At 53.3% G+C, this 57,671-nt stretch carries 53 protein-coding genes and 3 pseudogenes (1 of these 56 cut by a window edge); 23 read left to right on the top strand and 33 right to left on the bottom strand.

Annotated elements, in window-relative coordinates:
- Positions 1-221 precede the first annotated feature (221 nt).
- From greA to AC0LWF_RS21035, 10 genes and pseudogenes are all read right to left on the bottom strand, one after another.
- Entirely contained in the window at positions 222-698 is a 477-nt protein-coding gene (gene greA / locus AC0LWF_RS21080) for a transcription elongation factor GreA (protein ID WP_474653498.1), read from the bottom strand.
- Between the two features lie 217 nt (positions 699-915).
- Positions 916-1,740, bottom strand: a complete 825-nt coding sequence (locus AC0LWF_RS21075) for an AraC family transcriptional regulator (protein WP_474653497.1) — start codon at positions 1,738-1,740, stop codon at positions 916-918.
- A gap of 426 nt (positions 1,741-2,166) precedes the next feature.
- Positions 2,167-3,228, bottom strand: coding sequence for a dual-specificity RNA methyltransferase RlmN (gene rlmN, locus AC0LWF_RS21070; protein ID WP_474653496.1), 1,062 nt, complete (start codon positions 3,226-3,228; stop codon positions 2,167-2,169).
- Positions 3,229-3,327: 99 nt separating this feature from the next.
- Complete coding sequence (locus tag AC0LWF_RS21065; RefSeq protein WP_474653495.1) at positions 3,328-3,942, bottom strand: carbohydrate-binding family 9-like protein; 615 nt, start codon at positions 3,940-3,942, stop codon at positions 3,328-3,330.
- Positions 3,943-4,097: 155 nt separating this feature from the next.
- On the bottom strand, positions 4,098-5,366 hold the full coding sequence (locus tag AC0LWF_RS21060) for an MFS transporter (RefSeq protein WP_474653494.1): 1,269 nt from the start codon (positions 5,364-5,366) through the stop codon (positions 4,098-4,100).
- Between the two features lie 7 nt (positions 5,367-5,373).
- A complete protein-coding gene (locus AC0LWF_RS21055) occupies positions 5,374-5,814 on the bottom strand; it encodes a MerR family DNA-binding transcriptional regulator (RefSeq protein ID WP_474653493.1) in 441 nt (146 codons plus the stop codon).
- Positions 5,815-6,037: 223 nt separating this feature from the next.
- Positions 6,038-6,418 (bottom strand): rhodanese-like domain-containing protein, encoded by a 381-nt coding sequence (locus AC0LWF_RS21050; protein WP_474653492.1) that lies wholly within the window; start codon positions 6,416-6,418, stop codon positions 6,038-6,040.
- A gap of 24 nt (positions 6,419-6,442) precedes the next feature.
- The gene (locus AC0LWF_RS21045; RefSeq protein WP_474653491.1) at positions 6,443-6,760 is read right to left on the bottom strand and encodes a rhodanese-like domain-containing protein; all 318 of its coding nucleotides are present in this window, start codon (positions 6,758-6,760) and stop codon (positions 6,443-6,445) included.
- 38 nt (positions 6,761-6,798) lie between these two features.
- Positions 6,799-7,065 carry a metal-sensitive transcriptional regulator gene (locus AC0LWF_RS21040; RefSeq protein ID WP_474653490.1) on the bottom strand — a complete coding sequence of 89 codons (267 nt, stop codon included), beginning with the start codon at positions 7,063-7,065 and terminating at the stop codon, positions 6,799-6,801.
- A 166-nt stretch (positions 7,066-7,231) separates the two neighbouring features.
- Positions 7,232-7,918: pseudogene (locus AC0LWF_RS21035) on the bottom strand (ABC transporter ATP-binding protein); the annotation flags it as partial.
- On the opposite strand from AC0LWF_RS21035, the pseudogene AC0LWF_RS21030 reads away from it, so the two are divergent.
- Together AC0LWF_RS21030 and AC0LWF_RS21025 are read left to right on the top strand one after the other, a co-directional pair.
- Positions 7,909-8,138 (top strand): annotated as a pseudogene (locus AC0LWF_RS21030) (ABC transporter substrate-binding protein); the annotation flags it as partial. The pseudogenes AC0LWF_RS21035 and AC0LWF_RS21030 overlap by 10 nt on opposite strands.
- Positions 8,139-8,239: 101 nt before the next feature.
- Complete coding sequence (locus AC0LWF_RS21025) at positions 8,240-9,868, top strand: catalase (protein ID WP_474653489.1); 1,629 nt, start codon at positions 8,240-8,242, stop codon at positions 9,866-9,868.
- Positions 9,869-10,149: 281 nt separating this feature from the next.
- Here the strand turns inward: AC0LWF_RS21025 and AC0LWF_RS21020 are convergent, their stop codons facing one another.
- Together AC0LWF_RS21020 and AC0LWF_RS21015 are read right to left on the bottom strand one after the other, a co-directional pair.
- Positions 10,150-12,045: an LTA synthase family protein gene (locus AC0LWF_RS21020; RefSeq protein WP_474653488.1), complete on the bottom strand. Its 1,896-nt coding sequence runs from the start codon at positions 12,043-12,045 to the stop codon at positions 10,150-10,152.
- Between the two features lie 30 nt (positions 12,046-12,075).
- The gene (locus tag AC0LWF_RS21015) at positions 12,076-12,732 is read right to left on the bottom strand and encodes an antibiotic biosynthesis monooxygenase family protein (protein ID WP_474653487.1); all 657 of its coding nucleotides are present in this window, start codon (positions 12,730-12,732) and stop codon (positions 12,076-12,078) included.
- A 162-nt stretch (positions 12,733-12,894) separates the two neighbouring features.
- Between AC0LWF_RS21015 and AC0LWF_RS21010 the strand changes: the two genes are divergently transcribed.
- Together AC0LWF_RS21010 and AC0LWF_RS21005 are read left to right on the top strand one after the other, a co-directional pair.
- Entirely contained in the window at positions 12,895-13,371 is a 477-nt protein-coding gene (locus tag AC0LWF_RS21010) for a MarR family winged helix-turn-helix transcriptional regulator (protein WP_474653486.1), read from the top strand.
- 58 nt (positions 13,372-13,429) lie between these two features.
- The gene (locus AC0LWF_RS21005; protein ID WP_474653485.1) at positions 13,430-15,919 is read left to right on the top strand and encodes a hybrid sensor histidine kinase/response regulator; all 2,490 of its coding nucleotides are present in this window, start codon (positions 13,430-13,432) and stop codon (positions 15,917-15,919) included.
- Between the two features lie 3 nt (positions 15,920-15,922).
- Here the strand turns inward: AC0LWF_RS21005 and AC0LWF_RS21000 are convergent, their stop codons facing one another.
- On the bottom strand, positions 15,923-17,902 hold the full coding sequence (locus AC0LWF_RS21000) for a hybrid sensor histidine kinase/response regulator (RefSeq protein WP_474653521.1): 1,980 nt from the start codon (positions 17,900-17,902) through the stop codon (positions 15,923-15,925).
- Between the two features lie 267 nt (positions 17,903-18,169).
- Entirely contained in the window at positions 18,170-18,574 is a 405-nt protein-coding gene (locus AC0LWF_RS20995; protein ID WP_474653484.1) for a VOC family protein, read from the bottom strand.
- A 152-nt stretch (positions 18,575-18,726) separates the two neighbouring features.
- On the opposite strand from AC0LWF_RS20995, the gene AC0LWF_RS20990 reads away from it, so the two are divergent.
- Together AC0LWF_RS20990 and AC0LWF_RS20985 are read left to right on the top strand one after the other, a co-directional pair.
- Entirely contained in the window at positions 18,727-19,197 is a 471-nt protein-coding gene (locus AC0LWF_RS20990; RefSeq protein WP_474653483.1) for a heme-degrading domain-containing protein, read from the top strand.
- Between the two features lie 29 nt (positions 19,198-19,226).
- Positions 19,227-19,772 carry an NAD(P)H-dependent oxidoreductase gene (locus tag AC0LWF_RS20985; RefSeq protein WP_474653482.1) on the top strand — a complete coding sequence of 182 codons (546 nt, stop codon included), beginning with the start codon at positions 19,227-19,229 and terminating at the stop codon, positions 19,770-19,772.
- Between the two features lie 215 nt (positions 19,773-19,987).
- On the opposite strand, the pseudogene AC0LWF_RS20980 reads toward AC0LWF_RS20985, so the two are convergent.
- Together AC0LWF_RS20980 and AC0LWF_RS20975 are read right to left on the bottom strand one after the other, a co-directional pair.
- Positions 19,988-21,100 (bottom strand): annotated as a pseudogene (locus AC0LWF_RS20980) (PAS domain-containing sensor histidine kinase).
- The gene (locus AC0LWF_RS20975) at positions 21,093-21,746 is read right to left on the bottom strand and encodes a response regulator transcription factor (protein ID WP_474653481.1); all 654 of its coding nucleotides are present in this window, start codon (positions 21,744-21,746) and stop codon (positions 21,093-21,095) included. Before AC0LWF_RS20975 ends, AC0LWF_RS20980 begins: the two are co-directional and overlap by 8 nt.
- 135 nt (positions 21,747-21,881) lie before the next feature.
- Between AC0LWF_RS20975 and AC0LWF_RS20970 the strand changes: the two genes are divergently transcribed.
- On the top strand, positions 21,882-22,880 hold the full coding sequence (locus tag AC0LWF_RS20970) for a protoglobin domain-containing protein (RefSeq protein ID WP_474653480.1): 999 nt from the start codon (positions 21,882-21,884) through the stop codon (positions 22,878-22,880).
- A 51-nt stretch (positions 22,881-22,931) separates the two neighbouring features.
- Here AC0LWF_RS20970 and AC0LWF_RS20965 read toward each other — a convergent pair whose 3' ends face one another.
- Positions 22,932-23,381 carry a DUF488 domain-containing protein gene (locus AC0LWF_RS20965; protein ID WP_474653479.1) on the bottom strand — a complete coding sequence of 150 codons (450 nt, stop codon included), beginning with the start codon at positions 23,379-23,381 and terminating at the stop codon, positions 22,932-22,934.
- The gene (locus AC0LWF_RS20960) at positions 23,371-23,742 is read right to left on the bottom strand and encodes a DUF4180 domain-containing protein (protein WP_474653478.1); all 372 of its coding nucleotides are present in this window, start codon (positions 23,740-23,742) and stop codon (positions 23,371-23,373) included. Before AC0LWF_RS20960 ends, AC0LWF_RS20965 begins: the two co-directional genes overlap by 11 nt.
- Before the next feature lie 138 nt (positions 23,743-23,880).
- Between AC0LWF_RS20960 and AC0LWF_RS20955 the strand changes: the two genes are divergently transcribed.
- Together AC0LWF_RS20955 and AC0LWF_RS20950 are read left to right on the top strand one after the other, a co-directional pair.
- Positions 23,881-24,918, top strand: a complete 1,038-nt coding sequence (locus AC0LWF_RS20955) for an LLM class flavin-dependent oxidoreductase (RefSeq protein WP_474653520.1) — start codon at positions 23,881-23,883, stop codon at positions 24,916-24,918.
- Positions 24,919-24,931: 13 nt separating this feature from the next.
- Positions 24,932-25,261, top strand: coding sequence for a putative quinol monooxygenase (locus tag AC0LWF_RS20950; protein WP_474653477.1), 330 nt, complete (start codon positions 24,932-24,934; stop codon positions 25,259-25,261).
- Positions 25,262-25,319: 58 nt separating this feature from the next.
- Here AC0LWF_RS20950 and AC0LWF_RS20945 read toward each other — a convergent pair whose 3' ends face one another.
- The 3 genes from AC0LWF_RS20945 to AC0LWF_RS20935 all read right to left on the bottom strand — a co-directional run bounded on the left by AC0LWF_RS20945 (position 25,320) and on the right by AC0LWF_RS20935 (position 28,351).
- Complete coding sequence (locus tag AC0LWF_RS20945) at positions 25,320-26,681, bottom strand: hypothetical protein (protein ID WP_474653476.1); 1,362 nt, start codon at positions 26,679-26,681, stop codon at positions 25,320-25,322.
- Positions 26,682-26,795: 114 nt separating this feature from the next.
- On the bottom strand, positions 26,796-27,554 hold the full coding sequence (locus tag AC0LWF_RS20940; RefSeq protein WP_474653475.1) for a class I SAM-dependent methyltransferase: 759 nt from the start codon (positions 27,552-27,554) through the stop codon (positions 26,796-26,798).
- Positions 27,555-27,580: 26 nt separating this feature from the next.
- Entirely contained in the window at positions 27,581-28,351 is a 771-nt protein-coding gene (locus tag AC0LWF_RS20935) for a DODA-type extradiol aromatic ring-opening family dioxygenase (RefSeq protein ID WP_474653474.1), read from the bottom strand.
- Between the two features lie 163 nt (positions 28,352-28,514).
- Here AC0LWF_RS20935 and AC0LWF_RS20930 point away from each other — a divergent pair, with 163 nt between their 5' ends.
- Positions 28,515-29,066 (top strand): helix-turn-helix domain-containing protein, encoded by a 552-nt coding sequence (locus AC0LWF_RS20930; RefSeq protein ID WP_474653473.1) that lies wholly within the window; start codon positions 28,515-28,517, stop codon positions 29,064-29,066.
- 136 nt (positions 29,067-29,202) lie between these two features.
- Complete coding sequence (locus tag AC0LWF_RS20925; RefSeq protein ID WP_474653472.1) at positions 29,203-30,150, top strand: nucleoside hydrolase; 948 nt, start codon at positions 29,203-29,205, stop codon at positions 30,148-30,150.
- Positions 30,151-30,254: 104 nt separating this feature from the next.
- Here the strand turns inward: AC0LWF_RS20925 and AC0LWF_RS20920 are convergent, their stop codons facing one another.
- Complete coding sequence (locus AC0LWF_RS20920; protein ID WP_474653471.1) at positions 30,255-30,686, bottom strand: organic hydroperoxide resistance protein; 432 nt, start codon at positions 30,684-30,686, stop codon at positions 30,255-30,257.
- A gap of 226 nt (positions 30,687-30,912) precedes the next feature.
- On the opposite strand from AC0LWF_RS20920, the gene AC0LWF_RS20915 reads away from it, so the two are divergent.
- Positions 30,913-32,124: a chromate transporter gene (locus AC0LWF_RS20915; RefSeq protein WP_474653470.1), complete on the top strand. Its 1,212-nt coding sequence runs from the start codon at positions 30,913-30,915 to the stop codon at positions 32,122-32,124.
- 95 nt (positions 32,125-32,219) lie between these two features.
- Here AC0LWF_RS20915 and AC0LWF_RS20910 read toward each other — a convergent pair whose 3' ends face one another.
- On the bottom strand, positions 32,220-32,702 hold the full coding sequence (locus AC0LWF_RS20910; protein ID WP_474653469.1) for an SRPBCC family protein: 483 nt from the start codon (positions 32,700-32,702) through the stop codon (positions 32,220-32,222).
- A 36-nt stretch (positions 32,703-32,738) separates the two neighbouring features.
- The gene (locus AC0LWF_RS20905; protein WP_474653468.1) at positions 32,739-33,650 is read right to left on the bottom strand and encodes a LysR family transcriptional regulator; all 912 of its coding nucleotides are present in this window, start codon (positions 33,648-33,650) and stop codon (positions 32,739-32,741) included.
- Between the two features lie 157 nt (positions 33,651-33,807).
- Here AC0LWF_RS20905 and AC0LWF_RS20900 point away from each other — a divergent pair, with 157 nt between their 5' ends.
- The gene (locus tag AC0LWF_RS20900) at positions 33,808-34,560 is read left to right on the top strand and encodes an SDR family NAD(P)-dependent oxidoreductase (RefSeq protein ID WP_474653467.1); all 753 of its coding nucleotides are present in this window, start codon (positions 33,808-33,810) and stop codon (positions 34,558-34,560) included.
- Positions 34,561-34,607: 47 nt separating this feature from the next.
- Positions 34,608-35,360, top strand: a complete 753-nt coding sequence (locus AC0LWF_RS20895) for an SDR family NAD(P)-dependent oxidoreductase (protein WP_474653466.1) — start codon at positions 34,608-34,610, stop codon at positions 35,358-35,360.
- Positions 35,361-35,639: 279 nt separating this feature from the next.
- Here AC0LWF_RS20895 and AC0LWF_RS20890 read toward each other — a convergent pair whose 3' ends face one another.
- Positions 35,640-37,826, bottom strand: a complete 2,187-nt coding sequence (locus AC0LWF_RS20890; RefSeq protein ID WP_474653465.1) for a cell division protein FtsA — start codon at positions 37,824-37,826, stop codon at positions 35,640-35,642.
- A gap of 238 nt (positions 37,827-38,064) precedes the next feature.
- Between AC0LWF_RS20890 and AC0LWF_RS20885 the strand changes: the two genes are divergently transcribed.
- The 7 genes from AC0LWF_RS20885 (at position 38,065) to AC0LWF_RS20855 (ending at position 47,180) form a co-directional block, all read left to right on the top strand.
- Complete coding sequence (locus AC0LWF_RS20885) at positions 38,065-39,687, top strand: response regulator (RefSeq protein WP_474653464.1); 1,623 nt, start codon at positions 38,065-38,067, stop codon at positions 39,685-39,687.
- Between the two features lie 4 nt (positions 39,688-39,691).
- Positions 39,692-41,491, top strand: a complete 1,800-nt coding sequence (locus AC0LWF_RS20880) for a cache domain-containing sensor histidine kinase (RefSeq protein WP_474653463.1) — start codon at positions 39,692-39,694, stop codon at positions 41,489-41,491.
- A 16-nt stretch (positions 41,492-41,507) separates the two neighbouring features.
- Complete coding sequence (locus AC0LWF_RS20875) at positions 41,508-42,491, top strand: substrate-binding domain-containing protein (RefSeq protein ID WP_474653462.1); 984 nt, start codon at positions 41,508-41,510, stop codon at positions 42,489-42,491.
- A gap of 25 nt (positions 42,492-42,516) precedes the next feature.
- Entirely contained in the window at positions 42,517-43,797 is a 1,281-nt protein-coding gene (locus tag AC0LWF_RS20870) for an extracellular solute-binding protein (protein WP_474653461.1), read from the top strand.
- 116 nt (positions 43,798-43,913) lie between these two features.
- On the top strand, positions 43,914-45,320 hold the full coding sequence (locus tag AC0LWF_RS20865; protein ID WP_474653460.1) for an ABC transporter substrate-binding protein: 1,407 nt from the start codon (positions 43,914-43,916) through the stop codon (positions 45,318-45,320).
- 98 nt (positions 45,321-45,418) lie between these two features.
- The gene (locus AC0LWF_RS20860) at positions 45,419-46,321 is read left to right on the top strand and encodes a carbohydrate ABC transporter permease (protein ID WP_474653459.1); all 903 of its coding nucleotides are present in this window, start codon (positions 45,419-45,421) and stop codon (positions 46,319-46,321) included.
- Between the two features lie 13 nt (positions 46,322-46,334).
- A complete protein-coding gene (locus AC0LWF_RS20855; RefSeq protein WP_474653458.1) occupies positions 46,335-47,180 on the top strand; it encodes a carbohydrate ABC transporter permease in 846 nt (281 codons plus the stop codon).
- A 109-nt stretch (positions 47,181-47,289) separates the two neighbouring features.
- Here the strand turns inward: AC0LWF_RS20855 and AC0LWF_RS20850 are convergent, their stop codons facing one another.
- The 5 genes from AC0LWF_RS20850 to AC0LWF_RS20830 all read right to left on the bottom strand — a co-directional run bounded on the left by AC0LWF_RS20850 (position 47,290) and on the right by AC0LWF_RS20830 (position 52,821).
- The gene (locus AC0LWF_RS20850; RefSeq protein ID WP_474653457.1) at positions 47,290-48,153 is read right to left on the bottom strand and encodes an SDR family oxidoreductase; all 864 of its coding nucleotides are present in this window, start codon (positions 48,151-48,153) and stop codon (positions 47,290-47,292) included.
- Between the two features lie 90 nt (positions 48,154-48,243).
- Positions 48,244-48,657, bottom strand: a complete 414-nt coding sequence (locus AC0LWF_RS20845; protein WP_474653519.1) for an Rrf2 family transcriptional regulator — start codon at positions 48,655-48,657, stop codon at positions 48,244-48,246.
- Positions 48,658-48,749: 92 nt separating this feature from the next.
- The gene (locus AC0LWF_RS20840; protein ID WP_474653456.1) at positions 48,750-50,657 is read right to left on the bottom strand and encodes an ABC transporter ATP-binding protein; all 1,908 of its coding nucleotides are present in this window, start codon (positions 50,655-50,657) and stop codon (positions 48,750-48,752) included.
- A complete protein-coding gene (locus tag AC0LWF_RS20835; protein WP_474653455.1) occupies positions 50,623-52,404 on the bottom strand; it encodes an ABC transporter ATP-binding protein in 1,782 nt (593 codons plus the stop codon). The genes AC0LWF_RS20840 and AC0LWF_RS20835 overlap by 35 nt, the downstream gene beginning before the upstream one ends.
- A gap of 3 nt (positions 52,405-52,407) precedes the next feature.
- Positions 52,408-52,821 (bottom strand): hypothetical protein, encoded by a 414-nt coding sequence (locus AC0LWF_RS20830; protein WP_474653454.1) that lies wholly within the window; start codon positions 52,819-52,821, stop codon positions 52,408-52,410.
- 194 nt (positions 52,822-53,015) lie between these two features.
- Here AC0LWF_RS20830 and AC0LWF_RS20825 point away from each other — a divergent pair, with 194 nt between their 5' ends.
- Positions 53,016-53,465 (top strand): carboxymuconolactone decarboxylase family protein, encoded by a 450-nt coding sequence (locus AC0LWF_RS20825; RefSeq protein WP_474653453.1) that lies wholly within the window; start codon positions 53,016-53,018, stop codon positions 53,463-53,465.
- 148 nt (positions 53,466-53,613) lie between these two features.
- Positions 53,614-54,525, top strand: a complete 912-nt coding sequence (locus tag AC0LWF_RS20820; RefSeq protein ID WP_474653452.1) for a sigma-70 family RNA polymerase sigma factor — start codon at positions 53,614-53,616, stop codon at positions 54,523-54,525.
- Between the two features lie 421 nt (positions 54,526-54,946).
- Here the strand turns inward: AC0LWF_RS20820 and AC0LWF_RS20815 are convergent, their stop codons facing one another.
- The 3 genes in view from AC0LWF_RS20815 to AC0LWF_RS20805 are tightly spaced (at most 18 nt apart) and all read right to left on the bottom strand, a layout consistent with a single transcriptional unit that may run on beyond the window.
- The gene (locus AC0LWF_RS20815; protein ID WP_474653451.1) at positions 54,947-56,335 is read right to left on the bottom strand and encodes a family 4 glycosyl hydrolase; all 1,389 of its coding nucleotides are present in this window, start codon (positions 56,333-56,335) and stop codon (positions 54,947-54,949) included.
- 18 nt (positions 56,336-56,353) lie between these two features.
- Complete coding sequence (locus AC0LWF_RS20810) at positions 56,354-57,259, bottom strand: ROK family protein (RefSeq protein ID WP_474653450.1); 906 nt, start codon at positions 57,257-57,259, stop codon at positions 56,354-56,356.
- Positions 57,256-57,671, bottom strand: the 3' portion of a protein-coding gene (locus AC0LWF_RS20805; RefSeq protein WP_474653449.1) for a 6-phosphogluconolactonase. Its footprint extends 322 nt past the window's final position; the window shows 416 of its 738 coding nt (coding positions 323-738); the start codon falls outside the window, past its right edge; the stop codon is at positions 57,256-57,258. The genes AC0LWF_RS20810 and AC0LWF_RS20805 overlap by 4 nt, the downstream gene beginning before the upstream one ends.

The raw sequence follows: 57,671 nt of genomic DNA, 5'->3' as shown, positions 1-57,671 counted from the left end.
GAATCACTCCTTCCTCTTGTGGAGTACACCATATTCTATGCACTGCTTATATCGGCGGCCTGTACGCTTGACACGGGAGGCCATCGCCTCTTCTTCGCTTGCGGGATTGGCACTCGTACGAATGCCATGGAGCAACAGCTGCCTAGATGCGTACATAGAAAAAGACAGGCATCCCGCTCCCTGTCTGGAACGTAAATGCCTGCCTTATTGAATAAACCGTATTAGAACGCCTTGATCTCGAGCAGCTTGTATACAATGACACCCATCGGTGCGTTGACGTTAATGGAGGCCCCGATCTCTTTACCTAGCAGCTCTTTACCAAGCGGGCTTTCGTACGAAATTTTGTTCTCCGCCACGTTAGCTTCAGCCGGCGCGACGATTTGATACTCAATCTTCTCGTCGAACTCAACATCGTGCAGAATAACCTTTGAACCTATTTGTACCGTGTCCATGTTCGGATCAGCTTCCACAACGCGTGCCGTTGCGAGCATTTTCTCCAAAATCATAATGCGAGTCTCCATGAACGACTGGTCATTCTTCGCGGAATGATACTCGCTATTCTCTTTCAAATCGCCATAGCTGATTGCCAGCTTAATACGCGCTGCAAGCTCCTTGCGCTTCACGTACTTGAGGTCGTCGAGCTCCTCCTGCAGTTTATCATAACCATCCTTGGTCAAAATCATTTCTTCCTTCGCCATCGATCCAGCCCCGTTCCTGTTGATTCTTCTATTCTAACCGATTTTCGTCCCGCTCGCCTACCTTTGTCATTCTTGACAAAAATCGCTACCCCTATAAGAGCTTACCCAGCACGCTTTACGTCTTATTCCTACCCTCCGATACAAAAAAAACCTCCGGTCAACAGTGTTGACCATGAGGGAAATACGAGCTGCCCAGGGCAGAAACCGCTTCAGCTGATTACTTGAGCGGCACATAAATTTGAAGCTCCGAGTCCGCCCGCCCCTCTTGAAAGCGGGGACCGTAGAACTCAAAGTCGAAGCTATGCGTACCGTTCATCTCTCGCAGCGTCTCGCCGGACGCCGGGAGCCACTCGCCATAAATATAGCCGAATGTCTCGCCAAGCAGCTCCGTGGAACCAACATGCGTGAACACGGCGTACCTGCCTCCCGGAATCGTATAGCCGGATACCCCTTTAGGCAAAGCAGACAGATCGGATACTTGCACACCCGCCACGTACGTGAACTGCCCGCTGCGCGCACCTGCTTGCGGCTCATAGAGCTCAAGCCCGTAACAGTGCTCCTTGCTCAATTTACCCGTAATTTGCGGCCATAGCTGGCTGATCGTCTTCCATGCCCCTGCAATATGACGGTCCTTCGATGTATCTGTCTGGCACACGACTCCCGCAACATGTGCAGCTTGCAGCACTTCAATCTTCGCTTCTCTCATCGTACACGCTCTCCTTCGAAATAATTGGGGAGGCTCACCGAATCGCTTCTCGAACGAGCGAATGAAGGACTCATGGCTGCCATAGCCAATGTCGAACCCAATTCGGGTCCCGGACTCGTCCGTGGTTCTCAGCTGCCCAGCTGCATAAGCGAGCCGCCGCTCACGGATATACTGGGATATCGTCTCTCCCGTACAGGCGCAGAATAGCCGGTGAAAATGAAACGGCGAGTAACCGGCCAGCCGTGCCAGCTCCTCCAGATGCAGCTCCTCCTGCAAGTGCTGTTCGATGAATTTGGCTACGCGGATAACGCCCGCATACCGCTGCTCTTCATTCACCCTGATCACCTCCTCTTATCACTCATTGTAGACCGGCACATCATGCTGCACCTGACAATCCTTGCGGTCTTTGACTCAATTAAAAAGCGCATCCGAAAGTTTAATCTCGGATGCGCTTAACTTGCCTGGCGGAGGTATGAATGCAATAAAGGGAAGCAGAATCATTAGCGGAGAGGGCGGAATCGTTGTGTAGAAGCCTGTCCAGAACCTTATGCTTGGAGAACATTCCAGCATTGCGGTTCGGGCTAAGCGGTCGCCTAGGCGAAATGATATGCGTTGCCTAAGCTACGCAGATCATTTGCGCCTTTGTCCTCGGATTGCTACAGCCGAGGCTGTTATACAATCAAAGAAATCCGGCGACAACAGCGATCGGAACAATGATCCGCACGCGCAGCGGTTGATTCCACCCGGCCCATTTACTCACTTTTAAACCGAAGCTTTAATCTGCTTACTCCGCAACTGCCCGCAAGCGGCATCAATGTCGGTGCCGTGCTCAAGGCGTACGCTGACGCTGACGTCCTGCTTCTTCAATATGTCGTAGAAGTCGCGGATCGAATCCTGCTCGCTGCGCTGGTATTGGCTGTGCTCATCGACCGGATTGTACGGGATCAGGTTCACATTGACCTGCTGGCGACGATCACCGATCAGCTCGGCGAGCTCCAGAGCATGCTCCTTCTGATCGTTCACATCCCGCAGCAGGATATACTCCAGCGTTACGCGGCGTTTGTTCTTGCTGAGGTAATAGTCGATCGCTCCCATCAGTTCCTCAATCGGAATTGCCCGATTGATCTTCATAATGCGAGTGCGCAGCTCGTTGTTCGGCGCGTGCAGCGATACGGCGAGGTTCACGCCGACATTCCGGTCGGTGAACTCCCGGATTTTGCTGGCGAGCCCGCTTGTCGATACCGTAATATGGCGCGCGCCAATCGCGAGTCCCTTGTGATCCTTAACCACATCGAGAAAATCAATCATATTCTCGAAGTTGTCGAACGGCTCCCCAATGCCCATCACCACGATATGGCTGACGCGCTCTTCCTCGCCCCGTGCATCAAGATGCAGCTGCACCTTCATAATTTGTCCGACGATCTCACCCGCCGTCAGGTCGCGGCTCTTCGCGAGCAGTCCGCTCGCGCAGAAGCTGCAGCCGATATTGCAGCCGACCTGAGTCGTCACACAGACGGACAAGCCGAATTTGTGACGCATCAATACCGTTTCGATCAAGTTGCCGTCCTGCAGCTTCAGCAGAAATTTAATCGTGCCGTCAGCCGATTCCTGCTTCGTATGCTCGCTCAGCGTCTGGATATCGAAGTGCTCCTCCAGCAGCGCAAGGCAGATCGGATTCACATCCGTCATATCGCCGAAGCTCGTCACCCGCTTCCGATACAGCCAATCCCAAACTGCAAGCGCACGCGACTTCTTATGTCCGCGCTCCGCAAGCCAGGCCGTCAGCTGCTCGAACGTCAATCCATAGATGGATGGTTTATGCATGATAGATCCTCTTTTCAACACCTTAACATAGTCGTCCTGGTGCACATTCTTTGTTCGTATTGTCCCAAAATTTCAAGGTGAACACAAGCACTGTACTCCTCACACCAATAAAAGCGTACCGAACTTGCCCGGCATATGGAACTGCACCGCCCCCGTAGGCTGCCATGCCTGATACTCGCGCACGCCTTCCAAGCTCTCGTCGATGCGGTAGAAGTTCGCTTTCCAGCGGAGCCCTTCTTCCAGCCGAGTCTCGAAATTGCCAGCCGGAATGCAGATCTCGTACAGCAGCTCGCCATCATCCAACCGATTTACCGACGTTTGCAGCCCATCAAAGTTCCAGCTGAGATCAATATCGACTGCACGGTTATCTACATTGGTAATGCGTGCGTCAAACACGACATTTCGCGGGCTCACTTCAAGCTCCAAATAGCCGGTTCCGATACCCCGCTCATCAATAAATACTTCAACGACATCCTGGTTGTACAGCGGCTCGTCCTTCTGCGTATAATCCGATACGATATGCGTGTCTTCGCAAAGAAATTGAATCAGCAGCGCATCATCCGTCCAGCCGCACCGCACGCGAGTCCGCTCCACAGGCGCTTCGCCGCTAACGGTATCCGCAAGTTCGATCCACTTATGCGAGTCCCAGCCCTCTTGCTCGTTCCATGCTTTGCACTCATAGACTCCAGCCGTGCGATTACCCACTTCCGCCATCGTTCGATCTCTCCTTTAGACCAAGCATTCTCTTTCTCTATCGTACCAGCTTTCGCACGCCTTGGAAGCAACAAAAAACTCCCGAAGGAGTTTTTTGTTCTTTCATCACATTTACGTAAACGTTATATTTTGACCAAAATAAGGATCTACTTCCGTTAATGCGCTTCCGCCTCATCAACATGCTTCAGATGCTTGCGATTCAGCCAGATCAAGATAACGGCCAGTATGACAAAGCCTCCTCCGATATAGAACGGTGCATGGAAGTCGAACCATTCCGCGAATTTAACCGCATAATACGGTGCAAGCGCGCCGCCGATGAAGCGAAGGAAGCTGTAAGCAGCCGATGCTGTCGGACGCTCAACAGGCGCAGCGTTCATAACCGCTGTTGTAATGAGCGTGTTATTGTTGCCAAGGAACGCTCCAGCGACAATAACCATCAGAATGACGACCGTCTCGTTCGTTGTCCAATAGCCCATTGCAAACAATGTTGCTGCGAATAACAGCAGCTGCGAGCACATCGCTTTAATTGTGCCCATGCTCTTCTGCAGCTTCGGAGCGGTAACGACCGACGTGAAGGCAAGCATAAGCCCCCAGCCCAGGAACACGTAGCCAAGACCGTGCACATCCAAGTGATGCAGGTGTCCAAGCACAAGCGCTGCGTATACAAGCAGTGTAAAGAAGCCAAAGTTATAGAACGCAGCAGATAGGCCGAATATGAACAATGCACGGTGCCTGAGCGCGCGGAACGGATCAAGCAGCGAAGCTTTCTTCTTCAATTTCGCAGCTGCTGCCGGTGCCTTCGCAGGCGCCTTCGGCATCATGAACGAAATGAGACAGAAAGCAATGACCATCAGTCCTGCAACGCCATAGAACGGGGCGCGCCACGAAACTGCGCCAAGCTCGCCGCCGAGCAGCGGGCCGACAGAGATACCAAGACCGACTGCCACCTCGAACAAAATAATCGAAGCAGCGACGCCGACTCGGGACAAGGAGACAATTGCGGACAACGCCGTTGCGACGAAGAACGCGTTGCCAAGGCCCCAGCCTGCGCGAAGCCATACGATATCCATCACATCATCTACGCTGCCGGCTAGCGCGGAGAATATAGCAATGAGGACGATACCGGTAAGCAGCATCCGCTTCGTGCCAAGGCGTGCAGAGATGACACCCGTAATGAGCATCGCAATCGCCATAACCGCGTTATAGCTTGTAAACAGCAGCGTAAGCTGACTGTCCGATGCGTGCAGCTGATCCTTCATCATCGGCAGAATCGGGTCGACAAGACCGAGGCCCATGAAGGCGATAATGCTGGCGAAAGCGATCGCCCATACGGCGATTGGCTGGTTAAACATACTTTGTTTTGGAGCAGGAGCGCCTTTGGCAGGCGCTTCTGCACGAACGTGTTGACGTGCTGTTGAAGACATAGTTGGATTACTCTCCTTTTTTAGTTGGTATGGGTTGGTTCAACGCGTTAGCAACACGCACTTGAAGCTTCTCGATCTCCTTGCGGAACCCCGCAATCTTCTCAAGCTTGATGTCAATCATCGCTTTCTGTTTATCGAGCATCTCCCCGACTTCAAGCAGCTTTGCCCGCTTCAGCCCGGTCTCTTCGATTTGATGGTAAGCATCCCGATGCTGAATGATTTCTTCTCGGATGGAAACGAAATCGACCAGCTCCTGCAGCGAGAAGCCAAGTACATCACGAGCGTCAACGAGCTGCTTTAGCCGCTCGATGTGCATCTGCATGTACAGCCGGGTACCGCCATCCGTCCGCTCGGGAGCAGGAATTAGCCCAAGCTCCTCGTAATAGCGAATCGTCCTTTTCGTTAAACCGGACGCCTTCGCGACATCGTCAATTTTGAATCGTTCCATTGATCGTGAATCCCCCTTTCTTTCTTCACCACACTAGGTAAAGCAAATCTGTCGTTGATCTCATCTTACTCCCATTATAACGTTAACGTCAACGTTAGATTTACTGCGTAAATAGTTCCAACTGAACCAACCAGCAATAATGCTAGCGTAACCTAAATGGGCAAAATGATACAAAAAAAGCCCCTTTGCAGCCGATGTCAGCCGAAAAAAGGGACTCCATTCGTTACCGTACAACGCGGCCGCTCCAAGCGCTTATGCCGCCCTGCAAATGGTTAATATGACGATAGCCGTTCCGGCTCAGCATTCGCGCTGCCGTCTTGCTTCGCATGCCGCTGCGGCAGTACAGCATCAGATCGCGCTCCTTCGGAATTTCCCCGATTCGCTGTCCAAGCTGAGATAGCGGAATGTTCAGCGCGCCAGGAATGGCGCCGCCTGCGAATTCTGCCGGCTCGCGTACGTCAATAAGCATGGCTTCCGGTGCCGTTTCGAGCTTGCTGCGGAAGTCGGCGTCCTTCAGTGTGCGCAGCCCTTTCGTCGGGCCAAATCGCGTGTAGGCAAACCATACTATAAGCACAATAAATAATAAATTAATTGCAGTTTCCACTTGGTTAGAGCACTCCTTTTCTTGCTAGTCCTGTACAAGCTCGCCTGTCCAGCTCATAAGACCGCCGGTCAGATTGATTACATCATAGCCCCGCTCGCCGAGCAGCTCGCAGGCCAGTCCGCTTCGACCGCCAGCCTTGCACATAACGACCAGTTCACGTCCTGCAGGCAGCTCATTTAGCCGCTCCAACAGCTGACCAACCGGAATATGGACCGCTCCAGCCAGATGTCCTGCCGCCCATTCATTCGGCTCGCGAACATCGAGCATGAACGGCTGCTCGCCTTGGCTTAACTGTGCAGCCAACTGCTGCGGTGAAAGCTCTCGCGCTGCTTGAAATGCCATTGTTGTCGTCCTCCTCTAGATGATTTGTTGCGGAAGTATTATCGGCTCTTTACGAGCAGATCAATCGCTTCCTTCACCAGCTTGTCCGAATCACGCCCCGCAGCCTGCTCTTCCATCATGCACCGCTGCAAATTTTCGGCGACGATCTGAGCGATCGCTTTATCCGCTGCGCCGCGAACGGCGGACAGCTGGCTGACCACATCCTTGCACGACTTGCCTTCCTCCATTAAGCGGAGGACACCGCGCACTTGACCTTCCATGCGTCTTAGGCGCGCCTTCAATTCATCCGTATAGTGATAATCCATTAGCTGTGGCCGCCTTTCGGAGCTTTTTGCATTGCGTTCATATACCCCTATGGGTATATTATCGGACGAGATAACCCCCTGTCAATGCCGCCTCAGCTAACAAAATAAGGCTGCCCGCCAGTCTGCGCTCACAGGGCAGACGAATCGGACAGCCTATTCCAGCGTTTTAAAATACCTCTGCCGGCTGCTTCACCTGGGGAGCAGCCGACGCGCGCCTTCTCCCGCTGCCATGCGGAATGCATAGCGGCGTTCCGTACAGCGGGTCAGCAATAATGTCGCACTTCAGGCGGAACACCCTCTCAATCAGCGCCTCATCGATGACCTCATCCGGCGGTCCCTGCGACTCAATACGCCCGTCACGAATGGCGACGATATGATCCGCATAACGGCACGCGAGATTAATATCGTGCAGCACCATCACAACGGTTCGCTGCTCGCGGCGGTTCATCGCGTCAAGCAGATCAAGCACCTCGATCTGGTGGTTTAAGTCGAGGTATGTCGTCGGTTCATCGAGCAGAATAATCGGCGTTTCTTGCGCGATCGTCATTGCAATCCACGCCCGCTGCCGCTGGCTGCCGGAGAGTGCGTCGACCGCGCGCTCGGCTAGCTCTGTCATACCCGTTGCTAATAGCGCAGCCTGCACGCTCGCTTCGTCTTCCTGCGACCACTGCTTCAGCCTGGACTGGTACGGATATCTGCCCTGCTTCACCAGCTGCAGCACGGTCAGCCCTTCCGGCGTCGTCGGCCCTTGCGGCAAGATTGCCAGCTTGCGCGCGACCTCCTTCGTGGACATGCCCGCGATATCCGCAACCTCCAGCACGACGGTTCCCCGCTGCGGCTTAAGAGCGTCTGCCGGAAGCGGACGCTGACCGGATCTTCTACTTCACGTATGAGACTGGCGACGGCAAAGCGAGCGACACCGAGAAGGAATGGACGAACGATCCGCTCTGGAAGAACCTGAAAGCGGTCAAGCATACAAGGTTGATGACGCGACTTGGAACACATCGGGCGGTATCAAAGCTGCTAACCTGATGCTGACGGACTTGTACAAAATTTATGGGTTGAGCGAATAGCACTAGATGAGAAAGCGGCCCTTAACGGGTCGCTTTTTTTGTTTTTGTTCAGAGGTGCGGCTGAGAATGTGTATGATTTCCTCCAGCTGGAAACAATACGCATGGGTTTCCATTTATTGTTCGAGAGGAGCTTAACGCGCGTGAATAACAACAAGCACGATGCTACCGGAAGCGATACGTCGAATCAGACGCTGACGACCCGGCAGGGCCATCCCGTCACGGATAATCAGAACATTCGCACGGTCGGCAATCGCGGGCCGAGCACGCTGGAAAACTATCATTTTATCGAGAAAATCACTCATTTCGACCGGGAGCGTATCCCCGAGCGCGTCGTTCATGCACGCGGCGCAGGCGCCCACGGCATCTTCGAGGCCTATGGCAAGGCGGGCGATAAGCCTATAGCCCCGTATACGCGGGCGAAGCTGTTCCAGGAGGCTGGGAAGCAGACGCCTGTGTTTGTACGCTTCTCGACGGTCATTCATGGCGGCCATTCACCGGAGACGCTGCGTGATCCGCGTGGTTTTGCCGTCAAATTCTACACAGAGGATGGCAACTGGGACCTCGTTGGCAACAATCTGAAAATCTTCTTTATCCGCGACCCGCTTAAGTTTCCCGATATGGTACATGCATTCAAGCCGGATCCGCTGACGAATGTCCAGGACATGGAGCGGTTCTTCGACTTCGTCTCGCTGACGCCGGAAGCGACGCATATGGTGACTTTTCTGTTCTCGCCTTGGGGCATCCCTGCGAACTACCGGCAAATGCAGGGCTCGGGCGTTAATACATATAAGTGGGTCAACCAGGCTGGTGAGGCGATGCTCGTAAAGTACCACTGGGAGCCGCTGAAGCAGGGTATTAAGAACCTGCTCCAGTCGGAAGCGAATGAGGTTCAAGCGCTCAACTTCAACCATGCGACGCTCGATCTCTATCAGGCGATTGAGGCCGGCGATTATCCTGAATGGGAGCTGTGCGTGCAGTTGATGACTGACGATGAGCACCCTGAGCTCGACTTCGACCCGCTCGATCCGACGAAGCTGTGGCCCCCGGAGCAGTTCCCTTTCCTCCCTGTCGGCAAAATGACGCTCAACCGCAACCCGGACGACTATTTCACCGAAGTGGAGCAAGCGGCTTTCGGCACAGGTGTGCTCGTGGACGGGCTCGACTTCTCCGATGACAAGCTGCTGCAGGGTCGCACCTTCTCGTATTCCGATACGCAGCGCCACCGCGTCGGAACGAACTACTTGCAGCTGCCGATCAATGCTCCGCAGACGCATGTGGCGACGAATCAAAGCGGCGGGCAAATGCAATATAGACCGGATCGCGTTTCCGGTCAGAATCCGCATGTGAATTATGAGCCGTCCTCGATGGGCGGTCTGCAGGAGGCAGCGAGGCAGGGCAGCGATCATGAGCCGCGCTACGATGCGAAGCTGACGCGCGCGAAGCTGGAGCGCACGAACGACTTCAAGCAGGCTGGCGATACGTTCCGCGCCTTCGATTGCGCGGAGCAGGACGAGCTCATCGGTAACCTAGTCGGCGCTCTGTCGATTTGCAAGAACGATATCCGCGAGCGGATGATCAGCTACTTCACCGAAGCGGACGCCGACTACGGACGGCGCGTGTCGGAAGGCTTGCGCCATGCGGACCAGAGCCGCACCTTGAGCGGACAGTCGAAGCCGGAGCAAGCAGTGGAGAAAGCGAAGCAGCTCGGTCACGAGAGCGACGGGTATTAAGCGCGTTCTTGGCTTGCTAGACAATACTCTCACACGTAATCCCAGCTGATTTTGCCGATGTAGGGTACTGGTTACTCCTCTTCGCCGGTTTTCCGGTTAATTTCTTCAATGTAGGGTACTGGTTACCCCTCATCACCGATTTTCAGGCTGATTGCGCTGATGTAGGGTACTGGTTACTCCTCTTACTACCGCGGTTTACAGCCGACAGCACTGCTGTAATGACCGCACCCAAAAAAAAGCAGTGACCCCACAGGCCACTGCTTTCACTATTTTTCACACCATTATTCACCCGAGCTAGCCGCCACCGGCTGATCTGCCGGATCCTTATCCGGTAGCTGCTTCACGTAGCTGTCTGACAGATTCAGCAGCTTCAGCGTCCGGTTGTACTGACCGTTCGTGATGCCCTCCTGCTCACTGATGCTTCCATTCGCAAGCGAGTAGTTCGTGCCGTCCTCATACTCGATACCTGGCAGGAACAAATAATCGTTCGTAATGACGGAGCCCGAAGGCAGGAAGTGGCGCATCGGGATCATATCGGAAGGCTCGTTCAATAGATCCTGCCCGAAATGAATCTGACCGTCCAGCGGTACGCCCGTCAAGTTTGCTACCGTCGGCAAAATATCCACTTGGCCGCCCATCTGCGAAACCACCTTCGGATACGTTACGCCTGGCGCATGCATGACAAACCCGATCTTGAACATATCCGTATAGCTGTATTCATGGCCCAACATCTCTGCTGCCAGCTCTTTCTCCTTGCGATCGAGCGAGTAGAGCGACAGCCCTTGATGGTCGCCGTAGAACAGAATGACGCTGTCATCCCACAGGCCGTTCTCTTTCAGCCCTGCGATGAACTGGCCGAGCGCGTAATCCGCATAGTTCTGGGCGCGGATATAGTTCCCTACAAGCGTACCCTCGAAGCGCTCCGGCAGCTGCATCTTGTACTTCGACTCTGGAATGTCGAACGGGTGATGCGAGCTCATGGAGATGACTTGAGCGTAGAATGGCTGATCGCCCTCGTCCATCTTCGTAAGCTCTGGGATCACTTTCTCATAGAGCACCTCATCCGAAGAGCCGAAAGCGACATGATCGTCATCACCGAAGAACGACTGATCGTAATACTTATCCCAGCCGATTGCGCTGTATAGTTCCTTCCGGTTCCAGAACTCTACGGCGTTCGTATGGAATGTAGCCGTCGCATAACCGTTCGCGTGCATCAGCTTCGGCAAGCTCGGCAGCGCCTTGGCGACGTTCTGATCCGTAGCCGCTTCATGCTTCGGCACGTAGAGCGATGTGTTCACCACATACTCAGCGTCCGAGGTCGTGCCTTGCCCAACCATCGTATAGAAGCGGTTAAAGTGGAAATTCTCCGCTGCCAGCTTGTTCATGTTCGGCGTAATTTCCTGACCGTCGATCTTCAGACCGATGAGGAAATCCTGGAACGATTCCATCTGGAGAATGATTACGTTCTTGCCTTTGTCTGCCCCATAAAACTTCGGTTGCAGCGGCTGCTCTACGCCTTTGAGCCTATTGATTTCACTTTGCGTAATTTGATCCATCGGTACGATATCTTCATCTGCCGTCGTATCCGCGAAGATCGTGTACACCTCGTAGTTGAGAATGCCCATCTCTTCGGCCTGTTTGTTCTCGTTCATGCTGGCGCGGTTCGGCCAAATGTTAAGCAGGCAGAGCATAAGCGATACCGCGAACAGCGCGATGATGCCCCTCTTCTTCATCAGCGGGCGGCTGCTGACAGCCTGTTGGTACGAAATGTTCTTCGGTCGCCACAGGATGAAAGCAAGCACGATAATATCGACAAAAATAAATAAATAATACGGGTCCAGCAAAGAATACGTACTATTGCCGACCTTCGTTACTTTATCGGCCTGTCTCAGCGCATGATATGTGACGATAATTCCGTAATATTTATAGTACATGAGGACGGTAAAATATAGCAGCGTGGTCAATAAATTCACGATCATGTAATATAGCATTTTTCTTTTGGTCGCCAGCCACTCGATCAAGCAGAAGATGACCCAGAAGAATGGAATTTCCGTCACAATGGTCATCCATGACGGTCCTTCGTCAAAGACGACCGACCACGCGAGAAAGCCTTTGATTAATAGAATGATTGTAAAATACACAAATCTGCGGTTAAGCAGCCTTCTTATAAAAGGCACAACACACCAACTCCTCTAACGTTTGTTGCTCTACCGATTTCCTCCGACGACATGAGCCAGCTCGCACAAATGCAGCCGCGGCGGCTTCGGCAGAACGCCGAGCACCGTAGCCATAATGCCGAGCGGATAACCTTTGGCAAACGACGCGAGCACCTCTCTCTTGCACATGCTCGCCCGGAAATGCCTATTTGTATTAAACTGACCAATATTGACAGCAAGCGGCTGATCGACACTAAGCAGCAAGCTTGTAGATACATAACCCGGTTGTTTGCGCATATAGGGGAGTGTATGCTCAAAGTGGGCAATCAGTTCTTCCCGCTTTTCTGGAGCAAACTGAAAAATATTCACAAAATGCGATAATTTCGACCCCTGTTCAATTGACGTGTAGCCTTGATCCGACCTGTGATCGCTAATTTCAACCGTATAACGATTCGGGGCCGCCGACTCCTCATCGGTCGTGTTGACATGCGCAAGTGAAATGACATGCTTGCCCCTAGTCGCACGCAAAATAGCGCCGCTCTGTACCGAGCCGTCATTCCAAACCCGGTCAATGGCGCTTATCGCATGGCGCACCTCGTCCTTCTGCTTGCGCCGATACGGTGCAGGCAGCACCTTCATACGGACAAGCTGTCCGACGCCTTGCCTTAATTGCAGCACTGAATTCAATGAATTCAATTCGCCTTCCATCTGTAAATCACCCCGCATATGATTGCTCGCTTGAAACGTGCATTGATTGTCCGGTCAATTAGTTGTAAGATACAACTATCGATATGATTGTATTATACAAGTTTTTGAACTGTCAATTACAGTTCAGATCTTGACAAAAATGTGAATAAGCGGTGAAAGAATATGACTATAGATAACAACGCCTTTCAGCTGCTCCAGCAGGAGATGGCCATCTTCATACGGCGGGCGGAAGCAGCCCGCATTGCTTATTTGAGCGAGCATGATTGCGATCGCTCTACCTATCTATTGCTGCAGCATCTGAAGAAGAACGGGCCAGTCGGCATGAAGGCATTGTCGACATCGCTGCAGCTTGATATTTCAACAGCGAGCCGGCAGATTGCGGCGCTAGAGACGAAGGGCTTCGTCGAGCGCGCCTCCGACCCGAAGGATGCGCGAGTGAGCCTTCTGCAATTGTCCGATAGCGGCAGCAGCTTCCTGCTGCGAGCGAAGGAGCTCCGCCATCAGTTCTATACGCTTCTGCTGGAAGATTGGTCGCAAGCGGAGTGCGAACAATTCGGCCAATTGCTCCAGAAGTTTAATCAGACTGTTGAACAGTTTCGACAGCGAAAGATATCCCTATTAAAGGAAAACGGAGAATAATGTCGAATAAATTCATTACCAGAATCGGCCTATAATAGGCAGAATGGAGTCCTGTGTAATGAATACAATTCGTGACTTGATTATTAATCTCTCAATATTATCTGTATTTATTGTAATCGCCGGACAATTGTTCTACTACAAAGATGGGCATGTTGCCCGAACTTGGCGTTATAAACTGGCCGTTGGCGTTGTCCACGGCCTTTTTGGCATCGTGCTTATCCTCTTCGGCGCCGCGCTGGATGACCGCCATGTCATAGATTCCCGATTTCTAGCGATTCTAATGTCAGCCTATTTTGGCGGGCCGATCTCATCCGTCACTAGCGCCATCATCATTATCGGATTTCGAACGATACAGGTGCCCTCCCTCTTCTTGACCGTTCTCTGCGCCAACATGATTATTGCGCTCGGCTGTGGATTCATCTCGATCAAGCTGCGCTCCCATACACGCAAGTGGCTCTATATGCTGCTTTTTTTATCTACCGTGCTCGTTGTCGATTATGTGTTTGTCTTCAATTTCCCGCTTCAGCCTTATCTCGCTGAACATCTTGCCATTAATCTCATTGGCGGGGCGTCTACAGCGCTGCTCTGGCGCTTCTTCAGGCGCAACCGCGAGCTCGCTGGTCAGATGGAGCTGCTGAAGAACGAATATCACGAAGTGATCCGGCTGCAGCCCGGCCTTATCTATAAAGTAGCGGTGCATTCAACCCGTTATAAATGCACGATGATTACCGGCCAGCTCATGGACCCGCTTGGTCTGAAGGTTCCGGAAATCGTCGGGTTATATTGCGATGAAATTGAGGCGCTGCCCAAAGAGATTATCAATCAGCTGCAAAGCCACTACGACGAGGTACTCCACACGGGAGAGAAATCCGGATTCGAAATCAACATCGCCGGAGTCGACCTGCTCGTTGCCATACAACCGGTATTCCGGGATGGTCTGGTGAAGGAGCTCATCGTCTTCTTCACTGACATTACCGAGCGCCATAAGCGGATTCTCGCCGATGAAGCGAATCAGGCGAAGAGCCAGTTCCTCGCGACGATGAGCCATGAGATCCGAACGCCGCTCAGCGGCATTATTGGCTTAACTCAAATTTTGATGAACACGTCGCTCTCCAGCGCGCAGCGAGAATATCTGTCCAAGATTAATTCGGCTTCGAACGCCCTCCACTCGATTATTAACGATATTCTGGACTTCTCGAAGATCGAAGCTGGCAAAATCGAGCTTGAGCATGTGCCCATTCAGCTTGATGACTTCTTCGGCAAGCTCTCGGACGTCACTGGACTGCTTATCGACAATAAGCCGATAGAGGTGTTGTTCGATATTACGGACAACTGTCCAAGCGCCTTTATTGGCGACCCGCTCCGAATGGAGCAAATTATGCTCAATCTATGCGGCAATGCGATTAAGTTTACGGAAACCGGCTCGATTCATATTAAAGCTGAAGTCATCCGCGATGCGAATGAACGGTTGATCCGCTTCAGCGTGCAGGATACCGGCATTGGCATTTCTCCGGACAAGTTGAATCATCTGTTCCGCCCATTCACGCAAGCCGACAGCTCCACGACGCGCAAATACGGCGGAACAGGGCTCGGCCTCATTATTTGCAAGCACCTGGTTGAAATGATGGGCGGCACGATAGACGTTGCCAGCGAGAAGGATCGAGGCAGCTTGTTCACCTTTCAGCTTCCGCTTGAGAACGCCGATGAGCTGCCTGCGGCCGCTACGTTTAAGGAGCTCGCAGGGCGCCGCGCGCTGCTGCTCGGAAGTCCATCACTAGCCATTTCCCATGTTCGGCAACAGCTGCTGTCGATGGGTGTAGAGGTGCTCGTCTCCGAAACGTGGCCAAAGCATCATCCGCTCCATACAGACGTGGACGTCGTGCTCATTGATGCCTCACAGCCTTCGCTCACTGCCAGCTTATGGACGAGCCTGACGAAAGAAGTGCGGCGCCGGCACATTCCGAGCATCATTATGGCAACCGCCAATGTGCGCAATGCGCTGCTCCACACCTCCATCGAAGAGCTCTCGAGCGGTTTACTGCTGAAGCCAATCAGCCGCATAAGGCTACACCAGCGGCTCGTGGCATTACTGGGGCATGCAGCGGTGCTGTCGGAGTCAGTCAGCACCAACACAGCGGCTGCGGTGGCCGCAAGCCGCAGCGAGCTGCGGGTCATTCTCGCCGAGGACAACGAGATCAATCAAATTATCGGATTGGAAATCTTGCAAAGCAGCGGGTATTACGTGGAAATGGCGAACAACGGCCATGAGGTGCTTCAATTGCTGGAGCAATCCGCGTGGGATGCCATACTAATGGACATTCACATGCCGGAGATGGATGGCTGCGAGGCGACGCGACGGATTCGCGCCGACAAGCGATTTAGCTATTTGCCCATTATCGCGCTGACAGCCGATGCGTTCACGCAGAATCACGACCTCTACTATAAAGCCGGCATTACCGACATCGTCACGAAGCCGATCGAGAAGACCGGCCTGATGCGAATGCTGCACAAGTATTGCGGCTCGGCAGGGGCTGTGGATCAGCTGTAGCGGCTATCCTTGCTTGATCGCGTCAAGAACCTCCCGCAGCACCTGATCGAATCCGGGCATAAGGCGCTCCGCCTCTCCCATCTTACGCTCCCGAAGCGCATGTAGCAGCTGTCCTGACAAGACGGACAGCTCTTTCGCGCCGATGCATAACGCATCCGCTTTCAGCGTATGGGCCAACCGGATGGCGTCTTCGATATCCCCGTTTGCCAGGGTGTTCCTTACTTCAACTGCCGATTCAGCGTAATCCTTCTCGAACGCCTGCAAAATCTGGCCATACACCGTCTCATTAAGGTCGAACCTCTTCATCGCTGTCTCCCTGTCCAAGAATAGAACAGGCTCAGGCTGACCAGGTTGTTCAGATTGTTCAGGCTGCTCGGCAGCAGCGGCTGCCGCTTCTGCCCCCTCGTACGCGTTCGAAGCTTGAATGACTCGCTGCAGCATGCTAAAGAGCTGGATCGGGTCAACGGGTTTCGTAATATAAGCAGTCATACCCGCAGCCAGCACCTTCTCTTCCACACCCTTCATCGCATCAGCGGTCATGGCGATAATCGGGATGTCTTTACCATTCGCCAGCGTCCGGATGGTTCGCGCAGCTTCGTAGCCGTCCATAATCGGCATCTGCATGTCCATCAGAATGGCATCGTAGCGTCTGCCCTCTACATGTTCCACCGCTTCAAGGCCGTTATCCGCCACATCGATGTGCCCCGTAACTTGTTTCAAAATCTCCTTGGCAACCATTTGGTTGATCTGGCTGTCTTCCACCAATAGAATAACGGCATCCCGCAGAACGGAAAATTTAGCTTCCGAATCCGGCTCCTGCTTCATGCTCGGCTTAGCGCTCATTTGCGGAACAAACAGGCCTATAATCTCATCGTATAGCAGCGACTGGCTGATCGGATAATGGAGCATCTTCTTAATCGCCGGCGAGAGCGATTCCGCAAGCGTCTCAGACTCGTAGTAGGCGTTGATAAGCACGATGTCCTGTTTTGCAGCTGGGAAGCTCGCCTTAATCTGCTCGGCCAGCTTCGTCACGTCGGCGTCATTCAGATGCCAATCAAGGATAATCAAATCATACGGGCCATACCCTTCAATCTCATCCATTACCTTGCTCGCCGCATCGACCGTTTTGATAATAAACTGGAATTGCTCGAACTGTCTTTTCAACACCAGCCGCATTTCTGCATGGTCGCACACAATCAGGATGCGCAGAAACTTAATCGACGCCGGCAGTTCGCCTTTGGCAGCAACGCCCGCACTGTAGCCGAACTTCGGCGTAAAGGAGAAGCAGCTCCCCGAATTGACAACGCTATCAACCTTAATTTCTCCCCCCATGAGTTCCACGAGGTTTTTACTGATGACAAGGCCCAGTCCGGTACCGCCGTATTTTCGCGTCGTCGACATATCGGTTTGCGCAAATTCACGGAACAGCAGACTTTGCTGCACTTCGGATATGCCGATCCCCGTATCGCGGATGGAGAACCGAAGCATGACGGCTTGCTCTTCTTTCTCAACCATTTCGACCGCTACCGATACAATGCCATTCTCAGTAAATTTGACCGCATTATTCGACAGGTTGAGCAGCACCTGATTCAGCCGAAACGGATCTCCCGTCAGCATCTGCGGCACCTCGGGCGAAATGGAGAAGTGCAGCTTCAGCCCCTTGTCGTACGCCTTAAAGCTGATCATGTTCGAAAGACTGTTCAGCACCTCGTACACGTCAAAATCAATCTGCTCGATCGTAATCTTCTTCGCCTCGACCTTGGAGAAATCCAGAATATCATTAATGATCGCAACTAGGCTTTTAGCGGAGCTAATGGTTTTGTCCACGTAATCTTTCTGCCGGCCGTTCAGCTTGGTTTGCTGCAGCAAATAATTAAGACCGATAACCGCATTAATCGGCGTGCGTATTTCATGGCTCATATTGGCTAGAAATTCGCTCTTCGCGCGATTGGCAGATTCCGCTGTTTCCTTCGCTTCAGCCAGCTCCTTCTCCTTCGCCTCGACAAGCTCGTTACTAGGGGCGAATATTCAAAAAAGTCCGACCATTAACTCTGGTCAATCAAGTCCTCCAAGGAAGCAGAAAAACACAAAAACGACCATCCCCTGCAAGGATGGCCTTCTTTATCTTATAAATCAACAATCGGCACATAAATATCTGCGTTATTCATGTGCTGCTCCTCTCCAAACCGGAACACTTCAAGCGCGAGCGACTTGAATGCTCACGTTGATTTCCCTTCTCCCTCGGTTGAATTAAGCCAACGACAGCTGCCAGGTCACGCCGAATTTATCCTTTACCCAGCTAAACCTCCGGCTGAACGGGTACTCCCCGAGCGGCATTAGCACGCCCCCGTCCTTCGACAGCATCTCGTGGGCGCGGTCTATCTCAGCTTCCGTCTCAAATGTCACATAGAGGGAAATAGCCGGCGTAAATGTGAATCCATGCTTCACGTTGCTGTCGATGCACATGAACATTTGTTCACCCAGCTTGAATGAAGCTACCATGACGCTGCCCTCTGGGCCCGGCTCGCCTGCGCCGTATTTGCGCATGCTTACAATTTCCGAATTGTCGAAGACGGAGATGTAATAATTCATTGCTTCTTCGGCTCTGCCTTCAAACATAAGAAACGGCGTAATTTTTGGTTGTTTGGCTTCCAAATATTTCAGCTCCTTGTTTGGGAAAATATAGGACAAGTATACCTTACTCCGCACCATGTTTACAGCGGTATTGCGGTGCCTGGCGTTTCGCATCACGCTGCACTTGTAGTACTATTAAAGCCGTACAATAAGAACCGATAGGATGTGCTTATATGACGAATATTCAAGCTGAACTGGAGCGCCTGCTGAAGCAAGAGCAGGACTTGCAATTTACTACTTTTACGAACACGACGGCTTTTGAGATTGGCACGAGAATCATTCAGAAGGCGCAACAGGAGCAGAAGGCGATTGCAGTTACGATCGTACGCAATGGCGAGCTTCTCTTCCATACGAAGATGAACGGCACAACTGCCGACAACGATCTGTGGATCAAGCGCAAACAAGGCGTCGTGCACCACTTCGGCCACAGCTCGTATTACATGCATGTGAAATTCAAAGCAGAAGGCGGCTCGGTTGAAGGGGCTTGCCTCGATCCGAAGCAATACGCAGCAGAAGGCGGCTCGTTCCCGCTGCTCATTAAGAACGTCGGCGTTGTCGGCACGATCTCCGCATCCGGGCTGCCTGGCGATCAAGATCATCAAATCATCGTATCGGTGCTGGAAGAGTACCTCGGCGCTCAATAAGACTTATTTCTGAAGGAGTCAATGACATCATGAGAACACTTGTCGTACTCGCCCACCCGAAGCTGCATGAATCGCGTGTGAACCGGATGTGGAAGGAGAGATTGCAGCAGGAGCCGAACATTACGGTGCATGATCTGTATGAGACTTACCCAAGCGAAGTCATTGACGTAGAGCAAGAGCAGCAGCTCCTTCTGCAGCATGACCGGATCGTCTTCCAATTCCCCTTCTACTGGTATAGCACCCCGTCACTTCTGAAAAAGTGGCAGGATGAAGTGTACACGCATGGCTTCGGATATGGCACGGGCAATCAGCTAAAAGGCAAAGAGTACATGCTCGCCATCTCCGTAGGACGCGCAGAAGAATCGTACCGACCGGATGGCGAGAGCCTCTATACGCTGGATCAGCTGCTTCTGCCGCTGAAGGCGACCGTTCTGCTGACCGAGATGCGGTATGTGGAGCCGTTCGTCGTTTACCATGCGCCGCGTTTGACCGATGAGGAAATTAAAGCGAGCGCGGACCGGCTGGCTGCATTTCTAACTTCCCCGGCCCCGGCTGACGCACTTATAGCCAAATAATAAAGTAGAAGCTGTCCCCTAAGTCTCGAAAGTGGCTGAGGGACAGCTTTTTATTGTAATGGAAAGCTATATTGGATTTGAATGCTGAGAGAGCGTATTTGATCTCTCAGCGAGGGATGTCGAGGAATATCGCCGAGTTCGGTTCGTGAGAGCAAACTCGCGGCGCACGAGGTTGACAGGCGTCACGCAGCTTTGCTTCTTTATGCCGCTTCGCTTCACTCCACTTGCTTCGGCGCAGCGAGCGTAATCGTCGTCCCTTCGCCCGGAATCGAGCGAATGACGAGCTGTCCGCCAATGCCGCGCGCACGCTCTTCCATACTGAACAACCCTACACCTTTGCGCTCCGCTTCGCGGACGAAGCCTCGCCCATTGTCGGCGATACGCGCATGGACGAAGTCTCCTTCCTCCCAGAGCTCCACTACAGCAACAGATGCCTCCGCATATTTGCCGATGTTCGTCAGCGCCTCTTGGATAATGCGGTAGAGCGCTGTTTCCACGCGCGGATCGAGCCGCTTGCGAAGCTCGCAATGAAGCTGCGCGTGAAGCCCGTAGTGTCGCTTGAAACTGTCGATATACGTGCGGATTGCCGGTACAACGCCAAGATCATCGAGCACGGATTGACGCAAATCCCATGCGAGGCCGCGTACCTCCTCGACGATATTCGTCACCGTCCCCCGAATCGCGGACAGCTCCGCTCTATCGCTGCCTTCTTCGCCAATCAGCCGGTCCAGCTGAATGACCAGCCCGAACAAGCTTTGGCCGATGCCATCAAGCAGTTCCAACGAGAATCGCTTGCGCTCCTCCTCCTGAATCTGCATCACCCGCATCATCATCCGCTTCAGTTCTTCCTCCGCTACCTTCAGCTGCGTTACTTCGCTGCGAATCGCCAAGTATTGATACGGCTGCCCTGCTTCATCCAGGAAAGGCATTATCGTCGTATGGACCCACTAGTAGGAGCCGTCCTTCGCCCGATTCTTAATCTCTCCGCGCCATACGGAGCCGGCACGAATTGTCGCCCACAGCTCACGGAAAAACACGCTGTCATGGTGGCCCGAATTAATAATGCGATGATCCTGCCCAAGCAGCTCGTCGCGGCTATACTTGGAAATTTCGCAGAATCGATCATTAACGTACTGGATGACACCACGACGGTTCGTCACGGCTACGATGGACGACTCGTCAAGCGCCAGCTTCACGTCTGTCAGCTGCAGCAGCATGTGCTTCAGGTCTTCGCGGAACGCCGAATCTTGAATATGTTCGTCCAGCTCGTGCAGCGGCGCGCTGACCTTATGTCCGATTACTTCTGGATACGCACGCTCACTACTCAAAGTTCAGCAGCCCCTTCTTCAGCGCATATCGGACGAGATCGGGCCTTGTGCGGAGGCCGAGCTTGTCCATCAGATGGCTTTTGTGCGACTCGACGGTCTTGACGCTCAGCATCAGGTTCTCTGCGATTTCCTTATTGGCGTATCCCTTCGCAATCCAGACGAGCACTTCCCGTTCCCGCTCGGACAGCGTCTCGTAGGAGTCTGTGCTCTCCCCGTGCTTCACCTTCTCCAGGTAATCGAGCATAAGCCGCTTCGTCGCTGTTGGATAGAGGTAAGCGTCCCCCGTCGCAACCGACTGAATCGCAATTATCAATTCCTCATGCGGCGCACTCTTCAAAATATAGCCGGAAGCGCCTGCGTGAATCGCCCGGAATAAATATTCATCATCATCATGCATCGTCAAAATGAGTACATTCGTGCTCGGCAGCAGCTTTTTCAGCTCCTGCGTCGCAGACATACCGTCACGCCCATTCGGCATGCTAAGATCCATCAGCACCACATCCGGCGTTAGCTCCTGCGCCAAGCGAATGGCTTCATTCCCGTCAGCTGCGTCGCCGACGACATGGATGCCGTACTTCTCATCGAGCAGCAGCTTCAGACCGGAGCGCACAACAGCATGGTCGTCCACGATTAATATTCGAATCATTGCATGTTCCCCCTAGGGAATACCGACATCGGAATCAGTGTTTTTCCCCCATATATTCAGTGAATTCCCTAATATCCCCTTGCTCGATCTTCAGGTAGGATTATAAGAACACCTACAAGAGGAGCGGCTACAGCTATGATTACAGTGAATAAGGCCCGGCAGAAACAGCTGGATTACATAGGCATTACCTCGGAAACACTCGCATTCTTGAAGTCGCACGAGTATACGTTCAAGCAAATTACGGGGCTTGTCGTGGACGAGCTATATGCCCGTATATACAAGCAGTCCGAGCTGGCTGCCATTATTACGGCCCACAGCACGATTGAGCGGCTGAAATCGACGCAAATCTGGTATTTTCAAACGATGACCGCCGGACTGATTGACGAGGCCTTTATTGAGAAGCGCCTCTTCATCGGCTCCTTGCACTCGCGCATCGGGCTTACGACGGAATGGTATCTCGGTACCTATATGTTATATCTCGACATCGCGACTCATTATTTGATGAGCGCAGTGCCGGATCAGTGGATCCAAATTATTCAAGCATTGTCCAAAATGTTCAATTTCGACTCCCAGCTCGTTCTCGAGGCTTACGAGAAGGATGAGAAAGCGCTTGTCCAGCAGATGGCCGACGACCGGCAGCAGATGATTACGACGATCAGCTCCGCTGTTCAAGAGCTCGCAACGATGATGGTGGAACTAACGGGCAGCACGCAGTCTGTCGCCGAGACCGCAACGCATACTGCGCAGCTGCAAGAGTACTCGCTAGGCAAAGTCGAGCAGCTAAACGCGCAGATGAAGGACATTCAGCTGATGGGCGGCGTCATTCAGGAAGTCGCCGACCAGACGAACTTGCTCGGTCTCAACGCAGCGATTGAAGCGGCGCATGCCGGCGAGAGCGGGTACGGCTTCGAAATCGTCGCGCGGGAGATCCGCAAGCTGGCGCAGAGCTCCAAGCAATCATCGAAGACGATTCACGAGAAGCTGCGCGATATGAATGCGATCATCGGCGATGTGATGCAGCGGGGCGATGAGACCGTGAAGCTTGCGCGTACCCAAGCCGAGAGCTCGAAGGAGCTGGCAAACTTCGTGAGCATGATCGAGTCGATTACAGATGAGCTGAGCAGGCTGTCCTAGCAGCCACAGAGAGAGAGCCGCAAGCAGGCTCTCTTTGTTCGTTTGCAGCCGCTAAACCAAATGGTGAATCTGCAGGTCCTGCTTGTATTCTCTTAAGTACTCCGCCAGCAGCCTCCGATGGCACTGATGCGGCTTATGCTCGCTGCACATGAGGCAGACCGTCTCCCCTTCGCCGAACAGCTCCTCTATCTTCTTCTCAATCTGCCGCTTCGCTATCAGGTCGATGAACAGCTTCTCGAACTCCTCCCACGACACCTGCTTCTGCTTGATAGCCTCAAGCAGCTCCTTCGTCGGAGCAAGATCAAGGTCATGCGCATAACCAATATTGACGAGCTCCAGCACGTAGCTGAGGTCGTCCTTCTTGGCATAGCCCGCAAGCTGCGACACATTGTTCAGCCGCGTATCGACCACCTTCGTCACTTGGTGCCCGCGCAGATGGGTGACAAAGGTACGCAATGATTTTTGCGCGAAACCGATCGTGTACAGCGATTTATCCGACATTGTGCAGCGCCTCCAGCGCGGTCTGCTCATCCGGCAGGAAGAAGAACTGCTTGCCTTGATTGCTCTCATAGATGAAGTCCTTCAAGCTCTTGCTGCTATATTCGCTAAAGTCGCCGACAATCGCAAGATTCACTTTGTAGTTCGTAAATTTCTGCAAAATATCACCGGCGAGCTTCGTGCTCAGATCGAAGAACGGCTCAGCTATAGCCGACTTGTGAATGAGAATCTTATAGCAGCCGTCGTAGTTGTACGACACGGTCGCCATGAGATCAAGCGCGTCCTGCACGCAGCTGATAACGACCTCTTCACTTTCAATTATGGCTACCTTGGAGCTGCTGCTCAAATTTAACGTAATGTTCACTAGCGTTTACCCTCCCGATGACATGCTATCGTTCTCTATACATTATAGCCGTTTGTGATGCCGAAGCGGAATGAGTAAACTAGAGCTATATAGAGTTACATAAGGAGGCTTTCCACGATGAGCGAGGCAACACCTACGATGGAGATTGGAATCAGTACATTTCTGGAGACGACGCCAGACCCGGCGACAGGCCGCATCATGAGCCACGCCGAGCGGCTTCGCAATGCGGTCGAGGAGATGGTGCTCGCCGATCAAGTCGGCCTCGATGTATACGGTATCGGGGAGCATCACCGCCCGGACTACGCGGGCACAGCGCCTGCCGTTGTGCTCGCCGCAGGCGCAGCGGTCACGAAGCGGATCCGGCTCACTAGCGCCGTAACGGTGCTCTCTTCGGACGATCCCGTTCGCGTCTATCAAGCATTCTCGACGCTCGACGGCATCTCGAACGGACGAGCGGAAATTATGGCTGGCCGCGGCTCGTTCATCGAGTCCTTCCCGCTGTTCGGCTACAGCCTGGACGACTATAACGAGCTGTTCGAGGAGAAGCTGGAGCTGCTGCTTGCCATACGCGAATCGGAGAAAGTGAATTGGCGCGGCGGTCACCGCCCTGCTATTGAGAATCTCGGCGTCTACCCGCGCTCCGTGCAGAGTCCGCTCCCGGTATGGATCGCCAGCGGCGGCAATGCGGAATCAGCCGTTCGCGCAGGTCTGCTCGGGCTCCCGATCGCATTCGCGATTATCGGCGGCATGCCGGAGCAATTCGCTCCGCTGGTAGACCTGTACAAGCGAGCCGCTGCGTCGGCCGGACATGATCCGTCGAAGCTGCAAATCGCGACGCATTCGCACGGCTTCGTCGGCGATGACAATGACCGCACGGCGGAGCTGTTCTACGCGCCGACCGCCGCGCAGATGAACGTCATTGGCCGCGAGCGCGGCTGGGGCGGGGAATATACGCGCGCGACGTACGATGCCGCGCGCAGCTTGCGCGGCGCTCTCTATGTCGGCGATCCGGAAACCGTCGCCGAGAAGATCGTGCTGCTGCGCAAGAACCTGGGCGTCACGCGGTTCTTCCTGCACGTGAACGTCGGCACAATGCCGCATAAGGAAGTGCTGCATGCCATCGAGCTGCTCGGCACGAAGGTGGCACCGCTTGTACGGCAGGCGCTCAACCAATAAGGAGGATTCATCTATGTCCAAAGGAATTGCATCCATTGCCACTTACCGCCCTCATCCCGGCAAAGAAGAGCAGCTGAAAGATATTGTAAGACGGCACTTGCCGACACTTCGCTCCGAAGGATTCATTACGGACATGACGCCGATTCATCTGCAGGCGGAGGACGGGTCGATCCTCGAAATCTTCGAGTGGGCATCCGCAGAAGCGAAGGATGCCGCCCATCGGTCGCCCGCCGTGCGTGAGGTGTGGGGCGTTATGATGGAAGTGGCAGAGATGGCAGCGCTCGCGAGCCTAGCCGAGGCCGCTCAGCCGTTCTCGAACTTCCGCAAGCTGGAGCTGCTGTAAAGCGGCTTGCGGCTTTGAATTGCTGACTATTGCGGCTGCGGACTCCGTTAGCCGCCCGCTACAATTGCAGCAGCAGCATTAAGTACACCATGAGCGCCGCCCCCATGAAGGCGGCGAATTTGTAGTTCGGCCGCGCCAGCTCGAAGACGGTTCGCTTAAACAGCCCCGACAGCAGATTGTTCACTGCTGACGCCGGCGAAACCGTATTCGAGACGGCCCAGCTGCCGAGCAGCAGCACGGCCATATAGATCGGCGTAGCGCCTACGCTGTGCGGGTCGACCCCATTGGCGAAGACGCTGACGAGCACGATCGGGTGCAGGCCGATGATGGATGTGCCGGCGATGAGCACGATCGCGAGAAGCGAGAACGCGACGGCAATCGGCAGCGGAATGTACGCCAGCATCTTCGGCACGAACGCGCCGAAGCCGACTGCGCCAACGGCTCCGCTGAAGAAGCCAGCGGCGAGGAACAGCGTAATTTCTTTCTTCAGTGCAGGCAATGTAACCGTCAGATGATTAGTCAGCCCTTGGCGATACGTCGCCATCGAACCTTTGGCGATGCACCAGATCAGCGGAAAAATGACGGCAGACATGCACGTAATAATGACCATCGGCACGTCGATGAGCGGCTCCAGCAGGAGAATGACGCCAATGGCGCAAATCAGATAGACAGCAAGCCCGACCGGAAAAGCAGCCTTGCTCTTCGCTCCCGAGAGCTCCTTCACATCCTCCGCCTCAACCGCCTGTTCCTCGCCCACTTGCTTCAACTTCGCGTAATCCATCACGAAACTAACGATAAGAGTAAGCAGTGACAGCACGATCAGATAAGGCAGCAGCGCCGACCAGTTCAGCTTCAGCGCCGTCGTCACAATCGCCATCGCGGCAAAATACGGCGACCAACAGATTGCCCCCGCAAACCCCCGATTCAAAGCACCGGCAAGCAGCCCCTCCATCTTCGGTCTTGGTTTGACGAAGGCAAGATGGTACACGACCGGAATCGATCCTACATTAATGAAAGCTCCCATAATTTGAGTCAACAGCTGCGTGCCGATGAACATGACACTGCCGCTCCTAAGGCTCGTATCGTAGAACTTTCTGAGCGCCTCGACATACGCCGGAATACGCACCGGAATGCCGAACAACGGCGCGAAGACGAACAGCGTCACCAGCGTCGCATTAATGCCCGCCGATTCAAACCAGACGCGAGCGCTCGCCTGCTGAACGATCAGGAGGACAGCGCCTCCGGCAATAAAAGCGGTAGTGAGCCACAGCGTCATGCCCCGTAATTGTGGCAGAAGCACCGCCATGGCAATGAAGACGAGACTCCCTAGCGCCCAAACGAGCGAATCTGCGCCTGTCAGCTGTGAAGCGATGAAGACGGCGGCGAGTGCGAATATGAGTAAACGATCGATTTTGAACATATGATCTCAGTCCCTTACGATAACTAGAACAATTATTTTCCTATCATAACTCCATCTGAAAGCGAAGCATAGCAGAAGAAGCCAGCCATGGCGGCCGGCCTCTAGTTGCTCGTGCTATAGAGAGCCCCAGTACAGCCGGGTCTCGTAATCGAAGTTCACGTAACCATTCCCATGGTGACGATCATATAGCTCCCTCAGAGCAGCCATCATCGGTTCATATTTCGGGTCACCGGACACCGAAACGAAGGATGAAGACGCGAGTCGTCCTCCGAGGCCCTCATAGTCGAAAAGCTGCTGATTCGCAAACCGTACCTCCTGCATATCTCCAGGCCGGAAGAAGGCAGCGAGCGCTTCGGGCAAAATATTTTTCTGATGGACGGTCTTGTAGTCCGTGCCGTACGTTTGCAGCAGCTGCTCATATCCCTCTCGAAACGGCGTGCCTTCGGTAAGCAGCGTGTTCCAGATGAGCACAACCTTGCCCTCGTCTCGGCGTAGGATTCGCTTAAACTCGGATGCCGCAAGAGCACGGTCGAACCAGTGAAACGACTGGGCGCAGACGATGTAGTCGACCGAGCGGTCCTCGAGGCCGGTCGCTTCCGCGGAGCCTGTCGCCGCCCGAAAGCCGCCCACGGCGCCAAGCCGCGCCACCGCTGCCTCGCGCATCGGCTCGTTCGGTTCAACGGCAACCACATGACTCCCCCGCTCCAGCAGCAGCTCGGAAAAAATGCCCGTTCCCGCGCCGACATCGGCGATGACGCTGCCGGGCTTGAATCCGACCGTATCGTACAAATAATCGATAGCCGCTAGCGGATAGGTCGGACGGTATTTCACATAAGCGTCCACTCTACCCGAGAACCGATCCTTGCTGTCCATCGTCGTTCCACGCTCCCGTTGTGATTTTAGTCGAACTGCCAGCAGCTCAGGCTAAGGCTGCCTAACTGGTAACTTCGGTGAATGAGTGTCGCCTTGCGGTTCTCATCGCCTGCCCCCATTGCCAAGAAGAGTGGGATGAAGTGCTCAGTCGTCGGCACCGACTCTACTGCGAACGGCGCTTGCTCGCGGTAACGGAAAAGCGCTTCCGTGTCCCAGCTCGTAAGCTTGCGCTCCAACCACTGATCGAACTGGGCCGCCCACTCGTCTGCCTCTGCCGCCCGCCAATTCAATCGGCGCAAATTATGAACCGTGCCGCCGCTGCCAATAATAAGGACGTCTTGCTCCCGCAGCGCTCCTAATGCTTTGCCGATCTGATACTGTTGTTCATTCGTCAGCATCGGGTTGACGGATAGCGCGATAACCGGAATGTCCGCTTCCGGATAGATCAGCTTCAGCACCGACCATGCGCCATGGTCGAGCCCTCGCGATTCATCAAGCTCGCTTGGAATGCCGTGCTGCGCGAATAACGTCTGGATCTGCTCGCTTAATGCGCGGTTGCCGCTCGCCGGATACGTCAACTGGTACAGCTCATCCTGGAAGCCAGAGAAATCATAGATCGTGCTGTACGTGCTGACTGCGCTAACCTTCTGAACAGGCTGCTCCCAGTGGGCGGAGAAGAGAACAATCGCCTTCGGCCGCGGCCTCGTGGAAGCAAAATTTTTCAGAAAATCGCTGTAAGCATGCTGTTCCAAAACAAGTGAAGGCGCACCGTGCGCGAAGAAATAAGCTGGCATCATTGTCGTTTCTCTCCCTTATGTGAGTGCATTATATATTAGTTTAAACAATTTAATTTCTATATGACTAATATTATGCTTGAAGTGCTAGCAAGTCAACTTGGAAATTGTTAATATCAACTTATATTTTGTATCACAAATATTTGAGTTAGGGTGAACATAAGGTATGGATATCGGCTCTTCGATTCGAGCGATCCGCAAGCGCAAGCACATCACGATTGCCCAAATTTGCGAGGAAACTGGCTTGTCGCAAGGGTTTCTCAGTCAGGTGGAGACGAATAAGACGTCGCCTTCCATCTCCACGCTGGAGAGCATCTCCAAGGCGCTGAAGGTCCCTCTTGCTTACTTGCTGCTGCAAAAGGAAGACCGGATGAAGATCGTGCGCAAGGGTGAACGGCGCATTACGTCTAGCGGCAGCGAGCAGTTTAAGGTGGAGCATCTTAGCGCTACGGATAAAGTACGCATCGTCATTGTCGAGCTGCCGCCTGGCGCTTCGACAGGATCAGAGCCGCACGCACATGAAGGCGAAGAAGTGCATGTGGTCATTAAAGGAAGTATTTACGCCGAGCAAGGCGATGATGCGGCAGAGTTTCACGAAGGCGATTCGTTCAGCTGGAACGCATGCATCCCCCATCTCGTTCGCAATATTGGCGAGGAGACGGCGGTCGTGCTCATCTCGATCTATACGGAGACGGATTATCAGCCGGATCGGCTATAATGGGACGAATTGAAGGCATGGCATATTGCAAATGCTAAAGTCCTGTAAAGTCATTTGGATGATCTTGCTTTACACATGGAGCAGACGGTATCATTACGAAGTTAAGATTATTTTAGAAAAATGAGGGATTAAGGACATGGCACAGCCGAAAATCATTATCGACGCCGATACGGGAATTGACGACGCACTCGCGATTCTATACGGGGTCAAATCCGGTAAGGCGGATATTATAGGCATCACATCGGTCTTCGGCAACATTCCCGTCGAGCTTGCGACCGAGAATGCGCTCAAGGTGCTGAAGCTTGCTGGACTGGAAGGTCAAATTCCCGTCAGCCAAGGCGCTGCACAGCCGCTCGTCCGCAAAGTAGACATTTTCCCTACATTTGTCCATGGCAGCAACGGCATTGGCGATGTTGAAATTCCGCACACCGCTCAGCGTCCGGTGGAGGAAGCAGCAGCAGATTTTATCGTGCGCCAAGCAAGCGAACTGCGTGGAGAGCTTGTCATCGTAGCGCTTGGACGCCTTACGAATCTGGCGCATGCGCTTCAGAAGGATCCGGAGCTCCCTTCGAAAATCAAACATGTTTACATTATGGGCGGCGCTGTTCGCGTACCGGGCAACATTACGCCAACCGCCGAAGCGAATATATGGGGTGACCCGGAAGCGGCCAGCCTTGTCATTCAGTCGGGGCTTCCGATTACGATGATCGGGCTTGATGTCACCTTGCAAACGATGCTGCATCAGTCGCACCTTGATGCGCTGAAAGCTTCCTGCAAGCCGGAGAACCAAGGCGTGGTCAGCTTCATGAACGATTCCATGCAGTTTTATTTCAATTTCTACCACGAAGCGAACGGCTACAATCAATGTGCGCCGATGCATGATCCGCTCACGGTGCTGGCGGCAATCGAGCCTGGCATCGTGCAGACGGAGCAGCTGCTGTTATCGGTGGAATGTCAAGGCGAGGTATGCCTCGGTATGACCGTTGCTGATTTGCGCGAGAAGCCGTCGGTCGGTACGCCGGTCAACGTTGGCGTGCAGGTGGACGCTAAGCGGGCGATTGAGCTGCTGCTTGGCGTGTTTTGAGTAAGTGAAGATCTTAAGAAATGAAGAAGGAGCAGCCCTGTGGGCTGTTCCTTCTTTCATGTTCTGTCTAGTTGCTGTCATAAGATCCCTTCTCGAAGCCACTCTTAGCCGATATGCAGACCGTTCACCACAAGCTTTACTTCGATGTTGCCGCGGGTTGCTCTGGAGTACGGGCACACGCCATGCGCTGCCTTGACCAGCTCCTCCGCCACCTCTTGCTCGACGCCATCCACATTCACATGCAGCTGCGCCGCCAGCCCGAAGCCGCCGTCCGCCGCTTTGCCGATGCTCACATGAGCGGTTACATCGGTGCCTTCATGCTGAACCTTCTTCATGCGCGCCACGAGGTTCAGCGCGCTATCGAAGCAGGCCGCATAGCCTCCCGCGAAGAGCTGCTCTGGATTTGTGCCCGCTTCACCATTGCCGCCGAGTGCCTTCGGCATCCGGATTTGGAGATCAAGCACCCCATCTGAAGATGTAATAGCCCCGTTACGTCCGCCTTCTGCTGTTGCGATTGCTGTGTATAATGCTTCCATTTGTATGATCGCTCCTTATTTATATTTTATACAATTTAATTTTATACAATCAATTTAACACTGCTGACGCGTGACGTCAATGACAAAAAACAGCAATCGCCATATATCCGCATCTTATCGAAACCTTAACATTCTCTTGTTGCTGAGCTATGGTAGTATGGACATAATTATGCTTCTCTGAGCAGATCTCGCGAACTCAGTAGATGCGGAAAGGATCACGATCGGGATGACTACCAGCAAACCAATAAACAGATTAGAAACGCTGCTCGAGCTGCTGCTCGTATCGACGAAGCTCGGGCTCACCTCTTTCGGCGGCCCAATCGCCCACCTCGGATATTTTCATCACGAGTATATACGTCGGCGCAAGTGGCTAGATGAGCGAAGCTACGCCGATCTTGTTGCGCTGTGCCAATTTCTCCCTGGGCCGGCAAGCAGTCAGGTTGGGATCGGCATCGGACTGATGCGCGCCGGGCTGCTTGGCGGACTCGTTGCATGGATTGGCTTCACGCTGCCGTCGGTCCTTGCACTTACAGCATTCGCGATTGCACTACAGGGCGGCGGTTTTGCAAATGCCGACTGGATTCATGGCTTAAAAATCGTAGCCGTCGCCATCGTTGCCCACGCCATTATGGGGATGGGCCAGAAGCTCGCGCCCGACCGGAACCGCGCGACCATCGCCATAGCGGCTGCAGTCGCATCGCTCTTATGGCCCTCCGCATGGAGCCAGGTGCTGCTCATTGTTTGCGCAGGGCTGCTCGGGCTGTGGTTCTATCACCGCCAGCAGGAAGCGGTCGCGGAGGCAGCAGCTCTGCCCCTGGTAGTGCCAATCAGCCGCAAGTTCGGAGCCTTCTGCCTTGCTTCCTTTATAGCTCTGCTGATTGCGCTGCCGCTGCTTCAAGCGTGGACCGGTTCTTACAATGGCGTTCTCGCCCTGTTCGACAGCTTCTACCGATCAGGCTCACTCGTCTTCGGAGGCGGTCATGTCGTGCTTCCGCTGCTTGAGCGTGAAGTCGTGCCGACCGGCTGGGTCAGCCCCGAGCAATTTCTTGCTGGCTACGGTGCAGCACAGGCCATGCCAGGTCCGCTGTTCACCTTCGCGTCCTACCTCGGCATGATGGCAGACGGCGTGATTGGGGCTGTAACTGCAACAACTGCGATCTTCCTTCCCGCTTTCCTGCTCATCGTCGGCGCGCTACCGTTCTGGGGCTCGCTGCGCACGAGCCCGAGAGTGCAAGGCGCCCTTACCGGCGTGAATGCAGCTGTGGTCGGCATTCTGCTCGCTGCACTCTACAACCCGCTGTGGACGACAGCGATTTTCACTCCGGCAGACTTCGCGCTAGCCTCGATCTTGTTCGGCATGCTTGCCTTCTGGAAGTTGCCGCCTTGGATTGTCGTCCTCACTGGCTCAGTCGGCTGTATGCTGCTGGGCAGCTTATAAACAAAAACAACCCGCATAGTGAACTTGGCGGGTTGTTTTTGTTGTCCTGCTGCCCTCTGCGAGCTGCCTTTCGTTTGGTTTGCATCCACACTCATCTACCCGCGCAGCCCGGCAATCGCCACTTGATACCGCTCGAACCAATACTTCCACTGGTCCTTGCGGGATTCAATCGTTCTGCCATCCAGCAATGCGCCGATAACATCCAGGCAAACATGCCAGCCGGCGAGGTCCTTCGGCGTATGGTCCGTCAGCTTGTTCAGCTTCTCGATCAGTACCAATCTGCAGCCAGCGGCTTCTGAATTCAGCTCGAAGCGAACCACATCCTCGCCCCACATGTACTCGAGAACAGTCTGCGGCTTCATCTCCAGAATCGGCATATCGAGCACATCGCCGCCATCCGGCATATGAAACTTCATGCTGCCTCCTTCACGAAGCTCTCCAACGCGCAGCTCCGAGAACCAAGTTGGCAGCAGATCATTGTCAGTCAGATACGCCCACACCTGCTGAACCGAATGATTAAACATGCGTTCAAAACGAGCCGTATAGCCATCACCAGCTTGTTGCACGACTGCTAGCATTACGCATCTTCCTCCCCATCATCTTCTTTACCATTATTATGACATATTTCCCAGCTGGATTTGACGCTGAAATCGCTGAATGAACATTTTGGACACCTGCGTCCCTTTATTCGTCTCCGCCCGCGCCCATCCAAGCTGGATCTTCGGCTGTTCAACACCATCCATTTCCAGCTTCATAAGACCACTATTCAGTGACCCCGATCTGTCGATGAAGGAGAAATCATAGCCGATTGTACCGGCCAGATTCTCGCGAAGAACCGTGACGAGCGCATACGGGTTATTGCTCGTAAACATGATGGAGAGCGGACCGTGCACTTTGGCGAACTCCTCAACAAAATCATGCACATGCGGCTCATCATACAGAACATAAGGAAGCTTCTTCATCTCTTCCGGCGTAATTCGCTTCCTGCCTGCAAGAGGAGAGTTATTCCAAACGCCGATAACCATCCTCCCTTGCCAGATCGGTTCAAACACTAGCCCCGTCCCAATCGACGCCTCATTGCCTCTTATGCCGATCAGACCGATATCGACCTTGTTATGTCTGATTTCATCCAGAATACGGTCGGACTTCTCTTCCACGATTCGAAATACAACATTCGGATAATCTTGCTTGAAGCCCGACACCGTCTTAACCAAGGATGCCATCACGCCTGGAATGGCCGCAATCCGCAATTCCGCATGCATCATCTCCGACATTCGGGACGCTCCATCCTTCATCTCCTGCAGCTTGCCGACCACTTCTAGCGCTTTCTGAATGATGTCGGTTCCTTCCTTCGTCGGCGTCGTGCCTGAGCGCGAACGGACGAATATCGGTATCCCAAGCTCCGCCTCCAGGCTAGCGATGGATTGACTGATGGCAGATTGCGTAACATGCATATTGCTTGCAGCGAGCGATAACGATTTGGTCTTCGCCACTTCGATAATGTAATACAGCTGATCTAAGTTCACGGCACGCTAGTCCCCTTTTTTACATTAGCTGATCTAATAATAGAATTATAAATGTTAATTATTCTTATTCAAAGCCGCGCGTTATACTGGACTCGTTTGAACAGGACCATTCGATTACTTGATTCAGATAGATCCATAAACGAAGGAGAGCTGACAGATGAGACTACAAGGAAAAACAGCAATTGTCACAGGCGGTGCAAGCGGCATCGGCAAAGCAACGGTAAAGAAATTTCTGCAGCAAGGCGCGAGCGTCGTATTCACAGATATTCATAAGGGGGCCGGCTTGCGAACACTTGAGGAAATGAAGCAGCTATCGGAAAATGTTGTGTTCGTGCAGCACGACGTACAAAAAGAAGAGGATTGGAGCCTTGTTACCGCCACAACGCTCGAGAAGTTCGGCCGTATTGATATTTTGTTCAACAATGCCGGGATTTACAGCACGAAGCCGGTTACCGAATATACGGTGGGAGAATGGAATCGCCTGCTCGGGATTAACGTCGTCGGCGTCTTCCTCGGCATGAAGCATGTCGTGCCCGCGATGGTGGAGCAGCGCAACGGCTCGATTATTAATGCGTCATCGATGGCCGGGATCAGAGGAGCATCAAACCATACTCTCTATGGGGCAAGTAAAGGCGCAGTGCGCACGATGTCGAAGGACCTTGCGAAAGAAGTGGCGGCACATCAAATTCGCGTTAACTCCATCCACCCTGGCGTCATCCAAACGTCGATGGGCGACGCGGTCGCTTCTGGCTTGAACGCGACTACAGATCATCTTGCAGCAGCTGCCATCCCGCTCAAACGCTGCGGCACACCGGAGGAAGTAGCGGATTTGGTCGTCTTCCTCGCTTCCGATGAATCCAGCTTTATTACAGGTGCAGAGATGGTTATCGACGGCGGAGCATCGGCTTAACCGCTTACGCACCGCACATAAAAATGAGCTACGGGAGGAAACAATAGATGCGATTCACAAATAAAGCAGCGGTAATTACAGGCGGCGGCAGCGGAATCGGCCGGGAAACTTGCGTCAAATTTGCACAGGAGGGCGCGAAAGTCGTCGTCGCTGATTTCAACGAGACTACAGGTCAAGAAACGGTAGAGCTTATCCGTGCAGAAGGCTTCGATGCCGCTTTTTTCAAATGCGATGTTGGTGAATTCGAGCAAGTCGAGGCACTAGCAAAGTTTGCGGTGTCCACTTATGGACGGCTTGATATTATGTTCAACAATGCCGGTATCGGTAGCGGTGCGCCCATGCTCGAGCACACGCCGGAGTTGTACCATCGCGTGATCCGCATCAATCAAGATGGCGTGTATTATGGTATTTTTGCGGCCGCGCACATAATGAAGGAGCTTGGCACTGGCGGTGTCATCATTAATACTGCCTCTGTCATGGGCTTCCTTGCGATGAACAACGGATTCAGCTATAACACCTCGAAAGCAGCCGTCGTCATGATGACACAAGTCGCTGCGCTAGATCTTGCGCCGTATAACATTCGTGTCGTCGGCGTTGCTCCCGGCTTTGTTCATACGAACATTATAAGCGGACTGAAGGAGAGCGGCATGGAAGACCCGATTGCGAAGAAGCATATGCACGGGGAATTGCTGTACCCGCACCATATCACAGATACCGTCTTGTTCCTCGCTTCCGATGCAGCAAGCGGCATTAACGGTACAACGGTTAAGGTAGATGACGGCTATACCGCTTTTAAATAATGTTTGTGGCATATAGAAAAACCGCCTTCCTGGGAAGGCGGTTTTGTTGTAGAGAAACACAGATTGATGAATCAGGTGAGCTGAGAATTGTAACGGTTACTACAAAGCTTATTTCCACGATGATTACCCTTTTAAAATTCTAACGGTTGTCTGAGAGCTTATTCGGCTCCAAATCGGCAATCATTCACTGCAAAATCACCTAATAGCGTAGCTGGCAACCGTTAGACCCTCGAAATAGCCATTTGAGGCTAAATAGCGTTCGTGACAAACGTAAGCGTACTACACCCACTTCACTTCGATGACATCGCCAGCCACAACTGGCTTCGTATAGGAAGCCTGCTCACCGTTATGTGTCATGTGCAAGCTGCCCTGCCGCTTGCTTCTGTCGAAGTCGACGTAGTCGAACAGGTTCACAAAAGCAAGGCCGCTCGGCAGTGCCAGCGGGAAACCGTTGTAAATAATGATGACCGTGGAATCGTCGGCAGCAGCCGCAGGCTCCGTCTCTTCGATGACTTCCAGCAGCTGCTCCGCAGCGTTGTTCGCTTCCGCACTGCCAGTCTCCTCGGCTATGCCACTTCCGACAAACGCCCTAGCAGCTTCGACATCACCACCAGCTACCTCAGCCTCTATCATCTCCGCGGCTACAGCAGCTTCATCCCTCGCAGCAGCCACTACGGCGACCGCTGCTCCGTCCACTTCAACAACCGCATCACCAACCGTTTCAACGATCGCTACATCATCACGCTCCGCGATCCGATAGCTGTCCTCGGCGATCACATCGTTCACGCAAACAATAGCAGCTTCGCCAAGTCCCCGTGCTCGGCGCAGGTCCGCCACGCTCTCAAGCTGCTCATATTCGATGACATCCTGATCGCTCAGCAGCAGGTCGCCTTCGGCAGCTTGCCCGTTCACCCGCAGGTTTGTAATCGCGCTCATCCAAGCGCCGTTTACCTTCCAGCCTGCGTGTACGTGGACGAGCTTGCCGAGCGTCATCTCTCGCTTCACGCCATGCTTGGCAGGCACGATCACGATCCGGTCCTGCGGCTTAATCGGGGTGCTGATATGGGAAGGCTCCCCGTTTACATAGATTTCGCCGGCTTCGCCCGCTTCGCCGAACACCGTCTTTCTCCGTCCGTTCAAGTATACCTCGAACGACTTGCCCGCTTTCGCAATAAGCTGCTGCGGATTGAAGCCTACGAGCATGAGCGCATCAATCACCTTCAGCGTCTTCGTATTGATGAGCTTCACGCCGGCGCCGTTCACGAACACCTCGACGAAGTCCCGGCCTAGATGCGACACCGCCTTCGCTAATATCCCGATCGGCGTCACGACCTCCGGCCCCTTCAGCTGAAAGTTGCTTACGCTCAGATTCGGAATGTTCGACATATCCCGCGTCGCAACCCGCTCCACCGGCAGCTCCAAGTACCCCGCGATCATCTCATTCAGCCGCGGAATTTGGCTGCCTCCACCGGTCAAGAACACCGCGCTCGGCGCCTTGCCGTTCTTATCGAGCACATTGTCCGCGATGTTCTTTGCGATCAGGTCGATGACCTCCGACAGCTGATCCAATATCTCCTCGGTCGGCTTCTCATACTCCATACCGATAATGTCCTTATACTGCTGCACCGGCTGATCGCGCAGCTTGCACTTGAGCTCTTCCGCGCTGTCGAAGTCCATCAGGTAGGCTTGAGCAATCGCCTCTGTTATCTCGTCTCCCGCTGTTGCGGTCATTGCATACGCCACGACCGTGCCATCCTTCGTGATGGCAATATCGCTCGTCCCGGCGCCTATATCGACAAGAGCAATATTGAGCAGCCTTATATTCGCAGGAACAGCCGCTTCGATTGCAGCAATCGGCTCAAGAGTCAGATAGCTGACATCAAGCCCGATCCGGCTCACCGCCGCATAGAGACTGTCCACCACTGTACGGGGCAGGAATGTTGCAATTAAGTCGACCTCTATCGTCCGGCCTTTATGACCGAGGAGGCTCAGCATTGTTTTCTCATTCAGGTAATAATGAACAACCGTATGTCCGATGCAAAAATAATCCTTCATCTCCTGCGACGCTTCCAGCAGCTCCGCATATACCTTCTGCAAACCTTCCATCTCGAGCGAGTCGATGACATGCTTCTCAATCGGCTTCGTCTCGTCGATGTGCTGCGATAACCTCGCTCTTCCCGTAATAAGCGACCGCCCGGCTGCGGCTATTGCGACTTCCGTAAACGTCTGGCCGCTCGCTCCCTCAAGCTTCGCCTTAATAACGCGAATCGACTCCGTAACTCCGTCAATATCATGAATTTGCCCGTCGATCATTACGCGATCCTTGTGGTACTCCACTTCGCCGTGCTCCACGACGAGCTTCCCGTTCTTGTAGTAGCCAACAAGGCCGATAACGCTCCTTGTCCCAATATCAACTGCAAATACACGCTGTTTGTAGTGAATTTCTGTTATTTGCGATGACAACATCAAAACCCCTTTGGATTGGCCATATATGTAAATAAAGTATAGCATAAAGCCCTTCTCGGGGCGGTCAAAAAGCGATAAAAAACAATCCAAACAGGCTGCCAAATCGAATCGTTGTCAGGTAATCTAACATTGCGTTATGATGATTCCATATTCCGATTAACGACTCTAGCACTTGAAATCGTGTATAATAGTTTAGTTTCTAGCATGTTTGCGCTTACATAAAAACTAAGGCGGGTGTATGACGTTGTATAAAGTGATGATCGTCGACGACGAGGCGGTCGTACGCGGCGGCCTTAAGAATACAATTCGCTGGGAGGAGCATGGTTTTCAGCTCATTGGCGACTATGCCAATGGCCGTGATGCCTGGCATGAGATCGAACGCGAGCAGCCCGACCTGGTTATCTCCGATATAAGCATGCCGTATATGGACGGGCTTGAGCTCGCAGGCCTGATCACATCGAATTATCCCGATATTAAAGTCATTATATTAACCGGCTACGACGAGTTTGAATATGCTCAACAAGCTGTCCGGCTGAAGGTGTCTGACTTCCTGCTCAAGCCGATTACAGCTATGGAAATTCGCGTGCTGCTGAATAAAGTGCGAGCTGAGATGGATGAAGAGATGAAGATCCGCGAGGATCTCAGCATGCTGCAAAGCCAGCTGCGCCAGAGCATGCCGCTGCTCCGAGAGCGGCTGCTTGAGCGGCTTGTCGTGCTTGGCGTCGGCAAGCCCGAGATTGAAGTGCGCTTCGGCTACTTCGATATCCCGAAGCTGACTCCGCCGTATCTTGTCATTGTGGCGGATATCGACGACTTCGGCGACCGCGAGCGGCTGGATAGCGTGCACGACGAGGAATTTCTCCGTTTTGCCGCTTTCAACGTGTTCGAGGAGATTACCGATCAGAAGAATGCCTTGTCCTTCCGGACACGCGAAGAACGAATGGCCGCTGTCATAACCGGCGTGCCGCCCGAAACCGATATTTACGAACACGCCTACGAGCTCGCGGAAGAGATTCGCCGCCAGATTGAGCGCTATCTCAAGCTGACCGTGACGGTTGGCGTCGGACGAAGCTGCGGCTCTGCCGATCAATTGCCGCTCTCTTACAAGAGCGCACTCTCCGCACTCGATTACCGGTTCCTGGTCGGCAAGAATCGCGTACTTAGCATTATTGATATGGAAGGCGCTCCGGTATCCACTACCGTTCCGACCTTGGATTGGGATCGCCAGCTAGCAACCATCGTGAAGACCGGGTCGGCTGCGGATGCTCAGCAGCTCATTAAGCTGATTGTGGATGGGCTCAAGCGGCTGCGCCTCCCGATCGAAGGCTGCTATTTACAGCTGCAGAAGCTGACGCTCTCGCTAATGAATACGATTCAAGAGCTTGGCATCGGGGAGAATGGGCTCGCTAGCCAGCAGCAGAGCTGGCTGACGGACATTTACAGCTTCAAGACGCTGGACGAGCTCGAGCTATGGCTGATGCATATCGTCTCGAATCTCATAACGGCGGTCTCCGCCAATCGGAGCCATTACACCAACACGCAGATGATCCGCGCAACGGAATATATCGAGGCGCACTATGCGGATGAACAGATTTCGCTGCAGGATCTTTGCCGCCACGTCCTGATGAGCACGAGCTATTTTAGCCTTATTTTCAAACAGTATACCGGCGAGACGTTTATTGAGTATTTGACCCGCGTGCGCGTAGAGAAGGCGAAGGTACTGCTATCGACAACCTCGCTCAAGCTCTATGAGATTGCGGAGAAGGTCGGCTATGCGGATCCGAACTACTTCAGCCTGTTGTTCAAGAAGCACGCCGGACGAACACCGAGAGAATATCGCGATACCCGAAGCGGAGGCTGACCCTATGACGGACCGCAAGCCCTTTGCGCCTTTGCTGCCATTCAAGAGCATTCAGTCAAGCATTTCGTTCGCCTTCTCCTGTCTCATTCTTGTGAGCATTACGATAACAAGCCTCGCGAGCTACCAGCTTGCGGTGTATTCCGCCGAGCGGAACTCCGAAGGTTACATCGAGGAAATTATGAAGCAGGTGAACACAAACATTCAGTCCTACGTGGACAATATGGAGAATATCTCGCTGCTCGCAATGACCAACAAGGACGTCAATTATTACATTTCGAGCAACAATTTTATAAGCAATGAGGACCGCAGGGCGTACGAGAAGCGAATCTCCGATCTGTTCCAGGCGATTCTCTACACGCGCAAGGACATCGCTTCGCTGATGGTGTTCGGCTACAACGGCAGAGTCGTGTCCGATCGGCGTATTACGAGTCTCAATCCATATGCAGTGTTCGCTGATCAAGCTTGGTATCGCAACGCCAAGACGGCAGGCGGCAAATCCGTTCTGTCTGCCCCACATGTGCAAAATATGATCCAAAACGAATATCGCTGGGTTGTCTCGTTGAGTCGGGAATTGAAAAATTCGGACGGCATTACGGGGGAGGGAATCTTCCTCGTCGATTTGAACCTTAGCGTCATTACCGATCTGTGCAGTCAAATCAATCTCGGCAAGAAAGGCTATATGTTCATCGTCGATAATGACGGCAATATCGTCTACCATCCGAAGCAGCAGCTCATCTACAGCAACCTGCGCACCGAGCAGATTGACCGGGTGAAGGAAGCGGCAAGCGGTACGGTGTTTACGGTGAACGACAAGGAAGGCAAGCGGAGCTATACCGTCCAGGACACGAATTTTGGCTGGAAAATCGTTGGCGTCGCATACGCCAATGACCTGATTAGCAATAAGGGCGACATCCGCAAAACCTTCCTGCTATACGCCAGCGCCGGATTGATCGTCAGCCTGCTGCTGTCCATCGCTATTTCGCATCGCCTGTCCCGACCGATTCGCACGTTGCAGCGCGATATGAAAGCGGTGGAACGGGGCAACTTCGACACGCAGACCATTGTGCGCGAGCAGAACGAAATCGGTCAGCTTGGGCATACGTTCAACATAATGGTCGGACAGATCAAGCGGCTCATGCAAGAGATCATTCATACGCAGGAGCACAAGCGCAAGAGCGAGCTGCAGCTGCTTCAGTCGCAGATTAATCCGCATTTTCTATACAATACGCTGGATTCGATCGTATGGATGGCCGAGCAGAAGCAGCATGAGCAGGTCGTCTTAATGACTTCGGCGCTCGCCAAGCTGTTTCGGGCAAGCATTGCCAAGGATACGGAGCTTGTCTCCATCCGTGTCGACGCCGAGCATATTACGAACTACTTGCTCATTCAGAAAATGCGCTACGAGAGCCAGCTGGAATATCAGATTGACTTCGATCGAACTATTTTCCCATACAAAACGCTCAAAATCCTGCTCCAGCCATTCGTCGAGAATGCGATTTATCATGGTCTGCGTGGTAAGCCGGACAAAGGAACGGTAACGGTTCGCGGGTATGAATCAAAAGGAAACATCGTCTTCGAGGTCGAGGACGACGGGCTTGGCATGACAGATGAGCAGCTCGAGCGAATATGGAAGCCTGCGCCTGTTCAGGCCGATGAATTACTGACTGTTAGTCCGAAAGGAATCGGCATTCATAACGTCGATGAACGGATTAAGCTGTATTTTGGACCCGAGTATGGGGTGCGAATTCACAGTGAGCTTGATGTAGGGACATGCGTCACGATTACGATTCCCAAAGTGAAATAAGGAAGGACCTAAGCTTATGCGATTGCACCGTATGACCTTCATTCTCGTTCCGCTGCTCGTTGCACTGCTTGTTTTCGGAGTGCTGAACTACAAGCTCGGCGATGTGTCTCCTCCGAAGGCACGGTCGGTTGCGTTCGTGCTGAAGACGAGCAATGCAAGGAGCGACTTCTGGCAGGCGGTCAGCGCAGGCGCACAGGCGGCGGCGAAGGAGTCGGAAGCCGGGCTCACGGTAGAAGGGCCGCTTCAGGACATGGATGCAGACGCCCAAATCCGGATGATTCAAGAGGCAGCGGGCCGAGGGCCTGATGCGCTGATCGTTGCACCTGTCCATGATCCCCGCTTTAACGATATTTTGCATGGCATCCGTGCTCGTGGCATTAAGCTCGTAGTTGTCGATACGCCACTGACTCTCGATGTGCCGCCGTATTACGTCGCGAACAATCACAAGGAAGCTGGACGCCAGGCGGGAAGAACCGCTGTGGAGGCGACTGTCGGCAAGCTGAGCGCCGCCATCATTAGCGATTTCCCGAACTCAGGCGTGCAGAGCGAGCGCGAGCTCGGAGTGAAGGAAGCGCTCGACGCCCATGCGGATGAATACGATGAGACGTTCTATGCAGGCAATTCTGAGGCGAACGCATACGCCTATACGAGATCGCTTCTCCTCCGCAGCCCCGGCATCAACACCATCATTGCGCTTAGCGAGCCGGCTGTGCTTGGAGCGGCCAAGGCTCTGAAGGAGCTGGACCTCACAGGCAAGGTGAAGCTAATCGGCTTCGACAGCTCCGTCTATGAGATCAAGCTGCTGGAGGAAGGCGTACTCCACGCTACAATCGTGCAGAAGCCGTTCAATATGGGCTATTTAAGTGTGAAGACTGCGCTTGCGCTGGTGGATGGGAAGCGGACGGATCAGACGACCTATATTGATTCCGTTGTCGTGACCAAATCCAATATGTATACGCCGGAGAATCAGAAGCTGCTGTTCCCGTTCATTCAAAAATAATGCTGTCAGGGGGCGAGATAACGAGATGACGAACAAAGCGAAGCGACTACTCGAGGGGACCCGGCTGCTTGCTGTAGCCGCAAGCGTACTGCTGCTGTCCACTGGCTGCTCCCCGTCCGAGCCGGCGCCAATTATCGAAACAAAGGAGCAGCCCTCCCTCATCCGCTTCGTCGCAGCCGAGTACAGCTCCGAGACGAAGCCTCTGCTGGAGGAGCTCGTAAGACAGTTCGAGATCCAGAATCCAACCATTGATGTGGAGCTGCAGGTCGCCAATTGGGATATTCTCAGCGGCATCTACACCGCGATGATTAGCAAGAACCAACCGCCGGACCTGCTGAACACGAACGCATACGCGCAGTTCGCGAGCGATGGGCTGCTGAATGATATGGGGGATATTATGTCCCCAGAGCTGAAGCGGAAAATTTATCCGAATCTGCTCGAGAAGGATCGCATGGATGACGTCCAGTTCGCGGTTCCATACGTAGCCTCCGTTCGCAACATGTACTACAACCAAGACTTGTTCGAGGAAGCAGGGATACATTCTCCTCCGAAAACATGGTCTGAGCTGAAGACCGCTGCCAGCAAAATCGTCAAGACCGGCAAAGCGACCGGCTTCGGCGTCGATCTGACCGATAATGAGACGCAGGCGTATTTGTCCTACTTCTTCTTCGGCTCTGGCGGCGGCTGGATCAAGGACGGCAAGTGGACGATCAATTCGCCCGAAAACGTACAAGGGCTCTCTTTCTTGAAGGGACTGTTTGACGCAAAGCTGACCGATCCAGAGCCCACGGTCACAACACGGGACGAGAAGCAGCGGGTGCTTGGCGACGGCAAGCTCGGCATGCTCATCTCCGGCAACTACTTCACTTCCGTCGTGCCGCGCGAATTCCCTAATCTGCGCTGGGGCGTCGGCCCGATTCCGGTGAAGGATGGCAAGGCGCCGCTATCGTTCGGCGTGCAGGATATGCTCGTTTCGTTCAAGAACGACCATACGGACACGGCAGCGCTATCCAAGTTTCTGGACTTCCTCTATGACGATGGACGCTATGAGGAGTTTACACAGCGCGAAGGCTTACTGCCGGTTACGTCTACGGTCGGACAGAAGCTCGCGGGAAACGATCCGATTATGAAGAGCGAGCTCGCTGCACTTGAGAAAGCGGAGTTCTACCCGATTCAGGAGCCCGCTTGGCAATCGGTCATGGACACGGCGCGCAAGCTTGGCGATGCGGTGCTGTTTGGACGGATGACGCCGAAGCAGGCGCTTGATGAGCTGCAGCATTTTGCCGAAGCCCATAGCACGAAATAAAAGAAAAAGAAAATACTAAAGATTTCAAGGAAGATATTCAATAGAGACTTGCCACCCTCCCCTCTATCATAAAGATAGAACTTTTGTTAAACCAAATTCGGGAGGGTGTGCATCACATGATACTAAAGAAAAAGCTAGCTACATTAAGCCTTGCAACCGTAATGGCTGTCGTTCCTCTGACAGGCTGCGGTTCCTCTAACGACTCCGGCAACAACAACCAAACGACGAATACGCAGGCGGACACATCCACGAATACTTCAACGAATAACGCAACCGATGCAACAACAAACAATTCCACAACTACGGATACGACTGCAACAGCTACGAAGCTGACTGGCGACTTCGAGATCCAATACTTCGTCGGCGGCTACGGCGACAAATGGTGGAAGAAGGTCATCGCCGACTTCCAAGCAGCTAACCCTGATCTCCACATCAAAGAGCTTGCTGGCCCGAAAATCAACGAACAAACGAAGCCGCGCTGGATCGGCGGCACCCCGCCTGATTTCGTCTACATCGACGGCCCTGGTCTGAATGACCGCCAAATGGTTGACGATGGTCAGCTCGAGGACTTGACCGACTGGCTGAAAGACGCGAAGAACGTTGACGGCGATCTCATTACGGATCTGCTCGCTCAGCCTGCACAGCAATTCGATGGCAAGACGTACAACATTCCGCTCGTTCTGAACTCATGGGGCGTGTTCTGGGATAAAGCGCTCTTCAAGGAAAAAGGCTGGTCAGAGCCGCAAGACTTCGATCAATTCCTGCAAGTCAGCGACCAAATTAAAACAGCCGGCATTACGCCATTCATCCATACCGGTAAATATCCGTACTATATCAACGGCGCCATCCTGTATCCGGCGATCGTATCGGCAAACAACAACGATACAAGCATTCTGAAGGATATGGCAGATTCCAAGGTTGAAGCGTTCCAGAAGCCTGCTGTACTTGCAGCGCTGAACAAGATCGTAGCGCTTCGCGACAAAGGCTTCATCGACAAAGCGTCGATCCAAATCAACCATACCGATTCGCAAATGCTGTTCCTGCAGCATAAGGACGCATTCATCCCGAATGGTCTGTGGCTGCCGAACGAAATGTCCAAAGACATCCCAGGCGGCTTCGATTTCGGCTTCATTCCGTCCGTTACACAAGATGCTGGCGGCAAAGTGGTAGCGAATACGTCCACAGCTACAGTTGCAATCGCGAAGAATGCGAAGAACAAAGATGCAGCAAAAGCGTTCATGCAGTTCATCTTCTCGAAGGCCCAAGCATCGCAATGGGCTGAGCTGAGCGGCGCTCCTTCCAACATCAAAGGCGATATCAGCAGTTCCAATGCGCCTAGCTTCGTTAAGGATGCTGCGAAATTCCTGACAGATTCGAACACAGTCGTTATTCCGACCATTACGTTCAACGCTGACGTAGACAAAGCGATGCAGGATGCGACAGACGCTCTTACAATCAGCAAAATCACGCCAGAAGAATGGGTGAAGCGCGTCACCGACGTAGCAGCTAAAGTGAAGCAATAAGCTTACCCCCTCACATAGGATCAAACGAGTGATGATCAGGGCTCTAGAGGCTCTGGTCATCATTCGCACTTAGACTTTAGGAAGGACGGTGGGCTAAGGTGAATTCGAGCTCGTCCAAGCTGCAACGTACCATTTTTATCGCTTCATTCATTATTCCGACGTTCGTGTTCTACTGCATCTTTACCGTGTATCCGGTTATACAAGGTCTTTACTACTCGATGTTCGATTGGTCCGGCATGTCGCAGAATAAAGAGTTTGTTGGCCTCCGCAATTTCAAAGACCTGTTTCACGATCCGATCGTCTGGAAAGCGATTGGCAACGACTACTTTCTTGTTGTGGGTAAAGTGATCGGCATTATGGTAATCGCAACTTTCTTTGCGGTCGCACTGACACGATTCCGTTTCAAGCTGGCCAGCTTCTTCCGCTCGGTCTTTTTTATCCCGAACATTCTTTCAGTCGTCGTTATTGGTGTCCTCTGGAATTTCATATATAACCCGCAGATCGGCTTCCTGAATGGGTTTCTGTCGCTGTTCACGAAGGATACGGTCAGCATTACGTGGCTCGGCTTTACCAACCATACGATTTGGATGCTGCTTCCCCCGACCATTTGGGCGGGTATCGGGTTCTATATGATCCTGCTCATCGCGGCTATTCAGAACATTCCGGATTCACTCTATGAAGCATCTGAGCTGGAAGGCGCGAATCAGTGGCAGCAGTTCAGCAAGATTACGCTGCCGCTCGTCTGGGAGCAGATGAAGGTGTCGATTCTGAACATCATGATGACGACGCTGAACGGCTCCTTCGTTATCGTCTGGATTATGACGCAGGGCGGTCCGGACAATTCCACGCAGGTTATGGGCTCTTATTTGTACCAAATGGCATTCCAGCAATATCACTTCGGTTACGGAGCGTCGATCGGCTTACTGATTCTTGTCCTATCGCTGATTACGACGGTTGTTCTGCAGCGTCTGCTCCGTCACGAAACCGTGGAATTGGGCTGAGGAGGATATAATCATGAATTTAGGCATCCGAAACCCTGTCGCGAAAGGCTTCTTCTACATCCTGCTGCTGGTGTGGACCGTGTCGGTTATTTACCCGTTAATATGGACCTTGCTAGACTCCCTGAAGGATAACGAGCAGTTCTTCATTCACGCGCCGTGGTCGCTTCCCCGCTTCCCGCTGCTCTGGTCGAACTTCAGCTATGTGTGGAGCAAATATAATTTCAACACGTATTTCGTCAATTCGCTTATTGTCACAGTCGGCTCCACGGTGCTTGGCCTCTTGCTCTCCGCGATGACCGCCTACGTGCTTGCGCGGTATAAGTTCAGAGGCAGCAACTTCCTGTACTTGCTGTACATTGCTTCGATGATGATCCCGTTCATTCTGGCGCTCATCCCGCTGTTCTTCCTGATGAACTCGATGCATCTCATCAATACGAAGCTTGGCCTCATCTTCGTCTACGCGTCCAGCTTGCTGGCGTTCGGCATCTTCGTGCTCGTCGGCTTCTTCAAGTCGCTGCCGAAGGAGCTGGAAGAATCGGCGCAAATTGACGGCGCCTCGCATTTCGGAACATTCTTCCGCATCATGCTGCCATTGGCTCAGCCGGGCCTCGTAACGGTCGCGATCATCAACGTGCTGAACATCTGGAACGAGTACGTTGTCGGTACGATTATCGTGAATGACCCGACCCAGTACACGCTTCCGATCGAGATCGCGGTCATGCAGCAGGAAATGCAGTACCGCACGGAGTGGGGCCCGCTGTTCGCGGCGCTGCTCGTGACCATCGTTCCGGTGCTCATTATGTACATCCTGTTCCAACGCAAAATCGCCAGCGGCATTACGGCAGGTGCTGTGAAGTAAATCGTATGGTGTGAGAACTGACTAGTTTGATCTGCATAAAAACATGAAAACAACCTTAGCCAGCGGAATTTCATCCGCTACTGGCTAAGGTTGTTGTATTTTCAAAAACTTATGACAGCTTGCTTACAACTTGCTTTAACGCATCCTGGATTGGCGTCAGCGGACGACCGAGCAGCTTCTCGAAGTCATTGCTCTCTACTGCAAGCGAGCCGTCGCGAATCCCTTGCTGAATGCCGACTACAATCGGAATGGCGAAGTCCGGTACGCCAACGCTCTTCATAATGCCAGCATAAGTCTCATCGTCTACCTGCTGGACGGCAACTTCTTTGCCTAGAACAGCGCCAAGCGCGGCTGCCAGCTCTTCCTGTGTCAGCAATGTGCCCGACAATTCATACGTCTTGTTCTCATGCCCTTCGCCTGCAAGTACAGCCGCTGCTGCTTGCGCATATTCCTGATGCAGCGCCCAACCGACTTTGCCGGAGCCTGCGGAAGTTACCCAAGGCGCTCCTGCGATGACTCCTTGAATGCTTCCAGCTTCATTCTCGAGGTACCAATTGTTCCGCAGCAACGCATATGGGACGCCGCTTTCGCGAAGCGCTTGCTCTGCCGCTTGATGCGGAGGGGCGAACAGAATCTTGCTGTCAGTGGCGCCAGCAAGGCTCGTATAAGCGATGAAGCCGACTCTCGCACGGACAGCGGCTTCGATTGCATTCACATGCTGGCGCATCCGCGTCTCTGTGTCGCCGTCAGTCGAGATGATCAAGATACGGTCAATGCCTTGGAATGCCGCATCGAGCGTCTCTGGTTGTTCGAAGTCACCGTGGCGAACGTCGATTCCTTGTGCACGCAGCCCTTCTGCCTTCTCTGGATTACGTACGCTTACTGCGATCCGGCTCGCTGGCACCGTCTTCAGCAATTCCTCTACAACTTCTGCGCCAAGCTTCCCAGTTGCACCTGTCACTAACAATTTCATCGTCTTTTTCCTCCTTATTGTTGTATCCAGTATTGTTATAACAACTTAAGTTACAACATGTGTATAAAAGAAAGGTTCTTAAAAGAACCTTTACTTAAACTTCTCAAGCAGCTGCGCAATCGTCGTCTGCGCGAGCCTCTGCTCCATGAGCGCCTGCGCTTCCGCAAGCTCCTCTTGAAGCACCTGCTCAATATTCCGCCCAACGGGGCATTCGATCTTCGAGTGCTCATGAATGCGAAACAGCTGGTTATTCTCCGTCACGCCCACGGCGCGATACACATCAAGCAGCGTGATATCGGCAGGGGCTTTCAGCAGGACCGTCCCGCCTACGCCCGGCCTGACTTCGACCAGACCGGCTTTCTTCAGCATCCCCATGATCCGCCGGATGACGACCGGGTTCGTGTTGACGCTGCCTGCGATATAGTCGCCTGTACAATCGGGCGCAACGGCGATAAGAGAAAGTGTATGAACCGCAATTGAGAAACGCGTACTAATTTGCTTCACTTTAACCACCACCGTTGTAACCATTATAGTTACTTCTCATCTGACTGTCAATAAAGCGGCAATTTTATTCGTGCAATAAGCAATAAGCAATGCTAACGCGTCTGCTCTTGCGCCGCCCATTGATTGTGAACCAGACCGGCGTAGAAGCCGTTCATCCGGCGCAGCTCCTCGTGCGAACCTTCTTCGATAATTTCCCCGCCGCTCACAACAAGAATGCGATCGGCTTCCCTGATTGTGCTCAGCCTATGGGCAATGACGAAGCTCGTTCTTCCTTTCATCAATGACTTCATCGCCTCTTGGATGTGAAGTTCCGTCCGCGTATCGACACTGCTCGTTGCCTCATCCAGAATGAGAATCGCTGGATTCGCCAGCACCGCGCGCGCGATTGTGAGCAGCTGCTTCTGCCCTTGGCTCAGGTTGCCGCCATCGGCGCTTAGATCTGTATCGTAGCCTTTCGGCAGCCTTCGAATGAACGTGTCTGCATTCGCGTGTCTAGCCGCCGCCTCTACTTCTTGATCGGTAGCCTCAAGGCGTCCATATCGAATATTTTCACGGATTGTCCCTGAGAACACATATGCATCCTGCAGTACAAGTCCAATTTGCCGCCGCAGCTCCTGTTTGCTGAACGACTGAATATCCTCGCCGTCAATCAAAATGCTCCCCGACCCGATCTCATAGAAACGCGTCAGCAAGTTAATGACGGTTGTTTTGCCTGCGCCTGTTGGACCTACCAGTGCAATCATCTGGCCAGGCTCGGCGTGCAGCGAGAGCTGCTTCAACACCGGCACATCTGGCTTATAGCCGAAGCTGACGCGATCGAACACGACCTCGCCTCGTATCGGGCTTGGGCCCTTGCGATTACCGCCCTGCGTGAACTCGCTATCCTCCTGCATCTCAGGCTCCAGATCCAGCACCTCAAAAACGCGCTCCGCTCCGGCAACCGCCGATTGGAACAAGTTATATTGATTCGCGAGCTGGTTGATCGGCTGGCTGAACTGCGTGGAATAGTTGAGAAAGCTGACGATAACGCCAATCGTAATCAGATCATGATAAGCAAAAAGACCGCCGCATACCGCAATGATAACAAACGTCAAATTGCGCATCGTGTTCATCATCGGTCCCATCGAGCCGGATAGGCTCTGAGCCTTGATGCTGACAGTCCGCAGCTTTTCGTTAATGTCGCGGAACTGCTCGGTTGAGGTTTCTTCCCGCCCGAATACTTTGACCACCTTCAGCCCCGAGATCATCTCTTGAACGAAGCCGTTCACCTCGCCAAGATGCTTCTGCTGCTGCGTGAAATAATGCCGCGTATACTTCGTAATCTTCTTCGTAATGTACGCAATGAGCGGTACGGTCAGAATGGTGATCAACGTCATCCAGCCGCTTAACACGAACATCATGATGATGCTGCCAACGAGCATCAGGACGCCCGAGATCAGCTGAACGACCGTTTGATTCAGCGTATTGGAGACATTGGCGATATCGTTGGTCGCCCGGCTCATCAGCTCGCCATGCGTCTTCTGGTCGAAGAAGGGCACAGGCAGCCGCTGATAATGGGCCATAATATCTTTGCGCATGTCGCGAACTGTATTTTGCGATAAGCTCGATGCCGAATACTGCTGAATCCACGTAAATGCCGCACCAAGCAAATAGACGCCTAATAAAAGCATGCCCATTCTCATAAATCCTTCAAAATGGCGGGGAACAACGTAGTCATCGACCATTTTACCGATCATATAGGGACCTAGTAGCGCAAGACCGGAGGTAATGATTGTGCTCAGCACGACGACAAGCAGCGCCTTGCGCTGTCTTGCCAAATAACTGCCGATCCGCCGCAGCGTTTCTGCCGTATTCTTCGACCTTACCTTCTGAGGACCCCCGAGCTGCGGCCCGAAGCCTTGGCGAAAGCCCATCTGATCGAAATTCGCCGCCGGAGCCGGAGCCTGCGTCGCTGCTTGGTTCGCGTTAGCTGGACGCGATGGATTGGTGCTGTTCGACATATGCCGCAACCTCCTCCTTGCCGAATTGGGATCGGTAAATATCTTGATATACTTCGCAAGAAACGAGCAGCTCCTCGTGGGTGCCGCTGCCAGCGATCATGCCATCGTCGAGCACAATGATTTTATGCGCCTGGGCAACTGACGTAATGCGCTGCGCGATGATGAACGTCACCGTGTCTTTCATAATTGTTGTTAAAGCATCGCGGAGCTTCCGCTCGGTGCCAAGATCCAGCGCACTCGCGCTGTCATCCATAATCAGAATAGGAGGTTTGATAAGCAGGGCGCGCGCAATCGACACCCGCTGCTTCTGGCCTCCGGATAAATTGACGCCCTTCTGACCGAGCAACGTCCCATAACCATCCGGCAGCTTGACGATGAAGTCATGTGCCTGTGCAATCCTTGCAGCCTCTTCAATCTCTGCTTGCGATGCGCGAGGTTTGCCAAAGGCAATGTTATCTCTAATCGTGCCCGTAAACAGGAACGATTCTTGCAGCATCATCCCGATACTGCGCCGAAGCTTGGTGAGCGGCAGATCCCTAATATCCTTGCCATCGATCGAAATGAAGCCGGATGTAACATCGTACAGGCGCGGAATAAGCTGAACAAGCGTTGATTTGCCTGAGCCTGTAGCACCAATAATCGCGATGGTCTCGCCGCGCCGGGCTTCGAGGTGGATATTTTGCAGTACGAGGTCCTTCGCGGCTGTCGAACCATTATAAGAGAATGCAACTCCGCTCAGCTTCACGTGCTGAACCGGCAACATGGCGTTATCACCCTCTTGGCGCTCCGCATCCTCGATCTTCGGCTGCGTTGCCAGCACTTCTTGGATGCGCTTCGCGGACACATTCGCCTGCGATACGTTCATGAGCAGTCCGCTGACCATCAGCAAGGAAGAGAGCACCTGAATGACATAGTTGATAAAAGCGACAAGCTCCCCCACCTGCACGGACCCTTGCGTCACCAGATCATTGCCGCCGTATAGCAGAATTGCTACGAGACAGGCATTCATAATAAAAGTAACGATCGGAGCGTTCAACGCGATAAAACGGGCCGCTTGAATGGAGATCTGCGTGTAATCGCGGTTAACCGCCTCGAAGCGCTCCGTTTCATAACGGGATCTTACGAATGCTTTGATGACCCGGATCCCTGCGACATTTTCCTGAATGCGCGTATTTACTGCATCGAGCCGCGTCTGAACCGCTGAGAACAGCTTGGATGAGAACTTGATAAGGATGATAAGAACGAGACTAAGCGCAACCAGCGTTCCAAGCAAAATAAGACCGAGCTGCACATTCATGAGCAGTGCCATCGCGACACTGCCGATCAGCAGGCTTGGCGCTCGCACGAGACCCTGAAGCGCAATCTGCAGCAGGTTCTGCACTTGAACGACATCGCTCGTCATTCGAGTGATCAGTGAACCGGACTTTAGCTGATCCACATTTTCGAAGGAGAATGTCTGCACCTTTCTGAACAGCGCTTCGCGGATATCCGCTCCGAAATTTTGCGAAGCGCGGCTTGCGAACAGGTTGCAGGCAACGCCCGTTACAAGTGACAGCAGCGCCACGACAGCCATGAATATTCCTGTCTCTTCAATGACGGAGAAATCGCGTTCGACGACGCCGAAAGTGACAATATGAGCAGCTAACCGTGGCTGCAGCAGATCGAAGAACACTTCCAAGAGCATAAAGAGCGGGCCGAGCAGAACGAATTTCCAATACGGCTTAATATAAGCCCTTAACTCCCACATGCGTTAGCTATCCCCTTCATTGCCCGTATTAGTGGCTGCATCTGCATCTGCATCTGCATCTGTATCGTCGGCGGGGGCTGATTCTGAATTTGGGGCTGGATCCGGAGCTGCGCCTGAATCCGTTGGTGAAGCCGCTGCCCCGGCTGCGTCCGATTCCAGCCGGTGGATGTCGAAATGCTGGGTGTATTCATCAATGATGGACTCGACCGCTTTCAACTCGCCAAGCACCGTTGGTCTGATGTCCTGAAACTCCGGCGTATCAAGCTGTCGCAGCAAGGTTGCGCGTTTCACTGTGAGCCGCTGCAGAAATTCAAGCGCCCGTCCTCTGCGGAAGGTTTGTGCTCCGTGATGATGGTGGCGATGTTTGCCATGCCCATGACCGTGTTCTCCAGGACCATGTCCGTGTCCGTGTCTCATAGGTTCACGTCCTTTCAATGTGTGCATACATTTGTATACAACTACTTATGTAACTACTGTATACAAACGTATGCAGTCCTGTCAATTCAAATAAATTTTGCTGTACCTGTCACAAAATCGGCTCCTCGATTGTCTTAGATAACGAAGCTCAAGAGATCAATTATTTTTTAATCAACCAATGGAGGTATACAAGTATGAAATTGAGAATGAACCATATGAATGCAAACCGCGCCGGCTTTCAAGCGATGCTGAACCTGGAAGAAGCGTCGAAGAAAATGGGCCTTGATCCTCTCCTGTATGAGCTCATTAAGATTAGAGCTTCCCAAATTAACGGCTGCTCCTTCTGCCTTGACATGCATGTGACGGACACGCGCAAGATGGGCGAATCCGAGCAGCGTCTTGCCCTGATCTCCGTTTGGCGGGAAACGCCGTTCTTCACGGAGCAAGAGCGTGCGGCACTCGCACTGACTGAAGCGGTCACTGTTATTTCCGCTCAAGGCGTGCCGCAGGAGTTGTTCGACGAAGTTCGCAGGCACTTCAGCGAGAGCGAAGTCGTTGCACTCGTGATGGCGATCAACGCGATCAACTGTTGGAACCGCATGGCGATTACGACAGGCATGTTCCCAGGCTGTTACGAAGTTTAATTCCGCACCGCGGCCGCGGGTAAACCTCGTGCGGCCATGTTTCAGACTAAAATAAAGCCACCCGGCGCTAGGGTGGCTTTATTGCTCGTGCATGGATAAAATGATAGTCAATAAGATCAAAAACCTGCAAAAGGAAGGAGCCGCCGTGATGATGAATGATGCGACGCCTCTGGCTCAGCCTGCTCAGATCGAACAGCTTTATCGCGACTACAAGCCCCTGCTCACATCGGTGGCATACCGGATGCTTGGCTCGATGAGCGAGGCCGAAGATGCGGTGCAGGATGTGTTTGTCTCTGTCAGCACGCAGGATAACGGCACTGTCGTGCAGCATCCGAAAGCCTTTCTCGTGAAGCTAGTCACGAATCGTGCGCTCAATATGATGAAGGCGGCGCCGCGTAAACGGGAGAGCTACCCCGGGCAATGGCTGCCGGAGCCGATTATTGAGCTGAATGCTGACGAGGCGCCGCTCGATCGGCTCGTTCGTGACGAGCAGCTCGGCTACGCCATGCTCGTCCTGCTTCAGACGTGCACGCCGCCGGAACGCGCGGTGTTCGTGCTGCGGGAATCGTTCGGCTACGATTACTCCGACATCGCCGCCATGCTGGATAAGTCCGAAGCCGCCTGCCGCAAAATCTGCAGCCGCGCAGCCGCCAAGATCGGCCATCGTCCGGCGGCAGAGGGCGACACCCCGCTCGACGCCTCCATCAAGCGGTTCGTCCAATCGTTCACGCAGGCGATCGACACCGGCAAGCTCGATAGCTTCATACATCTGCTCACCGAAGATGCCGTTATGCTCACTGACGGCGGAGGCGTTGTCCGCTCAGCGATCAATCCGATTGAAGGCCGGCACCGGATCGCCGCCTTCCTCGCAGGCATCGCTGGCAAAGGCTCGCTCGTTGGGGAATTCCGCGAGGTTGCGATCAGCGGACAGCGCGGCTTACTCCTGCTTCGCGAGGGCCGACCTCCATTCGCGATTATATTCGGGCCCGATGCGGGGCTTGGCGCTATTCAAGCGATCTATATGGTGAGCAATCCGGAGAAACTTCGGCGGATTACCTAACTCTCCGGCTGCAGCCCGCTCCTGTAGCGTACTGAGTACCCCTCTCACGCAGATTTCCAACGATTTTCGCCAATGCAGGGTAGCTGCTACTCCTCATGGGAGCTGCATTGGTGGAAAACCAGCAGATCGATCTGAAGAGAGTACTCCAGGGATCTACATTGGCGAAAATCCGGTGAGTTGTGCCAATGTAGCTGGTTTGTTGGACCTCTTTTGGAGGAAATCCAGCGATCCAAGCCAATTTAGTTGGTTTGCTGGACCTCTTAGCGGAAATCCGGCGATCCGAGCTAATGTAGCTGACTGCTGGACTACACTCGCATGAAGCGGTTCCCTACTTTCCGCCACCGCACGACAAAAGGTACCCCACCGGGGTGCCTTTTTGTCTTCCTGCCTTACCTTCATCCCATCTTCCTCAAGCCAACCTCTATCTCCAAGCCAGCTCCGGCAGAATTTCCTTCTGCAGCTCGCACATCTCGTCGATCATCGCGCATGCCTGGTAGTACGTTGGCGCTTGCGGATCGAGCAGGATTGCTTGAAGCAGCTTCGTCTTGGACTTCTCCAAGTACGCTTCCAGCAGCAGCTTGTGAATCATGCCTTGAATGTGAATCGTGCCGATTACTGCTGTCGGCAGCTCGATGCTCATCGGCTTCAGCTCGATGCCTTGGCCGTTAACGATCGCTTGCGTTTCCACGACCATATCGTCTGGAAGGCCTTTGATCGCACCTTTGTTCGGCAAATTCGCGGAATTGATCTCGATCTCATCGTCGAAGAAGATCGCCTCAATAATCGGAATCGCATACTCCTGGCTCGGACATACCTTCTCCTTGCTGAATTTGTACGCTTCTTCAGCCCACGACTCTTGCGTATTCACTTGCTCAAACAATCCTTTATCGAGGCTGTGCCCGCCTGCGCAGTATACGAAATCAGGCGTTCTGGAGCCTTCCTTCCATAGCTGCTCGCGCATTGGATCGTAACGGTATTGCAGCGACAAGCCCGCGTAGAAGTCAGATGCATACGACACATACTCGCCGCAGTGGTTCGTGCCTGGGTACGGATACATGCCATAAATTTGGTACATCGTGCGGGACAACCCGATATGGTCCCATTCCGCGAGACGGTTTGCTTTGCGCTCTTTTTCGTCGAACAATGGGTACAGGTCTTTGCCTGTCGCCTTGTCCCAAATTTTCGTGAAGAAGCCGAAGTGGTTCAGGCCGCCTGCCTCGAAGCCGATCTCTTCTTTCTTCATTTCGAGGAACTGGCTAACTTGATCAACACCCATGTCAAGACCATGGCACAAACCGACAATCTTGATCGTCGTCAGCTTCGAGATCGCTTCAACCAGCTTAGCCTCAGGGTTCGTGTAGTTGAGGAACCAAGCGTTCGGGCAAACCTTTTCCATCATGCGAGCAATTTCGAGCATTGGGCCAAGGTTTCGGAGCGTATGGAACATCGAGCCCGGTCCGCCGTTCTCACCGTAAATTTGCTTGCTGCCGTAGCGGCGCGGAACGTGGAAGTCCTGCGACCAGTAATGGTATCGGTTCACTTCAATCGCCACAATGGCAAAATCCGCATTTGTCAGCGCTTCTTCCAAATTCGTCGTGTGCCAGATCTTCGCGGAATGCTCGAAGGAATCGAACATTTCTCTCGCATATTTATAAGTGCGGGCTACGTTGTCCGCGCTAATGTCCATCAGTGCGATTTCCAGGTCCACATTCGACTTGAGACGTTCCGACAATACGATATCATTCAATGCGCCGAGCGCGAACGAGACGCTGCCCGCTCCGATAAGCGCGATTTTCATTTGCTTTTTCATAAAATGATCCATCTCCCTTTATCTTGATCGTTTCCATGCGGTATACGCAGCGCCAATGACGCCAGCATCAGAACCAAATACAGGTGCGGCAATACGAATCCGGCCGCGCAAGTTCTCGAACACCTTGCCCTTCGTGCTCTCCACAACCCGTTCAATCAGCCACGGATTGTGCTCGATCACCGAGCCGCCGATAACGAACATACCCGGATCAAGCGTCTGCATGAGAGAGGCAATCCCTCTGGAGAAATACTCGACCCACTGCGCGATAACTTCCTCCGCTTGCTTGTCCTTGCTTACATATTTATCAAACAACGTCTTCGCCGTAGCAGCGCCGCCGTATAGCTTCTTGCTCTCGATCTCCAAAGCGGTGCCGCTGCAAAGCGATTCCAATGTGCCTGCATACAGAGAATCATGTCCGTTGTCCCGATCCGAGACAATCATGCTGCCGATCTCCCCCGCGTAGCCGTTGGCGCCATGAAGCACCTCGCCCCGCACGACAATGCCGCTGCCGATCCCCGTGCTCACAGTGATATACATTGAGAGTGTGCTTCCTTGCGAAGCTCCCCGCTCCCCTTCCAAGAGGGCAATCACGTTCACATCGTTGTCCAAATACAGCTCATGCTCTGGAAAATACGACTTTACCGCATCCACCGGCACGCCTTCCAAGCAAGGTACATTGCCCGCATCGACGATGGAATCGGTCCCTTCGCGCCAAGGTACAGGAACAGCCATACCGATTACGCTCGCTCTGCGTTCGCTATCGACGATATCGACCAGACGCCGCACGCCGGCGAACAACTCTTCCGCGCTGCCGAAGCTGCTGGTCAGGACGGTTTCCTTACGAATAAGCTCCAGCTGCTCGTTCACTAATCCGACCCGGATGTTCGTGCCTCCGATGTCTACTCCGATGAAATATTCGCTCATCCTGCTTGCTCCCCACTGATGTCCAGATACTTCGCTGCCTGCGAATCCAAGTAGAAATCAATATGATCATAGCCGAGCAGCGCTTGAGCTGGCAGCTTGGCATCTGGATTACGGAAGATCTCCCGAACGATCTCGGCTTTGCGCTCGCCGGTAATCACCGTAATGACCCTTTGACTGCGAATCACTTGTCCAAGGCCAAGCGTAACCCCCTCCGAGAGCACCGTCCGCTCATGAAAATATTTCTGCGCCACTTCCTTCGTCGTTGCCGACAGGTCGACGACGCTGCTGTACTCCAGCACTGGACTTCCTGGCTCATTAAGCCCAATATGTCCGTTCATGCCCACGCCCATCAAGCTGAACGTAATTGGATACTGCTCGATGTACTGATCAATTCGCGAGCATTCCTGCGCCA

It is taken from the genome of Paenibacillus sp. sgz302114, from assembly GCF_056120345.1.
The sequence above is the reverse complement of the archived record's forward strand: the minus strand, read 5'-3'. Positions and strand labels throughout refer to the sequence as shown.

Bases quoted from the DNA above. Each gene is read 5' to 3' on its own strand.
- rlmN (WP_474653496.1), bottom strand. From the start codon at position 3,228: ATGCATAAACCATCCATCTATGGATTGACGTTCGAGCAGCTGACGGCC.
- AC0LWF_RS20915 (WP_474653470.1), top strand. From the start codon at position 30,913: ATGACTACCAGCAAACCAATAAACAGATTAGAAACGCTGCTCGAGCTG.
- AC0LWF_RS21040 (WP_474653490.1), bottom strand. From the start codon at position 7,065: ATGGATTATCACTATACGGATGAATTGAAGGCGCGCCTAAGACGCATG.
- AC0LWF_RS20830 (WP_474653454.1), bottom strand. From the start codon at position 52,821: ATGAGACACGGACACGGACATGGTCCTGGAGAACACGGTCATGGGCAT.
- AC0LWF_RS20815 (WP_474653451.1), bottom strand. From the start codon at position 56,335: ATGAAAAAGCAAATGAAAATCGCGCTTATCGGAGCGGGCAGCGTCTCG.
- AC0LWF_RS20840 (WP_474653456.1), bottom strand. From the start codon at position 50,657: ATGTCGAACAGCACCAATCCATCGCGTCCAGCTAACGCGAACCAAGCA.
- AC0LWF_RS20920 (WP_474653471.1), bottom strand. From the start codon at position 30,686: ATGGAAGCATTATACACAGCAATCGCAACAGCAGAAGGCGGACGTAAC.
- AC0LWF_RS20880 (WP_474653463.1), top strand. From the start codon at position 39,692: ATGACGGACCGCAAGCCCTTTGCGCCTTTGCTGCCATTCAAGAGCATT.
- AC0LWF_RS21045 (WP_474653491.1), bottom strand. From the start codon at position 6,760: ATGGCATTTCAAGCAGCGCGAGAGCTTTCACCGCAGCAGTTGGCTGCA.
- AC0LWF_RS20975 (WP_474653481.1), bottom strand. From the start codon at position 21,746: ATGATTCGAATATTAATCGTGGACGACCATGCTGTTGTGCGCTCCGGT.
- AC0LWF_RS20945 (WP_474653476.1), bottom strand. From the start codon at position 26,681: ATGTTCAAAATCGATCGTTTACTCATATTCGCACTCGCCGCCGTCTTC.
- AC0LWF_RS20935 (WP_474653474.1), bottom strand. From the start codon at position 28,351: ATGATGCCAGCTTATTTCTTCGCGCACGGTGCGCCTTCACTTGTTTTG.
- AC0LWF_RS20875 (WP_474653462.1), top strand. From the start codon at position 41,508: ATGCGATTGCACCGTATGACCTTCATTCTCGTTCCGCTGCTCGTTGCA.
- AC0LWF_RS20835 (WP_474653455.1), bottom strand. From the start codon at position 52,404: ATGTGGGAGTTAAGGGCTTATATTAAGCCGTATTGGAAATTCGTTCTG.
- AC0LWF_RS20825 (WP_474653453.1), top strand. From the start codon at position 53,016: ATGAAATTGAGAATGAACCATATGAATGCAAACCGCGCCGGCTTTCAA.
- AC0LWF_RS20950 (WP_474653477.1), top strand. From the start codon at position 24,932: ATGTCCAAAGGAATTGCATCCATTGCCACTTACCGCCCTCATCCCGGC.
- AC0LWF_RS20820 (WP_474653452.1), top strand. From the start codon at position 53,614: ATGATGAATGATGCGACGCCTCTGGCTCAGCCTGCTCAGATCGAACAG.
- AC0LWF_RS21060 (WP_474653494.1), bottom strand. From the start codon at position 5,366: ATGTCTTCAACAGCACGTCAACACGTTCGTGCAGAAGCGCCTGCCAAA.
- AC0LWF_RS20930 (WP_474653473.1), top strand. From the start codon at position 28,515: ATGGATATCGGCTCTTCGATTCGAGCGATCCGCAAGCGCAAGCACATC.
- AC0LWF_RS21015 (WP_474653487.1), bottom strand. From the start codon at position 12,732: ATGGAAGGCGAATTGAATTCATTGAATTCAGTGCTGCAATTAAGGCAA.
- AC0LWF_RS20900 (WP_474653467.1), top strand. From the start codon at position 33,808: ATGAGACTACAAGGAAAAACAGCAATTGTCACAGGCGGTGCAAGCGGC.
- AC0LWF_RS20810 (WP_474653450.1), bottom strand. From the start codon at position 57,259: ATGAGCGAATATTTCATCGGAGTAGACATCGGAGGCACGAACATCCGG.
- AC0LWF_RS20990 (WP_474653483.1), top strand. From the start codon at position 18,727: ATGACGAATATTCAAGCTGAACTGGAGCGCCTGCTGAAGCAAGAGCAG.
- AC0LWF_RS20940 (WP_474653475.1), bottom strand. From the start codon at position 27,554: ATGGACAGCAAGGATCGGTTCTCGGGTAGAGTGGACGCTTATGTGAAA.
- AC0LWF_RS21055 (WP_474653493.1), bottom strand. From the start codon at position 5,814: ATGGAACGATTCAAAATTGACGATGTCGCGAAGGCGTCCGGTTTAACG.
- AC0LWF_RS20965 (WP_474653479.1), bottom strand. From the start codon at position 23,381: ATGTCGGATAAATCGCTGTACACGATCGGTTTCGCGCAAAAATCATTG.
- AC0LWF_RS20970 (WP_474653480.1), top strand. From the start codon at position 21,882: ATGATTACAGTGAATAAGGCCCGGCAGAAACAGCTGGATTACATAGGC.
- AC0LWF_RS20865 (WP_474653460.1), top strand. From the start codon at position 43,914: ATGATACTAAAGAAAAAGCTAGCTACATTAAGCCTTGCAACCGTAATG.
- AC0LWF_RS20925 (WP_474653472.1), top strand. From the start codon at position 29,203: ATGGCACAGCCGAAAATCATTATCGACGCCGATACGGGAATTGACGAC.
- AC0LWF_RS20855 (WP_474653458.1), top strand. From the start codon at position 46,335: ATGAATTTAGGCATCCGAAACCCTGTCGCGAAAGGCTTCTTCTACATC.
- AC0LWF_RS20850 (WP_474653457.1), bottom strand. From the start codon at position 48,153: ATGAAATTGTTAGTGACAGGTGCAACTGGGAAGCTTGGCGCAGAAGTT.
- AC0LWF_RS20955 (WP_474653520.1), top strand. From the start codon at position 23,881: ATGGAGATTGGAATCAGTACATTTCTGGAGACGACGCCAGACCCGGCG.
- AC0LWF_RS20885 (WP_474653464.1), top strand. From the start codon at position 38,065: ATGACGTTGTATAAAGTGATGATCGTCGACGACGAGGCGGTCGTACGC.
- AC0LWF_RS20985 (WP_474653482.1), top strand. From the start codon at position 19,227: ATGAGAACACTTGTCGTACTCGCCCACCCGAAGCTGCATGAATCGCGT.
- AC0LWF_RS20870 (WP_474653461.1), top strand. From the start codon at position 42,517: ATGACGAACAAAGCGAAGCGACTACTCGAGGGGACCCGGCTGCTTGCT.
- AC0LWF_RS20890 (WP_474653465.1), bottom strand. From the start codon at position 37,826: ATGTTGTCATCGCAAATAACAGAAATTCACTACAAACAGCGTGTATTT.
- AC0LWF_RS20895 (WP_474653466.1), top strand. From the start codon at position 34,608: ATGCGATTCACAAATAAAGCAGCGGTAATTACAGGCGGCGGCAGCGGA.
- greA (WP_474653498.1), bottom strand. From the start codon at position 698: ATGGCGAAGGAAGAAATGATTTTGACCAAGGATGGTTATGATAAACTG.
- AC0LWF_RS21025 (WP_474653489.1), top strand. From the start codon at position 8,240: ATGGGTTTCCATTTATTGTTCGAGAGGAGCTTAACGCGCGTGAATAAC.
- AC0LWF_RS21005 (WP_474653485.1), top strand. From the start codon at position 13,430: ATGAATACAATTCGTGACTTGATTATTAATCTCTCAATATTATCTGTA.
- AC0LWF_RS21065 (WP_474653495.1), bottom strand. From the start codon at position 3,942: ATGGCGGAAGTGGGTAATCGCACGGCTGGAGTCTATGAGTGCAAAGCA.
- AC0LWF_RS20910 (WP_474653469.1), bottom strand. From the start codon at position 32,702: ATGCTAGCAGTCGTGCAACAAGCTGGTGATGGCTATACGGCTCGTTTT.
- AC0LWF_RS21010 (WP_474653486.1), top strand. From the start codon at position 12,895: ATGACTATAGATAACAACGCCTTTCAGCTGCTCCAGCAGGAGATGGCC.